The following is a 57,671-nucleotide window of genomic DNA, read 5'->3' as shown; positions in this document are numbered from 1 at the left end:
AAGGCAGGGCAGGCGATCCAGGCCAAGGTCGGCATCTCCTTCGTGAGCGAAGCACAGGCCCATCGCAATGCCACGGAAGAGTCGCACGGCTGGAACTTCGACGACGTACACCAGGCGGCCGTTGCCGCATGGAACAAGGCACTTGGCCGTATCGAGATCGCCGGTGCGGACGAAACCCACCGCCGTACCTTCTACACGGCGCTGTATCACACGATGATGATGCCCTCCGATCACACGGGTGAGAATCCGAAGTGGACGTCGGCCGAACCGTATTACGACGATTTCCAGGCGATATGGGACACGTTCCGCAGTCAGGGGCCGCTATTGACCCTGATCGCACCGGACGTGCAACGCGATATCGTGCGATCGCTGGTGGACACCTACCGCCACGCCGGTTACATGCCCGATGCCCGTGTCGGCAACGACAACGGTCGCACCCAGGGTGGCAGTAATGCCAACGTACTGGTGGCCGATGCGTACGTGAAGGGGCTTACTGGCATCGACTACGCCACCGCGTTCAAGGCGATGGTGAAGGACGCCACGGTGGCACCGGCCGACGCACGCAAGGAGGGACGCGGCGGACTGGAGACGTATAACCGTCTGGGCTACGTGGCCCAGCCGACCGAGCGTGCAGGCTCACGTACGGTCGAATACGCCTACGACGACTTTACCATCGCCGAAGTGGCCTGCGGCCTGGGTTACCAGGACGAGGCGAAGCTGTACCGCGCGCATGCCGGCAACTGGGCGAACCTGTGGGACACGACGAGCGAACAGGAGGGCGTCACCGGCTTTCTCCGCCCACGCAACGAAGACGGTAGCTGGGCGCCGCAATACCTGGTCCGTCGCGGCACCTGGCCGGATTTCTACTACGAAGGCGACCTGTGGACCTATTCGCTTTATGCACCACAGGACGTGCGTAAGCTGATCGCGATGTCGGGCGGTAACGAGGCCTTCGTGAAGCGACTGGATACGGTCTTCGACAACCTGCATTTCGATGTCACCAACGAGCCAGGCTTCCTGATTCCGGACCTTTACCTCTGGGCAGGCCGTCCCGACCTGGCCGCCGATCGCATCACGACCTTCCTGCATCGGGCGTTCGGCGCGGATCGCGCCGGCATTCCGGGCAACGACGATTCCGGCGCGATGTCCAGCTGGTACGCCTTCCAGTCGATGGGTTTCTATCCGAATCCCGGCCAGGACGTCTACCTGATCGGCACGCCGTCGTTCCGCGAATCGACGATCGATCTGGGTGCCGGCAAGACCTTTACCGTGCGCGCGGAGAACTTCACGCCGGATGGGAAGAACCGCTATGTACAGTCGGCGACATTGAACGGCATGCCGCTGGACGCCGCGTGGTTCCGCCATAGCCAGATCGCCAGGGGCGGCACGCTGGATCTGGTGATGGGGCCGTCGCCGTCCCGCTGGGCGACGAACTCGCCGCCGCCGTCGATGTCCGACGCCGACTTCTCCCTTTGCCCGCGCCATAGCCGCTGATCGACTCCGAGGATATCCATGCTTGCTCTTCGTACGTATGTGCTGCCGATTGCCGCAGCCGTCTCCCTGGTCGCCTCCGCCTCGCTGTTCGCTGCGACGAGCGACATCCGTATCAACCAGATCCAGGTCATCGGCACGCATAACAGCTATCACGCCGGTTTCGCCCCCAGCGCCCGCCGGGTGATGCAGAAAGAAGCGCCCAAGGAGTTCTTCGCCATCGATTACAGCCATCCGTCCTTGACCCGCCAGCTCGACGACGGCGTGCGCCAGGTCGAACTGGATGTGTTCTCGGACGCCAAGGGCGGCCTGTACCTCGATCCCGCGATCGATCACATGATCGCCCTCAACGGTCTCCCGGCTGATCCGCCGACGGCGGCGCCGGGTACCTGGGAAAAGCCGGGCTTCAAGGTCATGCACATCCAGGGTGTCGACCAGCGCAGCACCTGCCAGCCGTTCACCGCATGCCTGGCCGAACTGCGCGCCTGGTCGAAGGCCCATCCGGGACATACGCCGTTGTTCGTGCTGATCGAGACCAAGCAGGAACCATTGAAGGCGAAGATCCCCACGGCAACGCCGGAGCTGTTCACGCCCGCCGTGTTCGACGCCCTTGACGCAGAGATCGCCTCGGTCTTCCCGCGTAACGAGATGGTCGTCCCCGACGATGTACGCGGCAGGCACGCCAGCCTGGACGAAGCCGTGCGTGAGGGCGGCTGGCCGACGATGGACAAGGCAAGCGGAAAGGTCGTCTTTTTGCTCGATCAACGCAAGATGGAAAGCGTCTACAGCGACGGCCATCCGTCGTTACGCGGCCGCCTGATCTTCACCAATGCGACGCCCGGGGCGGACGATGCCGCGTTTACCGAGTGCAACGAATGCTCGGCCGACGAGATCAATGCGCTGGTGCGCCGTGGTTATATCGTGCGTGCGCGCACCGACGATCCGGCCCAGGGGCAGGGGCTGAAGAACGACGGCTCGCGCCGCGATGTGGTGTTGAGCAGCGGCGCGCAGCTCATCAGCACCGACTACCCAGCCGGAGAGCCGTCGGAGCATGGGTACTCGGTGGGCTTTCCGGGTGGCGTGACGGTGCGGTGCAATCCTGTGCTGACGAAGAAGGGGCAGTGCATGGATGCCGCTCTAGGTGCCGTCCGGAAGTGATTCACGATCGATCCGTGTGACACGACGGCGTCTCGAAGCCACGGGGCGTCGTCGCTTCTAACTCGGCATCCTCTAGCAGGAGGATTCCAGCCAGGGTCCCGCTGTGGCAAGCTTCGTCCACCACAGGACAGGAGCGCCACGATGGTCATGGTCAAGGAATGGCGGCATGCGGTAACCGTATGCCTGGTGTTTGCGATGGGAACGGTTGCGGTGCAGCCGATTGACGCGACAGACGTGGCAGAGGCGACGCACAAGCTCACCGTCGCCAGTGATACGCCGCCATCGCAGGCCGATGTGAAGGAAGTGGCCGACGCCGTCCTCGATATCCGTGCAGGGAAAATCCAGCGGGCCATCGATGGTCCCCTGACCGATGTCGTCAACCGTTACGAGAAGCAGTACGGCAACAGCTCCGATGTTGTGTTCTCGGCACGCGGACCCGTCCAGGGATTGCTGTATCTGGCGACGACCGCGTCCAACCATGCATTCAAAGGCAGCGGCAATGCCGTTGACGTCGGACCCGCCTGGTCCATGGCCTATTGGGCGCGTGGCTACGGCTATAGCGAGATGAATCGCTATCCGGAAGCGGAAGCTGAGCTGAAGAAAGCACTGGCCCTGTCGCCGCGTGATGCCCAGTATGCATCGGAACTCGCTTACGTGTATCAGATGCAAAAGCGCTTCAGTGAGTCGCTGGCACTCTTTGAAGGCGTCAACGCCATGCTCGATACCATGGACGGATGGACAGATGCAGCCAAGACCGAGTACCGCTGCAAGGCGCTTCGCGGGCAGGGCTATGATCTCGTTGAACTCAAGCGCTACGACGAAGCCCAGGCAGCCTACAGCGCGTGCGTCGCGTTGATCCCGGGTGAACCGAAGTCCCTCGCCGAGCTCGAGTACATCAAGAGCGTGCGGGCCAAGGGAGGCTGAGAAGGCATGATCCGTCGTCATGACATGTTGTGGGTAGCGATCGGTCTGTCTGCGCTTTTGTGCGTATCGGCCTGCGTCCAGGCGCAGTCGGCGTCCCGACCCGAAGTGACCGAATGGACCTGGGAGGTCCGACCCGACCAGGTCGATCAGAAGCTGCCAAACGTTCTGCTGGTCGGTGATTCGATCACTCGCAACTACTTCCCGGAAGTACAGCAAGAGCTCAAGGGCAGGGCAAATGTGTACCTATTCGCTGCGTCGACCAGTCTTGGCGATCCACGCCTGGATCGGCAGTTGAAAGACTTCGCTGCCTTGGAGGGCGTGACCTTCAACGTCGTTCATTTCAATAACGGGATGCATGGCTGGGCTTATAGCGAGAAGGAGTACGCGGCGTCGTTCCCGGGTTATGTCGCGACGCTGCGACAGATTGCCGTTGGCGCGCATCTCATTTGGGCATCGACGACTCCCGTGAAGAAGGCCAGTACACCTGGCCCCTCAAACGAGCGCATCGAGGCAAGGAATGCCGAGGCGTTGCAAGTCATGACCCATGAGTCCATTGCCGTGGATGACCAGTACGGGCTGATGGTGCGCCATCCGGGTTTCTACATGGATGACGTTCACTTCAAGCCGGAGGGTTCGAGCCTGCAGGGTAAGCAGGTCGTGGGCGCCATCGAAAAGTACCTGAAGTGATCCCGGACCGGATTCATGCCTAAGACCAAGAAGTGGCTGATCGCAGCCATTGCCATCACGTACGTGGTGGCTGCGCTCCTTTCAATCCTGATCGACGACGGCTCTCTATCCGAGAGCACGCGCGCCTCTATCCTGAATGTCGTTGACCTGTTTGGTGTATCTGGGCGACTTTCATCCGAGTCGAGTTTCCCGCACATCGCGCAAGTCTACTTCTCGTTCTGCATACTTCTTTACCCGATGTTTTTTGTGTTCTTCATGCTTGCATTCTGGGCACCGACGCTGCCGAGCTACGCGGAGCGAATCCGCGGGATGGCCCGAATCCAGTTTTTTCTCGGCGGGTTATTCCTGAGCGGCATCGGAGTACTCCTGCCTGCCGCCATTCGCGGACAAGATTCTCGCTTGTTCCCGATTGGCAGCTCAACGTGGGGCTTGATCGGTTTCGGCTGGATGCCGTATGCAGGCGGTGCGTTGGCACTGGCACTCGGGCTGTCCGCACTATTTCGCTCGCTCAGGACGTGAAACAGTCACTCTGCCTATTCGGCGGCACGTGTCCCGTTGCTTCGCATCAGGTCCTGGTCGCTTCGATGGCCGTCAGAAGCCGCTCGCTCGCGTCAGAGTAGCCCTGGTCCTCGAGCACGGTCGGCAGTTGCTCCAACTGCGCCTGCGTCATCCCTATGTTCCGGCTGATCCGTACATGCGCCAGCAACTGGGCCTCGAGTCCCTTCGGCGAGGCGAGCGCGCCGATCGTCGCGATTTCCCTGCTGATCCAGTCCAGGTTGTCCCGGGAAAAGATATCGCCGAACACGTGTGCCTTGACGTATCGATCGGCGGCCGGTGCGAAGTCGAATACGGCGCCTTTCGCAGGCGCGCCGATCAGTTTGGTCTGATTCGCCGTGCCTACGCGGAGTGCGTCGTAATCGGAAGGCGGCGGACCTGGCGCGTCGCCCTCGGCATCATCGTGGCCCGCGGCTTTGCGGGTCTCCAGCACCTTGATCAGTTCGCCCAGCGCATTGAGGCTACGGGGGAATCCGGCATATGCATAGAGTTGCACCAACACTTCACGGCAGGTGCTGATGGTCAGTCCATGGGAAAGACCGTTGTCCAGCGCGCTACGGAGAGCGTCGAGATCGCTGATCGCCGTGGACGCGCTGATGGCGACGATGGCTCGCTGATCTTTCGTGAGAGGGCTTTCGATGGCTTCGTTCATTTGAGTTTCCTGGATGCATCATCCGGAAAGGACCGGATGATCACCCGGACACTGTAACCGCGGCCGTCATGCCGAAGACACGATGCCGACGATTGCTCTCATGAAGCTTTTTCATCAATGCGCCTCGGCGCCGCCGACGCGAGTGAGCAAGGCCTCGCACGCATCATTCAAGTGCGTGACCTGCAATTGCTTGCCTTGTTGCGCATAACGGCGCCGCAGCGCTTCGATCGCCTCGACGGCCGAATGATCGTCCAGGTGCGCCCCGGAGCAGTCCAGCTCGACATGAGCCGGATCGGCATCTACGTCGAACATCGCCTGCAGTCGCGCCGTGGCTGCGAAGTACAGCGTGCCCTGCAGACGATAGCGGCGACCGCCGTTGGGAAGATCCTCACGATTCACGCTGAGGTGATCGGCGTGCTTCCAGGAAAAGGCGATGGCGGAAATCAGAACACCACACAGAACGGCAGTAGCAAGATTGGCGAAGACGGTGATGACCGTGACGGCGACAATGGTCAAGGCATCGGTCAGTGGCAGCCGGCGCAGCAACGGCACGCTTCCCCAGGCAAAGGTCTTCTGCGCCACTACGAGCATGACGCCGAGCAGTGCGGCCAATGGAATACGCTCGATCAACGGCGAAAGGAACAGCACGAAACACATCACCAGCACGCCGGCCGTGATGCCGGACAGGCGTGTGCGCCCGCCTGAGGTGAGGTTGATCATGGTCTGGCCGATCATGGCGCAGCCACCCATGCCACCGAATAGCCCTGACACGACGTTAGCAGCGCCCAGCGCCATGCACTCGCGATTGGGCTGGCCTTCGGTGGCGGTGATTTCATCGACCAGGTTGAGCGTAAGCAGGGTTTCCAGCAGGCCGACCATGGCCATCACCAGCGCATACGGAAACACGATTTTCAGCGTATCCAGCGTCCACGGCACCTGCGGCCAGTGCAGGAAGGGCAGGCCGCCCTTGATGGAAGCGATATCGCCGACGGCGCGGGTGTGCACGCCGAACAGCTGCACGATCAGGCTGACGATGACGATCGATGCCAACGCCGAGGGCACGACGCGGGTAAGCCGGGGCAGCACGTAGACCACCAGCATCGCTACGAGTGCCAGGCCGAGCATCAGATAGAGCGCGTTGCCGGCGAGCCAACCGCCGCCCGGCGCGTGCAGATGTTCCAGCTGCGAACTGGCGATCACGATCGCCAGACCATTCACGAAGCCCAGCATCACCGGATGCGGAATCATCGGCACCAGCTTTCCCAGCCGTAGCACGCCGAAGAGGAACTGGATCAGGCCACTGAGCAGCACGGTGAGCAGGAAATACTCGGCGCCGTGCTGTACCACCAGGGCCACGATCACTACCGCCATCGAGCCGGCCGCGCCGGAAATCATGCCTGGACGGCCGCCAAAGGCAGCCGTCAGCGCCGCGATGATCGCTGCGCCGTAGAGACCCATCAGGGGGTTGAGATGCGCGACCAGGGCGAAAGCCATGGCTTCAGGGACCAGCGCGAAGGCGGTAGTCAGCCCGCCAGGAGGTTCTGGCGGACGGAGAGGGTGGAAGGGGACATGGGATTTTCCTGTGCCGCGTGCGCACACAGGCACAGACGAATGTGAGGGCTACTACCTTGCCATGTTGCGTCGCGGCACGCAATGCGAGGATCGGGCTGATGGAGAAGCTGGCCGAATATCTGCCGGTAAAAGTACGTCTTTTGCCTTGCGTGTTTATTCGGTGTCTGCGCGCGTGCACGGGTTGTCTAATGCGTACATCGATCGCGTAAGGAGATGTCGTCCTGGGCCGGCAGACACGTTGCCACTTATGGGTCGCCATTCTGGTGCTGGGCCACCTCGCGAATGTCGCACGCGGGCAAACCTGTGCTCCTGGTCCCGTCTCGGTTAACGGCACGGCGTGCACGGTGACATCGGGATCGACCGTCACACTGGTTACCCCGACGCAAAATGCCCTCTATGCCTTGAATGCGGGTGGCCGCATCACCGCTGACAACGTCATGGTGCAGCTTGGCGCCGTGCTCAACGCGAGAGGCCTTCGCGCCGAGGCCGGCGGGGCGATCAGTTTCAATGGAGGCTCGCTCACGACGACAGGCACAGGTGCCAACGCAGCGGGCCAGGTTGGCCTTTACGCCTTAGGCACAGGAAGCGAAATCACCGGAACCAGTGCATCCATCCTCGTGGGCCCTGCCACGGGCAACTCGGCAGGCAATATCGGCGTCCTGGCCGATGGCGGTCGCGTGGCGTTGCAGTCGACGACGGTGACGACACGCGGCGCCGGCGCCGTGGGCGGCAACATGGGATTGAATGCCATCAACGGCGGCGTCATCACGTTCGCGGGTGGCAGCATTACAACCACCTCGACCAATTCGTCCGGCGTTCTTGCACAAGCCGGCGGACAGGTGACCTTGAGCGGCGGTACGTTGGTCCAGGCATCAGGCCAGACCGTACTCAATGCGCCGCTGGGCAGTCACGGTCTGCAATCCACAGGGCAGGGTAGTTTGATCAAAGGCTCGGGTGTCCAGATCACGACCTCGGGTCTGCGGAGCGACGGTGCACTGGCCGAAGGCGGTGGCAACATCGAACTGACCAGCAGCGTGGTCTTTGCGAATGGGGCAGGTGCGACGGATACGAACCCTGCCGCAGGCCTGTTGGTGAGAAGCGGCAGCACGCTGACTTTCGACGGTCCGGGCGGCACGGTGACGACCAATGCCTCGCGCAACAACGGCCTCGATGCACGCGGGACCGGTGCGGTGGCTCATCTGTCCGATGCGACGATGACGGTCAGCGGGACACGATCGCGCGGCATCGCAGTGTTCGACGGCGCCGTGGTCGACGTCGCCCGCGGCAATGTGCTTGCGGACCAGCTCTCGGCGATGGCGGTCGAAGTGGGCGGGAGTGGCTCCAGCCTCACCCTGTTGGATACGACGATCTCAGCGACGAACGCCACGGCTTACGGGCTTCGCACACTGGCAGGCGCAACAGCAAACCTGACGAACGGTTCGATCTCGACGCAGGGGGTGAATGCCTCTGGCATCGTGGTCGGCACGTCGACGGTCATGGCGTCGGGCGTTGCCGTACTGACCACGGGCAATGAGAACGCCATGGGCGTCCTCGCGGATCTCGGTGGAACGATCACGCTGACGGGAGGCTCGGTGACGACCACGGGAAACGCCGGCACGGGTTCGCGCGTAGGGAGTTATCCGCACGCACTGACGGCGCGAAATCCCGGCGGCAGCCTGACCAGCAACGGTACGACGATCCTGACGACGGGTAACGGGGGCATGGGAGGCGTTTCCGACGATGGTGGCAGCATGTTCCTCACCGGCAATCACATCGAGACGCGCGGCGACAATGCGCTCGGCCTCTATGCCACGGTCGAGCAGGCCGGGAGCCAGTTCGTCGCCGCGATGACCGGCACGCAACTCACCATCGAGACCTCGGGTGTGCGGGCTTACGGCGCCCAGGCGCAACAGCATTTTCTCGACGCGCCGGCCACCGTGACGCTGTCTGGTACGTCGATGACGACGCATGGCGACGATGCGGTCGGCCTCCGGGCGCTTTCCGCAGGTACCGTTGTCGCCGATCACACGACCGTAGCCACCGAGGGACTGGCTGCGCACGGCGCGCTGGCCCGTAGCCATCCCAGTTCGGTCACGCTCACCGACACCGTCCTCGCTCCCGTGGGGATGCAATCCCATGGTGCGGTCGCGGAGCTCGGTGGACGCATTGCCGGGACCAGGGCGACCGTAAGGCCAACGGGCTCTCTATCGTCGGCCTTGTTCGCCGTGGGCGACGCGACAGGCCTCTCCACGGCAACGTTCACCGACAGCACGCTGACCAATGTCAGCGGTGCGACGATCGGCATCGCCGGGCCCGCCGATGTCTCCCTCACCGGTACGAGCGTATCGGGGAGCGGATTGTGGCTGCATGTCGGCACGATCGCGGACTTCCCGTTGCTGAGTTCGAGTGCGTCCGAGCCACCACTGACCATGCCGTCGTTCGATCTGGATGATCCCGGTGCGCCATTACCCCCGGTGTCCTTTCCGAACGTAGGGGCGCCTGTCGCTACACCCGGTCTGGCTAACGTGCAGGCAAGCGGCGCCACGCTGACGGGAGCGGCGCTGACGGAAGCCGGTAGCGTTTCCAATGTCACGCTGCGCGATAACACGCTATGGAATCTCACGGGCGATTCGAACCTCACGAACCTGGTGAACGATCCGAGTCGGATCATTTTCTCCGCCCCCGTCAATGGCGTATTCAAGACGCTCACGGTCGTCAATTACGTGGGCGAGGGGCAAAGCCTTCTCGGGCTGAACACGGTCGTCGCAGGCGACGGCGCACCTTCGGACAAACTCGTGATCGATGGCGGCTCGGCCACGGGACAGTCCCGACTGGCGATCACCAATGTCGGCGGTGCAGGCGCGCTGACGCGGGCCAACGGCATCCTCGTGGTCGATGCCGTCAACGCCGGAACGACGGCGCCTGCCGCGTTCACTCTCGCAGGGACGGTCGCCGCAGGCCCGTATACGTATTCCCTCGTGCGGGGCAGCCACGACGGGAGCAACGGCGAGGCGTGGTATCTGCGTTCGACCGTCGATTGCCCTGGCGGGCCTTCACCTCCGTGTCCAGCACCTCCTGGACCGACGCCACCGACGCCTCCGGGGCCGCCGTCACCCGTCCCGCCCGCACCGGCGCCGACACCTGTCCCGAATTACCGTGCCGAAGTCTCGCTTTACACGGCGCTGCCTGCCTTAGCGCTGCGCTATGGCTGGGCCACGCTGGGTAATCTTCACGAACGTGTGGGCGAAGAAGAGCAGCTGCGCGATCGGGGCGATCTCCGTAAGGACGATACGTTCAATGGTTCCTGGGTACGCGTGATCGGCGAGTCCGGTGATGTCGACGGTGACCGGCGCGGCATTTACGGCGGCGGTCCCCATTACGACTACGACATTCGCGCGATCCAGCTCGGCCTTGACGTCTACGCGGAAGAGCACGACAAGACCCAGCGCGATCACGCCGGGCTCTATATGGGATACGGACGCATTACCAGCGACGTGACGCACTACGACGACACCAAGGCCGGTCGCGACGAAGTAAAGGGTCCCTCGCTAGGCCTCTACTGGACGCACTACTGGGATGAAGGCGAGTACCTCGATGCGGTCTGGCAAGGCAGCTGGATGAAGGCGACCTCCCGTTCCCTCGACTCGTTCGATCTCGAACATCGTGGCTTCGGCTGGGCAGCGTCCCTGGAAGGCGGCTACCCGTTCCATAAGGACACACAGGTTTTCGAACCGCAGGCACAGGTCATCTATCAGGCGATCAACGATGGCGAAAGCCGGGACGGCGCAGCGACGATCCGTTACCGCGACGCGAATTCACTGGCCGCCCGCCTTGGCTTTCGTTGGGCCAATACCTGGACCCTCGAGCCGACGGCGGAGGGCATACGTCGCTTGTTCACCGGATGGCTTCGCCTGAATCTCTGGCGCGAGTTCAAGGGAAGGCCGGTGACTGAATTCTCCTCGGCCGACGGCTACGTGCCATTCAAGGCAAACATGCACGGATCCTGGTGGCAGCTCAACGGCGGTACGACCTGGCAACTCAACGCCGGGACATCGATCTACGCCAACCTCGGGTATCAGCGTGGTTTCGGTCGTAGCTTCGATGCCTGGGACGGGAAGTTGGGCCTTCGCTGGAACTGGTGATGGCCCAAGCTCCCCGTCGTCCTGCTTACTTCGGCGTCAGACGGTACAACCCACCGGGCTGCGCATCTTCCAGCACCCACAGCGAGCCATCCGGCGCCTCTTCGATATCGCGGATGCGTTTGCCGAGGCTCCAGCGCTGGACGTCGGTAGCGCCGCCCTTGCCGTCGAAAGTCACCCGAATGATGCCCATGGTGACGAGTCCGCTGATCAAGGCGCTGCCATTCCACTGCGGGAACATGCTGCCCTTGTAGAACATGAGATTGCCCGGCGCGATCACCGGCACCCAATAGATCACGGGCTTGACGAGATCGGGCCGCGTATCGGGGGAGGCGATGGGGACGCCGTTGTAGTTCATGCCATACGAAACCAGGGGCCAGCCGTAGTTCTTGCCGCGCTGGATCAGGTTCAGCTCGTCGCCGCCTTTCGGGCCGTGCTCGAGCTCCCACAGGCGACCGTCAGGACCGAAAGCGAGGCCATACGGCGTGCGGTGGCCGACGCTCCAGGTTTCGCTCGGCGTGAGGTTGGGACCGGGGAACGTATAGGTGCTGACCACCGGGGCCGTCTTGGCCGCCTCCGTATCGGTCGCTGGGTCGATCAGCGGAATGGTGGGCGTACCGACCTTGCCTGCCCAGGGATTGCCCGGTGCAGGTTTGCCATCGAGCGTCAGGTGAAGGATCTTGCCCACCGGCTGATTGGGATCCTGCGCAGGCGTGAAGCGCTGGCGATCGCCCACGCTCAGGAAGAGGGACTTGCCGTCCGGCGCAAATGCGATCTGGGCGCCGGCCTGGCCGCCCTTGCCCGTGGGCATCTGGCGCCACAGCACCTGGAAGTTATCCAGTCGCGCCTGATTGCCATCGAGCACGAGTTGACCTCGCCCCATGGCCAGGCCACCGCCGTAGTCACCGGGCGCGACATAGGTGAGGTACACGTTGTGGTCTTTGGCGTAATGGGGCGAGAGGAAGACGCCCAACATGCCGTTCTGACCTTCGAAATAGCTGGCCGGCACGCCCTTGATCTCGGTCTTGGCGCCTTGCGGGCTCACCAGCTGAAGGCGGCCGACTTTCTCGGTCACCAGCATGCGGCCATCGGGCAGGAAGGCGATGCGCCAGGGCAGATCGAGGCTGGCGACCTTGGTGACGTTGAAGGGGAGGTCGGGATCGGGCTTCTGATCGCCTGCATTGGTCTGCGCATGAGCGGCGCTTGCCAGCAGCGCTGCGACCCATAACCCGTGTGCCAGCTTCGCCATGTGCCTGTTTCCTTGCGTCCGAGTGACCCGGACGATAGTAGTGTCCTGGTCGCCGTTTGGGTGTGACGGTTTCTTTAAGGCGTATCGCCTTGCGGGCCAACGATGATGACCACGCTCTGTGAGCCAGGCCACATTTTTGACGTGCGACGTGTAACCGGCAGGACGTAGCGAGCGAAGGAGCTTAGAGCCGTCCGGCTCCTTCGGAGAACTGCCCATGAAGATCTCGCAAAAACTTGCCGTTGGTATCGCCGGCGTACTGGCGACGACTGGCGCCGTCCACGCCCAGGATCGTTCGCTCAACCTGCGCGGATTCGATTCCCCTTACGTCTATGTCATGTCCAATGACATCCAGAACAACAGCGTTGCGGTGCTGCGTCGCAATTTCTTCGGCGGCCTGGAAAAGCTCGCTGTGGTTTCAACCCAGGGCAAGGGCGTCGGTGTGGGCACCACGGCGCCGCCGCCGGATCCGCTCGGGTCGCAGAATGCGCTCATCAAGAGCGACGACGGACGGCTGCTGTTTGTCACCAACGCAGGCTCCAACCAGGTGTCGGTGTTCGCGATCGAAGGCAGTCGCCTTCGCCTGATCGACATCCAGCCGACCGGCGGGACGTTCCCCGTCAGCGTGGCGCAGCGCGGCAATCGCCTTTACGTGCTCAACAGTGCGGGTACGTCCAACGTGACGGCGTTTCAGATCCTTCCGAGTGGCCAGCTTGTCGCGTTGCCCGCGGAAACACGCCTGCTCGGCACCGACGCGCCGCTTGTAGGGAACCAGCCAAACGTCGGCATGACACCGGCGCAGCTTCAGTTCTCGCCGGACGGCGCCTGGCTCGCCGTATCCGTCAAGGACGCCTCCGCCAAGGGCTGGTTCGAGTTGTTTGCCGTGGGTCGCAATGGCAGCCTCGGCAAGGATCCTGCGATCACGCCTTCCAACGATCCGCAACCGTTTGGCTTTGACTTCGACGCTCGCGGCCACCTGGTCACGTCGCAAGCGGCAGGTTCAGCGGCGAGTTCGTACGCGGTCGCGCGTAACGGTGCACTGACACCCATCTCCAGCGATATCGCCAATGGCCAGGCTGCCGCGTGCTGGCTAACGGTATCGGGACGCTTTGCGTTCACGGCCAACGCAGGTAAGGGCAACATCAGTGGTTACCGCGTCGGTAACGATGGCTCGTTGACCTTGCTCGATGGTGGCGTGGTCGGCAAGCTGGAAGCCGGCGCCGCGCCGACCGATCTCAAGGCGTCGGCCGATGGCCTGTTCCTCTATGTAGGGAACTCGCTGGGTGGCAACATCGACACCTTCCTGATCCTGGGCGATGGCCGCCTGTTGCAGGTCGGCCAGACCCCCGTGTTTGCCGGCGCTTCAGGGATGCAGGGCATCGCGCTCTGACCGTTTGCCCATATACACGCGTTGCATAAGCGCCTAAGCCCCGAATTCGGGCTTAGGTACGCACAACGTGCACACACCGGCTATGAGCAGGCTGATCCTCTTTTACGGAGGAGCCAAGGTCTCATCGTGAATGCGCAAGCCCGGGTAGCTGAATATCTTGCCGAAAATTCGCACGGATTGCAGAGACGACTTAGCCCTTTTGTGAAAGAGTGATCATAAACAGGGGGACCACATGAGTAGATGCACGGCACCGGTGAGGGGCCATCGAACAGCGAGTGCGGCAGCTGAGTGTCCCGCATGCAGCAGTCGCTATGGCGGCTACAGGTCATCGGGGTATTCGTTTCCGTCGAATCCCTCGCCCTACTCATCGTCGGGGAGTACTGGCAGCGGTCGGACTAATGGCAGCAGCACGGTGGGGAGCGGCTCAGGCGGAAGCGGAAGGCCGCGCTGGTCGCGAGCTGGATCCTCAGTTGTGTACACACCTGCTGAGGTACGGACGCTCACGCCGGTTCGAGACAACATTGAGAAGCGAGTGCACCTACCCGATCTTCGGGATGTCTTTCTTTGCCACGCGTGGGATGACCGAAAAGGCGCCGCAAAGGAGCTGCATGATCAGCTAGAGTCGCGCGGCGTCTCAGTTTGGTTCAGTGAGAAGGATGTCGCGTTAGGCTCGACGCTACTCCGCGAAATCGACAAAGGCCTAGCGAAGTCGCGAGTAGGCATCGTGCTGGTAACCCCAGCGCTACTCGGCCGCCTCGCAGGAGAAGGCATCGCCGACAAAGAGCTTTCGGCACTCCTAGCGCGCGACTTACTCGTTCCTATTGTGCACAACACCACATATGAAGCTCTACGCGACGTCAGTCCACTGCTCGGCTCGCGAAGTGGCCTGAGCACGGCGGATGATACGATGGGTAATGTCGCGGCCAAGCTCGCAGAGTTGGTCTCCTCCTAACTCTAGTGCCCGTACGGGTCTGAGATGCCGATCGTTCGATCGTGGGGCGATTAATTCGGGGATATATAGGTTACCAACGCGCCGAGTCGATCATCCGATTAGGAAGCTGTGCCTACGGAAAGTCATTTTGCCGACCGGTTCGTCTACTGGATTTCAGGCGAGGTTCGCCTCGAGAAGTGCTCTAACGGGGGAGCGGTGGTATTTCTCGCTTCCTGGTTGCCCTCGCTCCGATCTGAGGGTGCCAAGCTATTGAGCGCTCACCAGTCACGAACAAGAGCTTTCCCGGTTTTTTTACGATAGAGATGAGTGATGACCCAACGTAAGCTCGTTCCCGAAGATACGACTATGGTCATTCTCGACACGATGGTGGCAAGATCATTAGGTTCGGAAAGCCGCCCTGAATGGCTTGCCGTCCTCGGCGACATGTCCAGAAACGGCTATTCCTTTAGTTTGGCCGATACGACGACGGGAGAACTTACCCTGCAAGCACGCAGGAAGCAGTTTTCCTTTCTTCACCATAAGAGGATGATGACCGCGCTCAGGAAACTCCTGAATCCTAATCTGCGATCGCTGCCAAGCCGCGTCGATCTGCAAGGAATTATTGGAGCATCGTCGGCTCCCCCCTTGGAAGAGACGCTGGAATTATCTCGGATAATGTGGAGACTGCTGAACGACCCTTCTTTGACGGTACCCGGCATGGGGCCACCACTAGAGCAGATCAGGGACGAGGAGAGAGCTGATTGGCCAGCGTGGATAAAGCAGGTCGCTCGGAAGATCGAAGCAAGCGGTGTAGATTTGGCGGGCTGCAACCCGACGACGAAAGCGGATGAACTCGCTTTGCTCTACCGCGATGATCTGGATGCGGAGTCGGACGTTACTCCTCCCATGAGTGTGAGGCGGCATCTTGAGATCCGCTACAGACTTCGTCAAGTCGCCCGAAGTGTCCAGAAGAAGGAGCCGTACGTCGCGTCCAATCCAAGAAAAATCAATGACGGTATCGACGTCGATCTTTATCAGTACTTTGTCCTCCCCGCGTTTGTCTTGAGCGAGGATAAGATTTTCTTCGAGAAGATCTCCGACATCACGAGCTTCCAGAAAGATTGGTTCATGAGGCCGGCGGAGCTTGCTGCTAAATGGAAGCAGGGGCTCCGTCCGCGACCAGTCTGGCCGGTCGACTGATATATCGATATTCCGTCGCTATGATTGCGTTGGAGGGCGGCAGAACCTCTATCTGCAGCTGACGAGATCGCCTTCTACCTGGGATAAGCGACTGGGCCACGATAGATCGCCGGATTTTCATCAAGTTCAATGTTGAGCAAAACCCGCCTGGCGCGCAGAAGGACTGGCGAGAGAAAATGATCAAGCATTTTCAAATCGTGCCGATAAACATAAGCTAAGGGCCGGAATATAGTGTGGTGGCGAAAGATTTAGTGAGGATTGGGGCAATAAGGGATGACTATCACGTGCCGAGCATACGCACTTGCCGCGCTGAATGGACATTTCGTTCTGCGGAGCGCTACGTGAAGCGCCTGCATTGCGACCGCGGGCCGATCCTATTCAGAGGGCCACGATAATGCTGACCGTTTACAACGTGAAGCAAGGCGACGCAATGCTCTTGTCAGGCATGAGCGACGCCTCATGCTGTTTCGACAAGGAGCCCCTTTTGATCGATTGTGGCCTCCAAAAGGCGGCTGTTCATTCGATGATTGGCGTGCCACCAAAAGCAATGCGTGTCCTGATAACGCATGCAGATCGCGATCATATAGGCGGATTGTATGACGTGCTCGCCAATCATAATGTCTCGCGGCTATACGTTCCACGATACCTTCCGGAACTTCTTCGCATTGAAGATTACCTCCGACGGAAAGCCGCTAGGAAGGCCGGTAAGCTTCAACCAAGAGGCGCTACGCGCTGGATTGAAGTGGCCGAGGGTGATCGCCTCTGCAGTCACGCATTGGTAATGAACCCTCCCAAGAAAGCGGCTCGTGTTCTCGACGGCTTGGGAGTAGAGAGTTTTTCCACAAGAGACCTGGAGGACGCAGTTCTGGCTCTCCGGTCACGAGGTCTTGAGCTGGAGGTTGAAGATGTAACGGGATACACGCCAGAGCCGCTTGGTGTTGCCGTGGCGGGCGATGGAAATCTTTCGGCGCGCGGTGCGTCAACTGCACAACACCGCGACCGTCGCAAATTCTTTCAGGGATTTTTCGTTTACCTAGACCAAATGCTCCAACGCACAATAGATGATCCCCAGGTTGATGTGCCTTCACGAGAAGATTTCGATCCTACTGGTAACCCGGAGACGAACCGCGCGATATCTGCTGCGCTTCAACTTGCCGCGAACCAAGTCAGTATTGTCTTTCGGTACGATGGTAGAAAGAGCTTTCTATTTACTGGGGATGCAGACACGTCAGTGTTCAATCGAATGAGCCGGCAAGGTCATCTGTTGCAAGCTGATTACCTAAAGGTTCCTCATCACGGAAGCCGACACAACCTCGACAAGAAGTCACTCATTGCAGTCGATCCGAAGATAGCGGTGGTCTCACACGACAACGGAAAATTCGCTCGCGATCCAGATTCACACCCTCATATGGCGACAATCCAATTGCTTGGCGCGCACGGTGTGCAGACCTATTACACGAACGACGTCAGGAAAGCGGGTCATGTGATCGCAACGGCCACAAGGGGCACTACCTCGTGTAAAAACTTAGTTTTCAAATAAGGGTATTGAGTGATTCCAAAGCAATCCTTTTGTAATGCACATGATTGTCTGATCAAAACAAGCATCACCCTCTTGCCGTCCGGTCATCGGGCTCAGGCACGTATAGCGTGCACAGCGCCGCGATAAGGAGGCTCGCTCCGCCAAGGCCGAGCGCCCAGATCGGCTGGTTGTGAAAGCACAGTCGCAGCAACAGCCCGAGAACGCTGGCGGCGAGCACCTGCGGAATCACGATGAAGAAATTGAAGATGCCCATGTAGACGCCCAGTTTCGCCGTTGGCAGGGTGTCCGAGAGCAGCGCGTAAGGCAGCGACAGGATCGACGCCCAGGCAAAGCCGACACCTACCATCGAGGCGAGCAGCCAGTGCGGATCGCGGATGTAGAGGAACGACAGCAGGCCGGCGCCACCCAGGCACAGGTTCACCACGTGACTGATGCGCAGGCCCCAGCGCCGGACCATCAGAGGGATGACCACCGCGGCCAGGGCACCAAAGCCGTTATAGGCGCCGAACAGCACGCCGACCCAGTTCGCACCCTCGTTGTAGAGGGACGAACCGGTATCGGCGATACCGTAAATCGTCTGCGTCACACCCGCCGTGGTGTAGATCCACATCGCGAACAGCGCGAACCAGGAAAATAACTGCACCCCGGCCAGGCGCCGCATCGAGACCGGCATGCCGTAGAGGTCACCCATCACCTCGCGCAGCATCCCGTGACTGCGGGTGCGGCCAAGCCAGGTAAACAGAAGGCCAAATGCGATCAGGCCGCCGGCCAGCAGGTAGACCTCCCTTTCCAGCGCGAAATGCGTGATCGCGACCAGTACCACGGCGCCCGCTAGCAAGAGAACCAGGCCGGGTCGCCCTGCGCGCGACACATCCACCGGCGGCCTTTCAGGCACGTTGTCGGTGAACGAAAGAAGCTGGGCCGGCGTGTACTCACGCGTCGCCAGGATGGTCCAGACCACGGCACCCAGCAGTACCGCACCGCCGCCGTAGAACGCGTACTTCACCGTATCGGGAATGCTTCCGTCCGCCGCCACGTTGGCGACGCCGAACTGCGCCAGGAGCCAGGGCAGCATGGAGGCGACCACCGCACCGGCGCCGATGAAAAAGCTCTGCATCGCATAGCCGGCGGGTCGCTGCCGGGTGGGCAGTTGATCGCCAACCAGGGCACGAAACGGTTCCATCGACACGTTGATCGACGCATCCAGGATCCACAACAAGCCGGCAGCCATCCACAACGCCGGCACGTTCGGCATCCATAAAAGGGCCAGTGAGGCGAATACCGCGCCCGCCAGAAAATAGGGCCGGCGTCGACCGAGGCGGTTCCAGGTGCGGTCGGAGTAGTGACCGACGATCGGTTGCACGATCAAGCCGGTCAGCGGCGCGGCGATCCAGAGGGCAGGGATGTCGTTGAGGTTCGCGCCCAGGGTTTGGAATATCCGGCTGACGTTCGCATTCTGCAGCGCGAGGCCGAACTGGAGACCGAGAAAGCCGAAGCACATGTTCCATATCTGCCAGAACGACAGCGTGGATCGCTCTCTCATCGACGCCTGGCCTTGTGGCAGGCAATGTGGTTGATCCCGGTCATGGTTCCTCCTCCAGCAACAGTTATGTCATGACCCGACACATCCTGCATGCTGCGGATGCAGCATCGGCGCTCTGTGTCGCCCTTGTAAGCGGAGGGCTCTGGCGGCATAGTCATTCGACAGTGTGATCACAGCGGAGAATCCATGCGGGTACGTCTCGAAGATGTGGCGCGCGCAGCGGGCGTATCGCCCAAGACAGTGTCGCGTGTGCTCAATGACGAGGCCAACGTGACCGATGCGACGCGGCAACGCGTGCAAGCTGCCATGGAGGCAATGGATTATCGCCCGCATCCGTCGGCACGCAGTCTGGCGGGAAATCGCTCGTTCGTGGTAGCGATGCTGTACGACAACAACGACAACCCGGCCTCGACCTATCTGGCCGAGATCCAGGACGGCGTGCTCGAGGCCTGCGATGAGCATCGCTACAGCATGATGGTGCGGCCGCTGCGTATGCGCGATCGCGACTTCATCCGTCGCTTCGATGCCCTGATCTCCGATCACCATCCCGACGGTGTCGTACTGACGCCGCCGATTACCGACTATGCGCCGCTGCTTAAGCGCCTGCGTGAGCGCGAGGTCCCCTATGCCAGCGTGTCGCCGCTGCGGCGTGGCAAGGCGCTGGGCGTGACGATGGACGAGCAGCAGGCCGCGCGTGCGATCGTGGAGCACCTGCTGGAGCTCGGCCATCGGCGGATCGCCCACGTGATCGGCATCGCCAATCATGGCGCCAGTCGCTGGCGGCTCGCTGGCTATCGCGAGGCGATGGCTGCCGCGGGCTTGCACGAAGATCCGGACCTGGTGGTGCAGGGCGCTTTCACCTTCGGCTCCGGCGTGGAGGCGGCACGGCAACTGTTTTCCCTGGCCGAGCGACCGACCGCGGTGTTCGCCGCCAATGACGACATGGCCACCGGCGTGATGTGGGCGGCGGGCGAGTATGGCCTGAAGGTGCCGCACGACCTCTCGGTCTGCGGCTTCGACGATACGCCGCTGTCGCGCCAGCTCTGGCCGGCGCTCACCACGGTCCAGCAGCCCAGTCGAGAGATGGGGAAGATCGCCGCCGAGCAGCTGCTCAACGAATTGCGCGGTCACGGCGCCGGTCGACTGGTGCAGATTCCGTTCTCCCTGCAGATACGCGGCTCCACCGCCATCGCACCCTGAGACCCTTTCGCTGCGCCGGGCCAGGCGTGGGCCATGTTGCAACGCAAATTGACAGCGCTGTCATTCATGCCACGATGCGGACCGGAAGCGTACCGCCGGTATGCCAGCCTGGAGCGTTGACGTGCCATTGCTGCAGCGATCGAGCCTGTTTTTGCGACGTATTTCCGTGCCGCTGTCGATGGCCAGCGCCTTGCTGGTCACCGTTCCCGCCATGGCGGGCGATGCGACCCTCGTGCACCCCGAGCAGTGGCCCAAAGGCACATCGCCGCTGCCGCCGGACCCCGCGATCGAATCGCGAATCCGCGCTTTGCTGGCTAAGATGTCGGTGGAGGACAAGGTCGGCCAGATGATCCAGGCCGACATCAAGTACGTGACGCCGGACGACGTGCGCAAGTACCGATTGGGCTCGGTCCTGGCCGGGGGCAACTCCAAACCGCCCGGGCAGCCATACCCGGTTGCCTCGCAATGGCAGGCGCTGTCCGATGCGTTCTACCGCGCGTCCATGGACACCTCGCATGGCGGCCTGGCGATCCCGGTGCTGTTCGGCATCGACGCCGTGCACGGCCACAACAACCTGGTCGGCAGCACGCTATTTCCGCAGAACGTCGGGCTGGGTGCGACGCGCGACCCGCAGCTGATCCACGACATTGGTGAGGTCACGGCACAGGAACTGCGTGCCAGTGGCATCAGCTGGACGTTCGCGCCCACGCTCACCGTCCCGCAGGATGGGCGCTGGGGCCGTTCGTACGAAGGCTACTCGCAGAACCCCGCACTGGTGGCGCAATACGCCGCCGCGGTGGTCGGCGGCCTGGAAGGCAAGCCGGGAACGCCGCAGTTCCTCGACGCGGGGCATGTAATCGCGACCGCCAAGCATTTCCTCGGCGATGGTGGCACCCACGACGGCAAGGATCAGGGCGACGCCCAGATCAGCGAAGCGACGTTGCGCGACATCCATGGCGCCGGCTATCCGCCCGCGATCAAGGCTGGTGTGCAGGTGGTGATGGTCTCGTTCTCCAGCTGGAACGGGGTCAAAATGGCCGGCAACAAGGCCCTGATCACCGGTGTGCTGAAAGAGCGCATGGGCTTCGATGGAATTGTGCTGGGCGACTGGAACGCGCACGGGCAAGTGCCCGGTTGCAGCAACGAGGATTGTGCCGCGGCTTACAACGCCGGGCTGGACATGCTCGAAGCGCCCGACTCCTGGAAAGGGGTGTACACGAACACGCTGGCCGAAGTGAAGGCCGGCGTGATCCCGATGAGTCGTGTCGATGATGCGGTGACTCGCATCCTGCGGGTGAAGATGCGTCTCGGCATGTTCGAGGCCGGACTGCCGTCGACCAATCCGATCGCAGCCAAGGCGACGGACGTGGTCGGCAGTCCTTCGCATCGCGCCGTGGCGCGTCGGGCCGTACGCGAGTCCCTGGTGCTGCTGAAAAACAACGGCGACGTGCTGCCGATCGACCCACGCAAGCATGTCCTGGTGGCCGGTAACGGCGCCGACAACATCTCCAAACAGAACGGTGGCTGGACGCTGACCTGGCAGGGCACGGGTCTGACCAATGCGAATTTCCCGGGCGCCACCTCGGTGTGGGCGGGTCTGCGGGCCCAGGTGGAAGCAGCTGGCGGCAGCGCCGAACTATCCGTGGAAGGCGACGCCAAGCAGAAGCCCGACGTCGCCATCGTCGTGTTCGGCGAGGACCCGTATGCCGAGTTCCAGGGAGACCTGCCGAACCTTGCCTACCGTCCCGGCAACGATCACGACCTCGATCTGATTCGCAAACTGCGCGGGCAGGGTGTGCCCGTGGTGGCGGTATTCCTGACCGGACGGCCGCTGTGGATGAATCGCGAGATCAACGCCGCGGATGCCTTCGTGGTGGCGTGGCTCCCGGGCAGCGAAGGGGAGGGCATCGCCGATGTCCTGCTGCGTACCCGGGATGGCCGTATCGCGAACGACTTCCACGGCAAGCTGGCCTATGCCTGGCCGCGTAGTGCGCTGCAGGTACCCGTCGCTGCTGTCGCTCGGGGCGAGCATCCGCAGTTTCCGTACGGCTTCGGTCTGACCTATGCCGATAAGACGAAGACCGGCACCTTGCCTGAGGATCCGGGGCTCGTACTGAGCAGTGCGCAGGCGGGCGTCTACTTCACCCGCGGCAAGCCGGCACAGGATTTTGTGGTGCGTCTCACTGGCGCGAATGGCGTAGCGATGAATGTCACTGCCACACCAGCCGCTACCGCCGACGGAAGCCTGCACGTTGGCGCGCTCGACTATAAGGCGCAGGAAGACGCGCGGAGCTTGAGTTGGTCAGGAGCCGGCGCCCATGCCGCCAGCGTCGAGTTGGTAGCACCGGCGCCACTCGATGTAGACCGAGAAACCAATGGCGATGTCATGCTGGTGACCACCTTGAAGGTCGATGCGGTGTCGCCTGGTGATACGTCGACCATCGGGATCGGCTGTGGTGCCGGTTGCAGCGGATGGGTGCCTGTTGGATCGCAACTCTCCGCGTTGCCCAAAGGGCAGTGGTTGAGTGTGGGCATTCCGTTGAAATGCTTCCGCGATGCCGGCGCCAACATGAGCAAGGTGGACCGGCCCTTTGCCTGGTCCAGTCATTCGGGTGGCCAGATTGCGATCACCGATGTGTCGCTGAGCACGGTAGCGGACCGGACACTGGTTTGCCCCGCTCATGCGGACAAGCCGTAAGGAACGGCAGGACGTCTATCTGCTCTGCACCAATTTGGCATCGTTGAAGTCGGCGGCAAGCGGTGCGGGGCCTTGCAACATGCGTTTGTCGCTGCCTGGATGACTTGCTGCCATGCGGCAAGCATTCAACGACATACCGCTCTATCATCCATTAATGACAGCGCTGTCATTTAGGGGATGACAGGGCGCCAGGGGAGTTAGGGAAGCTTTGTCATGGCCGTTACGTACGGCTGACATCAATGATCCGAACGATTGATCGATGGGGAGAGCCAGATGAATCTGCGTCACAAGTTGTTGTATGTCGCCATGTCACTCGCGTTTGTTCCGGGCACGCTGCTCGCGGCGGATCAGGACACGACGGTGCAAAACCCGTCGTCGAAGAATCCGGAGGGCGCCGATAAGAAGGTGCAGAACCTCGACGCCATCTCGGTCAGCGCGACCAAGCGCGATACGCCGCTGCAGAAAACGCCGGTCGCAGTCACGGCAATCACCGTCGACACGCTCGACCGCGAGCGCGTGATGACCGTGCAGGACCTGACCAAGCTTGTTCCAGGCCTGCAAGGCACCTCGCAGGGCGATCATGGCGTCGTGACGCTGACCCTGCGCGGCATCGGTAACGACAGCGCCAAGACCGAATACGCCGATCCCGAAGTCGCCACCTTCGTCGACGGCGTGTACGCACCACGCGCCGAGGCCGCGTCGGGTTTGTTGCTGGACATGGATGGCGTCGAAGTACTGCGCGGTCCGCAGGGCACCCTCTGGGGCCGCAACTCGACCGCCGGCGCCATCAGCTTCCAGACGGCCAAGCCGGACATCGGCGCGGGCTTCTACGGCAACGCGCAGGTCGAAGCAGGCAACTACAACCAGATCGGCTCGCGCGCCGCTTTCAACCTGCCGATCAGCAATACCTTTGCCATGCGCGTCGCCGTGGTGCACGAGCAGCACGATGGTTACGTGGACTACCAGGATCCGTCGGGCCAGCTGCCCAGCGTGGCGCAGCAGCAAACCACGTATCTCGCATCCGGCGGCACGCTGGCCAACTTCAAGCCGATCGATCCCGGCCAGTACGTGCAGAAGGGCGACAAGTACAACGCGCAGGACCAGTCCGCCGCACGCGTCAGCGCGCTGTGGCAGCCCAGCGATTCGTTCAAGTGGAACCTGTCGTACGAGTACTTCATCGATCGTGGCACGCCCAGCATGAGCCTGATGCAGACGCCGCGGGAAGGGGAGAAGTTCTGGTCGGCGCTCATCGACACCGCGCCCTACCTGCACCGTACGTCCAATACCGTGCGCAGCCGCATGGACTGGAACATCAACGACGGCGTGCAGCTCAGCTACATCGCCGGCTACAACAAGTACTCGGGCCAGAGCGACTTCGACCAGGACGTCGGCGTGAGCGTGCCCACCAGCTTCACCACCAACGGCGTCTACCAGGACGATCGCACCAACAGTTCCCACTACAAGAACTGGAGCCAGGAGCTCAACCTGAAGTCCACCGGTCCGCAGACCGTGGACTGGATCCTCGGTGCGTACTACGGCTACGAGAACAACGACATCCGGTTCGACATCCCCATCATGAACGGTACGCGCTACGGCACCGTGAGCTGGCAGGGTTCCTTCATCCAGCCGAAGGAAACGGTGGAGTCGTATGCCTTGTTCGGCCAGGCCACCTGGCATCTCACCGATCACATGCGCCTTACCGGCGGTGCGCGCTGGTCGCATGACGACAAGGAAAACAAGGGCGGCATCAACTGGGGTTGGGCATACGACCCGACCGTGCCGCAGCTGCCGATCTCCCCGGACGTGTATCCGGATCCGTCGAACGGCTTCGCCATCTCGCAGCGGAATACCGCCAAGTACACCAAGAGCAAGCCGACCTGGCTGATTCGCCTGGATACCGACGTCAGCGAGAACGGCATGGTCTACGCCAGCGTATCGACCGGCTACAAGTCCGGCGGCACGCAGGACGCCGGCACGCTGTACAAGCCCGAGTCGCTGACCAACTACGAAGTCGGCAGCAAGTTCAGCTTCCTCGATGGCCACATGACGTGGAACACGGCCGTCTATTACGAGGACTTCAAGAACTTCCAGCTGTCCGCACCCATCGTCTATCCGGACGGCAACCACGGCCTGGGCTTCTCCAACGTCGGCGGCAACACCAAGGTGCTCGGCTTCGAGTCGGAGCTGGCGTACCAGCAGCAGGACGATCGCTTCAACCTGATCTTCTCGGCCATTCCGAAGAAGAAGCTCGGCACGCTGACCTATGCCGGCTCCAACGACTACCAGGGCCTGCCGGCATGCCCGCCGGCGTCCAATCTCGCCAACTGCATGGACGTCACCGGCAACGACCTGCCGCATGCGCCGGACCTGTCGCTCACCGCGATCTACGAGCACACCTTCCATCTCAGCAATGGCGGACGCCTCACGCCGCGCGCCAGTGCGCAGTACCAGAGCTCGCAGTGGCTGAGCTACTTCAACCTGGGCGAGGGCGACAAGCAGAAAGCCTACGTGCGTGGCGACCTGTCGCTGCGTTACAGCGAGCCGGGTGACAAGTGGTGGGTCAACGGCTACGTGCAGAACGTGACTGACAAGAAGACCCGCACGAGTGCCGGCCGCTTCCTGATGGCCGACGGCTCACTGCAGTACGTGTCGCAGTACCTCGCACCGCGTACGTATGGCGTCCAGCTTGGTATTTGGTTCTGACCTGATGCATGGCGGCCCCACGACAGTCGTGCCGCCTGAGGTTTGCCGTTCTATTGGCGACGTTCGAGGGAGCGTCGCCTAACCCTCCCTGGGAATGGCGTTTTGCCGGGTCCGTGTGGGGCGTGCCCGGCAGTTCTTTTCTCTTATCGAGCGGCACCCGCAGGGACACACCATGGCGCGTCTGAAGAAAGTGTTGATCGTCGGCGGCGGCACCGCCGGCTGGCTGGCGGCATGCTATCTGGCCAAGGCGGTCAACGCCGTCGACCCGCGCAGCGTGCAGGTGCACCTTGTGGAGTCGCCGGACATCGGCCTGCTCGGTGTGGGCGAAGCGACGTTCCCCTCGATCCGCGGCACGCTGGCGGCCATCGGCCTCGACGAGCGCCGCTTTCTGGTCGGTGCTACCGCGACATACAAGCAGGGCATCCACTATCGCCATTGGGTACGGCCGCCGGGGACACCGGGGCCGGACCATTTCTTTCATCCGTTCAACGCACCCAGCCAGCGACCTGGTGGCCCCGACTTGCTGCCGTACTGGCTACTCGGCGCTGCACCAGAAGGCACGTCGTTCGCTGATGCTGTCTCGATGCAGAGCTTTCTGGTCGATCATTCCCGCGCGCCCAAGCGCCCGAAGGATGCGGACTATCAGGGGCCGATGAATCACGCGTTCCACTTCGATGCCGCCTGCTTCGCGCGGGTGCTTGCCGAGCACGGCCAGGAGACGCTCGGCGTGGTTCGGCACGTAGCGACGGTCGAGCGCACGGAGCTGGACGAGCACGGCGCCATCGCACGCGTGGTGACGAAGGAGGAGGGCGAGCTCACCGCCGATCTCTACGTGGACTGCACCGGACTGCGCGGCATGCTGATCGGCAACGCGATGCAGTCGCCGTTCCGCAGCCGTGCGGACGTGCTGTTCGCCGATCGGGCGGTGGCTATCCAGGTGCCTTACGAGACGCCTGATGCGCCGATCCCGTCGTACACGATTTCCACTGCCCAGGAGGCTGGCTGGGTCTGGGACATCGGGTTGCAGAAGCGGCGTGGTTCTGGATACGTGTACTCCTCGCGGCACACCACTGACGATCGTGCTGAAGAAGTCTTCCGGCGCTATCTGGGTAAAGCAGGGGAGGGCCTGAAGGCCTTTCATATCAAGTTCGAGACAGGGTACCGGCCTGAGCATTGGCGCAAGAACTGCGTGGCGGTAGGTTTGGCGGGCGGCTTTGTCGAGCCGCTGGAGTCGACTGGCATCGCGCTGATCGAGTTGGCGACCTATCTGTTGACGCATCTGTTGCCCGGCGACACCGACGATATGGAAAGTGCGGCGCGTCATTTCAACGAGATGATGGTGGCGCGGTACGACCGGATCATCGACTTCATCAAGATGCATTACTGCCTGAGCCAGCGGCGCGATTCGCCCTTCTGGATCGACAATACTGACCCTGCGAGCATCCCTCAGACCCTGCAGGAGAAGCTCGAGAAGTGGAAGTTGCGCCCGCCGCATCGGCTGGACTTCGTCAGCGATCTGGAGATGTTCATGACCTCCAGCTGGCAGTACGTGCTGTATGGGATGGAGTTCCGGACGGATCTCGAGCCCATGCGGAGTGCGTACCCGGATATGGATGTGGCGCGGAAGGAATTCGCGGTGATCCGCCAGGCGGGGTCTCTGGCACTCGATGATCTGCCGGACCATCGGGCGTTTGTCGAGCAGATGTGCCGTGAGCATAGGCAGCGTAGCGAGGCGGTTGGGGTATAACTGCGTCGGTAGCCACCACCGACCGCGGAGAGCACGCTATGGATCTTGCATCGCTTCGCCCCTTGACGTTGTTCTGTGTCCTGGCGCTTGCCGGGGCACCGCTTCAGGCCTCTCCCGCGCAGAGCACTCCCGCACCTGCTCAAGCCGCCACGAGCGCCGCCGAAACGCCCGTCGCGCGACCCGCGGACGTGGCATCGATGGGCGCGATCATCGATGCGGTCTACGATGTGATTTCGGGTCCCAAAGGGCAGGAGCGTGACTGGGATCGCATGCGTTCCCTGTTCTTGCCTGGCGCGCGCCTGATTTCCGCGCGCACAGACAAGGATGGTCTCACCGCGGCCCATGTGATGAGCGTGGAGGATTACATCCGGGTGGGTGGCCCCATGCTGAAGAAGGATGGCTTCTTCGAGCGTGAGGCTCACCGCACGGAGGACCGTTACGGCAACATCGTCCAGGTGTTCAGCACGTACGAATCGCGCCATGCGGCGGCTGATGCGAAGCCGTTTCAGCGGGGGATCAACAGCTTTCAGCTGCTGTTCGATGGTCACCGTTGGTGGGTGGTGACGATTTACTGGCAGGGTGAGACGGCGGAGTTTCCGATTCCGGCCAAGTACGGCGGCTGACATCCTTCTCAGGGGACGCGGACCACCATTTCGATCTCGACCAGGATGTCCGGCGAATAAAGCGCCTGGACGCCGATCGTCGTGATGCTGGGCATCGCGTCCCCGACCAGGTCAGATAGAGCGGTCATGACCTGCAGGAACGCTTCAGTCGTTGCATCCACGACGTAGACGCGGAGCATGACGATGTCTTGCGACGATGCCTCGAGTTCCTTGAGTGCGGCGGCGAGGTTCGCAGCCGCGACTTTTGCCTGGCCAGGGATGTCCTTGGGCGCGTCCTCGCCACTGGGGCGCCAGGCGACCTGGCCGGACAGGAAGGCCAGGCGGCCGGGTTCTGCCACACTGATTTGCGAGTACCCGCCCGATGCCATATCCCACAATGTCGGAGGGTTGCGGCGGCTCACCAACGCGGATGTGCGTGCCGGAATGCGCGCGGTCACCTTGATCTCGAAGTCGAACCCCGCGAGCCAATTGACACCAAGAGCGGTCCAGTTCGGATACGGGAGCTGCGGGAACTTCTCGGTTTTCACCGCCATGACCGTGCCCAGTTGGTTCTCCGGGTCCGTATGGAACGACGTCAAGTCGACGATGTCGTCCAAGGTGCATCCTGCTGCCGCGAGCGTGGCTTCCAGATTGGCGAAGGCCAGGCGGACCTGCGCTTCGAAGTCAGGTTCAGGGGAGCCATCGGGACGGCTGCCGACCTGACCTGACACGAATAAGAGGTCGCCCGATCGGATGGCGGGGGAATAGCCGTGAGCCTCGTAGAGTGCGTGCCGGTTGGCTGGAAACACTGATTCACGCTGGGTCATTTCGTCGTCCTCATAGGCGAGACGGTCCACCGACCGGCTTTTCTGGACATCCCAGCAAAGCCGCGATGTAATATACGCCTCGTATATGAAAGCACGCGTCGCACCGACCGTCAAACCCCAAATACGGTCCGTATGTGAAATATGGAGGCTTGCATGGCATTGAAACGGCGCGCTGAAACGATGGAGCAGAACCGCATCAAGCTGATCGGCGCGGCGCGAAAGGCGTTCGCGGCGTCGGGTTTTGCGGCGGCTTCCATGGATGATTTGACTGCCGCGGTCGGCCTTACCCGTGGCGCTCTCTACCATGGCTTCGGCGACAAGAAGGGACTGCTGGCTGCTGTCGTCGCGGAGGTCGACGGCGAAATGGCGGCGCGTGCGCACGAGGCTGGAGCATCCGCGGCAAGTGCGTGGGAGGGGCTGTTAGCGGAAGGCGAAGCGTATATCGAGATGGCATTGGACCCGGAAATCCGACGGATTGTCCTGCTGGATGGGCCTGCCTTCCTGGGCGACCCTTCGCAATGGCCGAGCCAAAATGCCTGCCTGAGCATCACGAAGCAGTCGGTCGCCGATTTGATCGCCGAGGGCGTCATGAGGCCAGTCGATATCGAGGCCGCGGCACGCCTTCTGAGCGGCACCGCACTCAACGCTGCTCTTTGGATCGCGGCGAGCGATGAACCGCACGTGGTCCTGCCGAAGGCGATCGAGGCGTTCCGGCTCATGGCCGAAGGATTCCTGGCTAAGCGGGGCTGACCGGACTGACATCCGGTCGCGTAGCGGCTTCACGTCCGGCAGTGAAAGCGTGTCAGCGCGGCCGTCATCAAAGCGAGTGCTTCGCGCGCAGCCGGAAGGGGCCCGGAGTGCGTAAAACCGTGGTCCGCACCTGCGAACTCGTGGTATTCGGTCGATACGCCCGCCTGACTCAGACGCTCGGCGTAGGCCTGTGACTGCTCGTTGATGAGATCGAGGCTTCCGGTGACGATACACGCCGGAGCGAGACCCGAAAGCGTCGTACACCGAAGCGGGGATACGTCTGCGGATTCACGGTCGGTGACCCGCGGCAGATACATCGCGCGAAAGAACGGCAGCATGGATGGCGGGAGCGCATTACCCATGCCCGGTTCCTTGACGGGATCATTGGTCCAGGCGAGATCAAGCCATGGATAGGCAAGCACCTGGCCGCTAAGGCGAAATGCGCCTTCGTCGCGGATTCGTCTGGCGAGCACGGCAGCGAGACCGCCTCCCGCGCTGAATCCGCCCACCGTCACTCTCGATGCATCCAGACGCCACGATCTTCCGTGACGAAGCAACGTACGCATGACGGCCAGACTGTGGATGACTGCCGATGGATAGCGGTGTTCCGGCGCCAGTGGGTACTCGACGCTCGCGATGGCGCAACGGGCGGTTACGGCAAGATGTCGGCAGATCAGGTCGTCCTGGCGCGGTGATCCTGTCGCGTAGCCGCCACTGTGGTAGCTGAAATGCACAGGCCAGGGACCTCCGGCCGGATCGTCGGGGACGTACAGAGTGACGATGCCGGTACAGATGGCGGAGGTGATAGGGATCGTAGTCACGGTGACGCCATCGGAGGCTAGTCGGAGCCTGGGTGTGACCTTCGCAAAAAGCGGCACGATGAGACGCAGCAGGCGCGACCGTGCTCGCCCTGCAAGCGTGACGACGACGATCTCTCCAACCTGATGACTGTGCCGCGCAAACAATAGCCAGGCGCCGGCGAAGATGAGCGCCGCGAGAGTCGTCGCTATGGGCAGGAGAGAACCAAGGACGTTCATAGGTATCGGCTCAAAATTCCGGCGCTTCAGTGGCCCCAGAGGCGACGTCCGTCATCGCCGCTGAAAGCGGGCGCTCGCGCAGCAACAGGGCAACAACGACGCTGAAGACAGCGGCGACAAGGCCTGCGCCAAAGCAAAAGCGGTAGGACTGGAAAAGGCTTGCGCTATCAGCAGGCAAGACGAAACGGACGATCACCGCTGCCGAGGCACCCAACGCGCCGCCGATGGTCTTGAAGAAGTTGAGAACGCCAGTTCCCAAGCCGAGATGACGTTCGGCAACGGCATTCTGGCCAGCGAGAAGTGCGCTCTGGATGACGAGGCCGACGCCGACACCGAGCGTCGTGCCCGCGCAAATGATCATCGTGGGCGAAGGAATGAATGCCATGGCGGTCAGCCAGCCCAGGCTCGCTCCCATGCACGCGGTGCCAATGATGGGGATGGCGCGATAGCGCCCGGTACGGGCAACAACGGTTCCTGCCACACCCGATGCCGCGACAAGGCCAAGCAGCATCGGGATGATTGAGGCGCCGGCGGTCGCAGGCGCCAGCGCGTAGACATCCTGCAACGTCAGGGGAATGTAGAGCATTCCCACGAACAAGACGGCCGTCGACAACATGAACAACACCGCCGACAACCAGAAGATGCTGGGAGCGACAAGCGAGGCCGACAAGCCGGTTCGGTGCCCCGCATACTGCGCTGCGTACGGAGCCTCACTCACGTTCAGGTGAATCGCAACGAGGGCCATGGCGACGAGCCCGATAGGCAGATTGACGAGAAAGATCCACCACCAGCCCATGTGCTCAACGATCAGCCCACCGATCAGTGGTCCGCACACCACGGCGATGGCAGGAACGATACCCAGCGCTGCCTGGTATTTGCCGCGCGCCCGCGGAGGTGCCAGCGCCGCCACAATCGTCATGACCAGGGAGCTCAACGCGCCGCCACCCACACCCTGCAGCGCGCGAAACGCGATGAGTGCGGGCAGCGTCCGGGCGACGGCGCACAGGCAGGAGGCCACGATGAAGAGTCCGAGCGCTACCTGAAACGTACGCTTCTTTCCAAAGACGTCCGCCATGCGCCCGAGGATCAAGGTCGATAGGGCGCCTGTCAGGAGGTATGCCGTTGCGATCCACGAGACGTCGCTGCCGCCGAGGGCTTTTCCGATCGGCCCGAGTGCCGAGGCGACAATGGTCTGGTCCAGGGTGGCGACAAAGAGGACCAGCATCATCGGCAGCAACGCCCGTGAAAGGGCCTTCTGCCGTTCGGATGCGGCGTCGCTCGATGCGGATTCGGCGGTCATACCTGCGCCAGTCCGCCGTCAACCGCGAGCACGCTGCCCGTCATGTATGAGGAGTCCGACGATGCCAGGAACGCCGCCGCGCGTGCCACCTCTTCCGGCTCGGCCCACCGACCTAGCGGTACCGCGTTACGAACGTACTCATCTACCGCCGGGTCCTTCCATGCTTCTTCGGTTAGCGGTGTCCGAACAGGGCCGGGACTTAAGACGTTGACGCGGATGGCTCGTCCGGCGAACGCTTCATGGGCTGCGAAGGTACGAGCGAGACTGCGCACGGCGGCCTTCGTCGCTGCATACAAGGGGTCCGCCAGGCGCCCCATATCGGCGGCTGCGGATCCGGTAATGATGACCGAGGCGCCCCTCGCGAGCACCGGGATGGCATGCACCATGGTGAAGAAAACGCCCTTGAAGTTCAGATCGGACATCGCGTCGAACGCGGCCTCGTCAACGTCATCGAGGGCAGGCGTGTGCGACGTACCCGCATTCGCCATAAGGATGTCGAGATGTCCGAATCCATCTGCGACCTGATCGAAGATCCGTTGGACGTCCTCGACTCGCGCCATGTCCGCCACCAACGTTCTTGTACCTGGACCGATCGCTTCCGCTGCTGCCGCCAGGCGCGACGCATCCCTGCCGGTTATCAAGACCCGAGCACCGCCTTGGTGGAACAGCCGGGCCGTTGCCAGCCCAATGCCACTGGATCCGCCGGTGATGAGGGCGATTTTCTCTTCGAACCTGCCTGCATTGCTGTTCATGGGCGTGCGCTCCAAGCCTAAAGTCAACAGTTGATGACAATAGGCTGCCCTTGATTCTTGATAGTGTCAACAGTTGATGACATTATGTCCTGGATTGATTCGTCGGAGCTGCCCATGACCAAACGCGACGCGCCTGCCATGCCAGTTGGGGGAGCCAAATCACAGAGGACGCGCGACAAACTCCTGTCGTCCGCGCGTTTCTGGTTTTCCGAACGGAGCTACGACGCTGTGGGGGTCCGCGAGATTGCGCAGCGAGCCGACGTTGATCCCGCAATGATCTCGCGTCACTTTGGTGGAAAGCAGGGCCTGTTCGTCGCTGCTTGCGACGGCGCTTTCGACGTTGTGGCGCATCTCCCCGCTGACTCGGCAAACATCGGCCGCTTTCTGGCCGGTGCCGCTGTGGGCACCTCAGGAACAGAGGACCCGGACGGTTTCAATGCGCTCTCGCTCCTGCTTCTCTCGTCCGACAGCCCCGAGGTCGCTGAAGCGCTGTCGGCTGCATTCAAGGACGGGTTTATCAACCCTCTAGCCGCCAAACTGTCCGGGAAGGATGCGGCAGGGCGAGCGGCCGCCATTGCCGCGTGTGTCGTCGGCCTGGCGACGGTGTGTCACCGGTTGGGTCTTGGCTCACGCTCGCATGCCGCAAAGGCTGCGGAGAGAAGCATGGGAGATGCCATCCAGCGGATGGTCGACGATCGAACGGAAGGGCGTTAGGCCTCCGCCTGAGGTCATGAGTCTGACGAACCAGCTGGGCCGAAGCCCAGTATGCGAGTCACCGGGGTATAGCCCATACGCTCATAAACTGGGTAGCCCGCTTGCGTCGCATGTAGGCAGGTCTTCCGGTGGCCGGTTGACTCGCTTGCGACCCTCAACGCGTGCCGTACAGTAGCCTCCGCGAATCCGCGGCGTTGCGCGTCCGGTCGCGTGGCCACGAGTCCGACATAAAGCACGTCTTCGATTTCCACGACAGACGCTGTCGCTACGGCAGCGTCACCTAGATAGGCGAGATAGCAATAGGCACTCTTCTTCCACAGCGTCGCACCATCGAGTCCATCGCGCATCAGCTCTACGGGTAAGCTGTAAGCCTCGCTATTTATGTCGGCACATTCGTAGAATCCGCTCTCGTCGGTGACGCGCGCGAAGCGAAGCTCAGCAGGTTTCGAGCCTTCCTCGAAGGCGGACAGATCGCCGATCATGCCAATCGTTTCGATCATCGATACGAGACCGGCTTCTTCCAGGGCAGCGTCGAATGCTCCGTGAACCTCGTTATCGAGATAGTCCTCCGATATGAAGAACAGTCCTGGGTCGGTCTTCGATCGCATGTAATCTGCCGCCACGTGCAGTCGTCGATTCAGCATCGTGCGATCCGTGACGGGCTCGGAAAGGAAGATCAGGTTGAAGAAAACGGCGGGGCTGCCTGCCCAATACGTCCTCATCCCATCCTTCTCCCAGGTATCGGCCCCGGGTCTGCCCGCCACGAGCAGCTTTCCGAAGGCTATGAATTGTTCGTTCAGTAGGACCGGGTCACGTTCGAACATGGATGAGCTCCGCTTGCATGGTGGGGGAGGTAAACAGGTGTGTCAGCGTCGCGGAACGGCAGCCTTGGGCCGGTTCCGCTGCCTGACGACGAACAGCCAATAGCCACCCAGACCTAAGGCGAACCAGCTAAGTCCAAGCAACCATGCGTCCGGCTCCATGTAGTAAAGGACATACGCAAGGATGCAGAAGCCGATGGCTGGACACGCCAAGTGTTTGACGTATGCGCGCGAGCGCTTGCGAATGATGAAGTGCACTACCACGGTCACATGAAGGATCAGAAATCCCGTCAGCGCGCCAAAATTGACCAGGATGCCGATGAGGTCAAAATGATTGAGAAACGCCATGGCAACTGCGACCGACACGGCCGATACAAAGAGCAGGCTCTTGTAGGGGGTTTTAAACTTCGGATGCACGGCAGACATGAACGCCGGCATTCTTCCCTCACGAGCCATCGCATAGAGCAAGCGAGAGATGGAAGCCTGTACAACACTCGCCGACGAAAGGCCGAATGTCATGGCACAGATGAACGCGGTGACGATGCTGAAGGTCTTGCCGCCCGCTATGGCAATAATCTCGTAAAAGGCAGTATCCGGCGAGGCGAAAGCCATGCCATTGGCAAGGTCGGCAGCGATCCAAGTCTGCACGACGAACAGGGCAGCCGCGAGAGCCAGCGAGATAAGGGTTGCGCGGCCAATAAGTCGCTTGCTGTCACCCTTCGTTTCCTCAGCGAGCGTTGAAATCGCGTCGAACCCGAGAAACGACAACGCTGACAATGAAACAGCCGAGAACACCAGGCCAATGCTGAAGACATGGGCTTGATAAAGCGGCTTCAAGGTCAGATGACCCGCGCCTGCACCGTGGTTCAGAGCGTAAAGACCCAGGACGACGAAGGCCGCAAGAATGGCAAGCTGCACGACAACGATCAGCTTGTTGACCACAGCGGTGATCTGCACGCCGATATAGTTGATAGCGGTACCTGCACTGATGAATGCCAACACCATTGCCCAGCGTGGCAAGGCTGGCACGATCTCATGAAGTGCATTCGCAGCTGCCAGATACACTGCGGCAGGCAGCAGGATGTAATCGAGAACGAGCATCCATCCCGCTATGAATCCCGTTTTTTCTCCGATCGCGCGTCGGGCATATGCGAAGACGGATCCGGCAAGTGGGAAATCTGCGGACAAGAGCTTATAGCTGTAGGCAGTAAAGAACATCGCGATCGCGCCCACCACGTAGGCAAGAACGACCATGCCTTTCGCCGCGCTGCTGACGTAGCCATAGAAGGCGAAGGGAGCTATCGGACCGATGAATACCAGTCCGTAGATAATCAGGTCGGCGAGTGACAGCGATCGCTTGAGTTCAGAAGGCGGCGATGTCAGATCGCCCGCGGGGGTTTCTGCAGGCTCGAAATCTCTATACGACATGGGGTACTCGGGTAACGGTGATGCTCTAAGCACGTGCATGCGTTAGAGAAAGGGCACACATTTATTTACGGCTGATGCGAAGCGGGCCCGTACCGGCCGGCTTACCTCAGGAACTGCAGGAGTGAGGCGTTGAATGCGCCGGGTGCCTGCCACGGAGCGAAGTGACTGACTCCGGGGAGAATGACCAGGCTCGCGCCGGGAATGGTCCGGGCCATGTATCGCGTATGCTCTTCCTTGATGAATTCTTCATGGTCGCCGTCGACGACAGCAATCGTCGGGCCATGGATGGCGGCAAGCTGGCTGGCGATGTAGTTGGGTTCGGACTTCTGCATCGTCTCGACGGCTTCGTGCAGTGCACCGAAGCCATCCGGTGTCGGCGATACGCGGGCGTACGTCTGCTGCAGCTGGACGACGACCTTCGCAAGGATCGGCGAATTGAATGCGTCAGGCTTGGCTGCGTCCGCATTCATGTTGGCGCCGAACGCGTAGATCCTGCGCACCCTGGAAGGATCTCTCATCGCCATCACGAGTGCGGTGTTCGCCCCGTCGCTCCAGCCAACGATGTCGGCCTTTTTGATATGAAGAGTGTCCATGACACTGCGCAGGTCCTCCTCGAAGACCTCATAGCTCAGGGGAACGTTACCGAGTGTGCTTCGTCCGTGGCCGCGCGTATCGATGAGGACGACCCGGTGGTGGCTATCCACCAGGGCAGGCACCTGGTTACCCCAGGAATCGCTACTGGACATCCCTCCGTGAAGGAGAAACACGGTAGGACCTTTGCCGACCGTTCCGTACCAGATGCGTGCCCCCTCACGTGTGACATAGCCGTCGCTGGCCAGATGGGGAAGGGAAGGTGGAGGCGGAAGGCTCTGCCATACCGGTGTCTGCGCATGGACGGCTGCCGTTGTCGTGAGCATGGCGAGGGTTGCGAGTTCGATGAGTTTTTTCATGGGATACGTAGTGCGAAAGGAGCAGGTCTGATGTTGGAAGCAATCAGCCTGACCATGAGTGCCGGATTTGGGCTTTAAGGTTCACATGCGTACCGAGTGCAAAAAACTGCGATGAGCGTGCTCGACGCCGCAAGGAATTAGCGCCCAAGTCGATTGATTGAGAAAGGACAATCGTCTGATCTACGCGCTGGCAAACCAGGAACATTACGATGGCGACTTTTCGAAGGCGCGTCTGCGCTCCGGGCGGTCCCCCGCATTTCTACGTAAGAACTTCGGGTTATGTCGCAATGCTGTGCCACGGCCCCTTGGTGTCATGCGCCCGGTCGAAACACATATAGAGGGACGGCCGAGGAACGGGCTCAAAACCGCAAAACGAGCCTAAATCTAAAAATAGATAGCGTTTGCATGGAGACGCAAAGGTTTGTGACTCTACGGTGCGACTTTGCCTGGCTCCGATCCCGCTCCAGAGGCTGTCTTTCGGCACGCACGATTTAGGAGCATTGCACTGTCGTGCAACAACCGATTACCTATCTCGTTTCCTTGCAAGGATCGTTGAATGACGCCGACAGACAAGCTGGAGAGTTCGGATGAAACAGTATCCATGCCTACACCGGTGCGGTGGTAGGCGTGATCCTTAAGCGTGGCGGCGGTGGGCGTCAGCAGGCGGCACTCTGCACAACGCCGTTTATCCTCGAAGACGGCAAGCCTCTCGATCTAGCCGTCCATACGTTGAAGTCTGCGCACGGGGCTCTTGCCTACTGTGTGGCGATTGACAAAATCAAATATATAAAGTCTGATGCTGCCGTTGCGGCGTCGTCCATCACAAGACGTTGACAGGCTGATGGGTGTTCGCCAGGGGCAATTCGCGTTACATCAGACCACCCGTCCGTATCCGGATGGCATTAGGGACATGCTCATGGGGTTCAGGTGCTGGGGAGTGGGTAGGCGTCCGATGCGTCGCATCGACGTGGCGTCACGATCAAAGCAACATCACCATTTCTGGGTCGTTTGGCTGCTATGCGGCGCGTTGCTCAGTATTGGCGCCGCGGAAGCGCCGTCGATCCACTACGTCTATGACGCCAACGACCGCGTTGTCGTTGTCACATCAAGTGACGGAACCGCCGCTAAATATACATACAACGCACTTGGCCATAAATATGCATGAGCTCGCCGTTAACTTTAAGCGGATGCCCGTTTTTTTAAAGCTCTTAACTTTGTTCTCGGTGATGTCGGTTTTCCTCGTCATCGCCACTATCATCCCTGGCGGCGCTGTTGTCGGACAAAAGAAAGTTGGGCTTGGCGAATGGTGGTCGAACGGCAGCGGCATCGTATTAGCCGTTGCTATAGGTCTTTTCGTTGCTTCCGGAGTAGCGATTCTGAAACGATTGCATCGCAGTCGGGCTCTCTACCTATGTAGCTGGATAATTCTGTATTTGGCTGTTTTTATAATTGAGTTAATAAACAAGGTATCCTATTCATCGGACCAATACGTGTCTGATCTACTATTTGGAGCTCTCCAGCTCATCGTTTTTGCTCTTTATCTTTATTTCAGCAAGGGCGTGAAGAACTATTTTTTCGAACGTACACCATCCAGTTCTTTATAGGCACCCAGTACCCGGTTTTCGCGTAACACCGCTCGAACTGCACCGGTGAAGTTGTCGCACCGACAGATTCACGCCTTCGATGAGGGTAGCTACCTCAGCAGCAGAATCTTCCCGACTAAAAACCTTGAACTATCCACGCGATGCCCACCCTTCAGCTAGATGCTACCCTGGCAGGTCGGTGCAATGCCCAGCACCAGCCCGTGGCTAGGCTTTGTCGGGCCGTCTGTCGGGTAGGGTGTCCCACGCTCGGGCCAACGCGGTGGCGGGCGCCCGCCAGCGGCGCGTTTCTTGGATCTCACAGGACTGGGGTAGGGCGTCCGGGGAGGCAGGCCCGACGACACGGTCAGATCGCCGTCCGATCAGCGAGCCATTGAATTCGTTCTTCGGGCGGCCGCCAACACGACAGCGACTGCGTTGCATGAGCGGGCAGGGGTCGCGGCTAGCGAGCTGTTTTCGGAATGCGCGTTGTCCCTGGCCAAGGTCCACGACGTTGCCGTAGGCAAATCGAGCCTGGACTCGATGACGATATCCACGCGGTCGACGCCCTGAATCAAGATTCGCTGACCCACGACGAAGTGTTCGTCAGGTTCTATGCCGACCATGGTGGCCTGGTCGTCTCGGAGTTCGACGACGGATTTCACGACCTCATTGTTGCCTTAGCCCCTATTTTGCCCGGCATTGAGCGATGGAATGACGTAACCCCAGCCGCTCCATTGACCGAGGCGGTCTTGCTCTTGTGGGACCGGACGGCAAAAGCGGATACGCAAGTGATCAACCGTGCCTAGAGCGCTTGCAAATTCCCCACGTCCGGCATACAGTGAACCACATGGTTCACTATCAAGCTCGCCTCGACGCGACGTTCGCCGCGCTCTCCGATGTCACCCGACGCGGCGTGCTGGAGCAGCTCGGGAGCTCGGACGCCTCGATCACGGACCTTGCCCAGCGGTTCCACATGACCCTCACGGGTATGAAGAAGCACGTCGGCGTCCTGGAGCAGGCTGGACTTGTGACCACGGAGAAGGTCGGGCGCGTACGCACCTGCAAGCTTGGGCGGGGCCTGCTTGAAGAAGAGGCCGCCTGGATCGAGCAGCACCGCCAACTCTGGAGCGCGCGCTTCGACGAGTTGGACAAACTTGTCGAGCACTTGAAACGCAAGGAGAAAGCAGATGACCAACGCAACAGAAGCTAACCGCACCGTTGTGGAACGCAAAGCCGACCGCGAACTCGTCGTGACGCGTACATTCGATGCCCCGGCGCACATCGTCTTCGAAGCCTGGAGCACGCCCGACCTGTTTAAGCAGTGGTGGGTTCCGAAGTCCGCGGGGATGTCGATGATCTCGTGCGACATGGATATCCGCACCGGAGGCACGTATCGCCTCGTGTTCCGCCATCCGGCCTTCGATCAACCGATGGCGTTCTTCGGCACATACAAAGAAGTAGCGCCGAACACGCGCATGGTATGGACGAACGAGGAAAGCGAGCAGGGTGCCTTGACTACGGTGACGTTCGAAGAACGTGCCGGCAAGACGCTGGTCACCCTTCATGAACTTTATCCGACAAAAGAAGCACGCGACGAAGCCATCGTCGGCTCGGCGGAAGGTCTGCCGGAACAGTTCGCACAGCTGGATGAATTGCTCGCTGGCTGATCCTGAGTACACCCGAGCCACTGGCGGAGCAGTTCGGCGCCAGGTGGGCACGATGTGTTCGGATGCAATTTCATGACGACTGGCTTAGGAGCCGCAGCACTAGTTGCGGCCCTTCGCGTTCAAGGTAAGGAGACGCTGCCAGGAACACAGGCGAAGGCACGCACCGGAAACGTACCCATGCCTTTCAGCTTGGGAGGCACCGCCGTGAAGGTGAAGCCCTCGACGGGTACACGGTCCAGCATTGTCAGGTGTTCAACGATCGGGATGCCTGCAGCCAGTAAAACCGAGTGAACGGGACGGTGGCCGTCAGAGGTGTCGTCGATGTTCAACGAATCGATACCGACGACGCGCGCGCCCTGGTCGCGCAGGTAGACCGCTGCCTGCTCGGTGAGAAACGGATGGCCTTCGAAATACTGGTCGGTGCGCCAGTGGCGGTCCCACCCGGTGTTGACCAGGACGGCTCGATTGCGGCAGTCGATCGGCGCAAAATGCGTCCAGTCAATCGCGCGCGCTGTGGCGCCGGATATCCGAACGACCACGGCGGGAACGTCCGCCACGGTCGCCACGCTCAATGCACTGAGATCCAAGCCATCCGCGTAACGGTGGAATGGCACATCGATGTACGTGCCAGTATTGCCGACCATCGCGATCCGCCCGATCTGGAACTCGGTGCCCTTGGCATAAACGCCACGCGATTGCTCGCGTGACAGGTGGTCGCAGATGAGCGGCGCCGGCAGTCCCTTATAGGTCACCATGCCGTCTTCGATGGTATGACTGAGGTCGACATAGCTGGTTGCGAGGACCGTTTGACCAGGTTCCTCGTCCCGCCTGTCAGCTCGCTTGTGCTGCTCCTCGATCACTTGCTTATTGAGGATCCGCACGTCCGCAACCATCAGCAACTTCATGTCGCGGATGACGTAGGCCGCTAGCGCATCGTCTGCAATATCTCCTCCCTCGATATCCAAGCGGAAACCTTGGCCCTGAAGACCGCCTCCGTTCGAGAAAGTAATCTCAAAGTCAAAGCGCACGCGCCGGTCGGTCATGGGCTATCTCTTTTCAATCGGATGCCGTCGATTGAATCAGAGGGGCCGCGCGGAGGCGAGGACAAATCACGCCAGATGCCGGACTCCATCGGGGCGACGTCACTTCGAGTTTGACACATGAGCAGGCTTTCGACTTTGTGCGATCGATTTTAGTGCAAGGATAGCGTCTGCTTTTGACCCAAAGCGGGCATCTCGATGAGGCTATCCGATCAGGGGGACTGGCGATTAGAGATGGTTATCGGGGGAAGGTGCATGCTTCGGCTTCGGCGCCCAAGCTTTCAGGCACCGTTTCGAGCACCGACCTTAGTAATAGTAAATTGAACTGGGTTAGGCCCCAAGCTGTCAGCGAACGTCGATCTCCTCGCACGCCGCTTCGACGTCGTTCATTTTTTTGCTTGTCTTCGTCGCGCAGGTAGGCTGGATGAGCAAACTGTCGAACTAATCCGCCTTCTCGGTGACCAACTTGAAAACAAGGTCGCTAGGCAGAGTTATGATTCGCTTCCCCCTAGCTAAATCGGGGAAAGCGCAACTATTTACCCTAAACAAGACCACGGCCACTCCGGCCGCGCAAGGATCGCTCGTATGCCGCGGCAATCGTTGGATGATGATCTGTGGAATTTTCGGCACTGGGGAAAGCGAGGGCGCGAGATGGCGCCGCCCACACTGAGCCTCCTGATTCAACGTGCCAGGGAAGGTGAGCCCATCACCTATGGTGAGCTGGCCGACCAACTCGAACGGCGCTACGGATTCGCCCAGCCCTATCGAAAGACGTTCTACGGCTCCCCAGTCGGCTTGGTGGGGTTTGTGCTCGAGGAATTGGGGCACGAGATGCGCACCGTCCTGCCCCCGCTCAATGTCATCGTCATCAATAAGTCCAATCGACAGCCGGGCTCGGGGGCCGACCCGCTGTTGCGCAACTACTTCCGCACCGTGGGTCAGGACTTCACGCCCAAGCTGCGCCGGACGCTGGTGAACGAGGCGCAGGAGGCGGTCTTCGACTACGGTCACCGCTGGAAGGATGTCGGTGCGCGCCTGGGAGTGAAAATTTGGACTCCTGCGGCGGGACGAAAGAAGGGTACGCGAGCGCTCAAGCTCCCCAAGCCCGTTCGAGGCGGCGGTGGGGAAAGCGACCAACACCACCGCCTGAAACTCTGGGCCTGCAATCACCCCGAGTTCTTCAAACACCTTGGGGTGTACAAGCAAGGAGTGCCGGAACAGCGCCTTGCCTCCGGTGACAGCATCGATGCGTATTTTGCAAACGACAGACAACGGTTGGCCGTCGAGGTTAAACCTTCAGACGCATCATTAGACGAGCGGAAGCGAGGGGTGTTCCAAGTCGTCAAATACCGCGCGGTGATGCGAGCCGAACAACGCACGCTCGGGCATCTGCCAAACGCTCAGGCAATCCTGCTCACCACCCAGCGTCCGTGCATAGAGTTGCGCGAGTTGATGCGTCGGCTCGAAGTCGAACACATCCTGGCGCCCGAGCACGCGGAAGATTGAGGGGACGGGAGCGGTGGCGCCCTCGGTCGTCTTCTGAAACCTTGATCGGTGCTGATACCCTTACGGTACCGGTACTCGCCCAGGGCGCCGGTGCCAATCAGGGAGGCCCATTGTGGCGCGGGATGACTTTGCAAAGCCGATAATCCGCGAGCTGCGCGAACGCGTGGCAAACCATTGTTCGAACCCGGATTGCCGCCGGAAGACGACCGGGCCGAATTCGGGAGGACGCGGGACGATTGTTTTGGGGGAGGCGGCACACATCCACGCTGCAGCCCAAGGAGGACCCCGCTACGACGCTGATATGTCACCGGCCGAACGCGCATCCATCGACAACGCCATCTGGCTGTGCCGTGGCTGTGCTCGACGCGTCGATCGCGACGAAGCGGCCTATCCGGCCACGCTGCTTCGTCAGTGGAAAACCCGCGCCGAAGATCTCGCAAGCGACGAGCTGGACACGCGGCCTCCAGCGCATGGGGACGCCCAGGAACAGTTGGTCGGGGCGTTGACCGGGCACACCAAGCGCTTGCTGCCGTCGTTGATCAAGAATGCCCACGCTGCGTCAGTGGAAGCCTTGGAGCTGCTCGATCCTCGGTTCCATATCGAAAGCAGCCACCAAGGCGGCGTTACCCGGTTTCGCATCGAGGCCCTCGAGACCGTTCCGTTTCGCCTGTCCGTCCCCGAAGAGCGCATGGCGGAGTGGCAGCGCGGTGTGGATGCAGCGATGCAAGCGGGCACACCCTTCGAGATCGACGCGGCTGGCTTCACCGTACAGGGCTCGACATTGCTCACCCACGTCTTTGACGGCGACGACGAGCTGGAAGAGCGAAAGCTCACTTTCACTCCACACGCCATGCCGGCGCGACTGAAATGGTCCGCGCTGACCGAGGCTACGGCCGTCCGTCGGGGCTTCGACGATGTGACGGGCTCGTTGGCCATGGGAACATCGCAGTGGACCTTTCGCGGCGAAGTCTGGGATGGCTTGGCCGTGCTGACTATCCAAATGCGCCACGTGGCGCCGCCTTGGAACGGCAATTTTTCGCTTCGCTTCGATGTGGACCGCTGGGTGGGACGGAACATTCGCACGCTGCCCTACCTGGATGCTGTGATCGATTTCTGTTTGCGAACCACGCCCGAGGAAATCCTCGATGTCGAGCTGCACGTTGACGGGCGGCGACGCGCGGCCATGAGTTCACCGTTCGGCACAGTGGTCCCGGCAAACCCCCAACAGAATGCGCTGCTGTCGTACTTGGGCCGAGCGGCCGAAATCACGCGCCGGTTGGGCGTGAATGTTGCGATGCCCAAGCATGCGAAGGTCAGTCAGGAAGACGCAGAAGCGCTAGGCCGTGTCTACGATGTCGCGGTGGCCCCAGACCGCATGACCGCGGCGGACCTCGCATGCAACCCAGCCTGCACGCTCACCGCGACCGACCACGGCGCCAATATCAGCCAATTAGAAGGGGAGACCGAAGCCATAACCATCCGTGTTCCGGCCGATCTTCCCTCGGAACTCCGCATCTTCGGGCAAACGGTGGCGGTGCCACCCGTTCACACCACGCTGCACGGGCTGCGTCCCCGCATTATCGATGAACGGACGGTCTTCCATTCCGGCGATGCTGTCAAAGTCGAGTTTGAACCCACAAAAGACTTCTGGATGGCCTACGAATGGCCGTTAGGTGATACATCGCTGCACAACTGAGACCGAGACGATGAGTTCGAGCGGTGCGGGTGGGATGGAAGAAAGATCGCCTGGCAAATACCTAACGGTTCTGCTGCAAGGTGAGGCGACGGGGTATTGTGAAATGATAGTGCCTCGGTTGTCACCCGAGGATGTCTTGCTCCGCTGTGACGCCGCGCCCGTCCGACTCCCCCTTACATCAGGCGTTCACTAATGCAGTGCTGAGGAGGCTGCATATTGGACTATCGCTGAGCTTATTTTTGATGTCTGTAGGATTCCCCTTACAACCAATGGCCGAGCCCCCCCCCGACACAACCCATGTTCAGACGGGTAACGGTGCTGGATGAGGACGATTACGCTTTGTTATCGAGGGTAGGGCAGCGAAGGCTTTCGACCCATGCCGGGTCGATTGTCATGGGAAAAGGGATGGGCGGGCCTAGAATGCGCGTGGCGTCAGTTCTGGGAGCGGGCCGAAGGTCGATTCACGTGGGCCAGACGGAGCGGCCTATGATCCGCCGGGATGTCCGCCTTCGACCCAGAGCGGACCCAGGGATAAAGTCCATCCAGTGAATTTGTTACTCTAAACAGGCATATCTTTCGACTGGGGGACTCATGAGGGAGCAGTGGGAGCAAATCGAAAGAATCCTTCGGACACATAGTTGCCTAGACCAAATTGGGCTTAGGCAAGGGACGTCGTGCGACAAGATCGCTGCTGTGGAAAGCCATCTCGGTGTGAATTTTCCGGACAGCCTGAGAACACTTCTAGCGATTCATGACGGTCAGGACGGGCGTGCTGGCCTTGTTGGTGGCGAGCAGCTTTTGTCCGCCGAGCAGATCCAGCGGGAATGGGATGTCTGGCGCTCGCTGGACGAGGCGGTGATGAACGCTGACTGCGCTGACTTCATGGCGTCGCATCCCAAAGGGGTCATAAAACCCGTGTATACGAATCGTGCCTGGGTCCCCTTGACGAAGGACCGGGGCGGCAACCATATCGGGCTGGACTTCGATCCTGACGGGCAGGGAACCGTTGGCCAGGTAATTCGTTTTGGCCGAGACCAAGATACCAAGCTGCTCGTGGCTAAGAGTTTTGAAGCCTTCGTCGAGAAGCTCGTGATATCGCTCTCTGAGTCGAAATGGAATGGCGAGTACCTAGAATCCAACATCTGAGTTCTTGGTCGCCGAGGCCAGGTACAAGGCGATGGATTTATAGGCCCGCTTCCGACCCGGAGCGGACGCAATAGCTTTGTACTACAGGGCGGCGAAGCGAGGGGGATGGATGGAAAGCCAGGCAGATGTTCGGTGTACCGATTGCAGGGCCGGCTACCACGCACCATTTGAAAGGTTTGAACGCATGGCCGCCGTCGAGCAAGGCCCGACCTTCTTGATGCGTTGCACCGTCTGTGAATCGCTGTGGCACGAGACGCTGCATGACGCTAGGTTGCTGAGTGCGTCGGAAGCAGTATCTATCTACCCTGCGGGGATGGCCAGTTAGATCCGCTTTCGAGCCAAAGCGGACCTATCCACGACTCCCAGAGGGATGCCAGTGAGACCGGATGATTCGTACATCGAGTTTCGGCGGTCTTGAAGTGGCGTGGCCGAACGCTAAAATCACTCAATGGACCCGACGGCTTTCAGGCTGCAACGGAATTCTATAGGTCGGTGCGGGTTGATGGCGCTGCGCACGACGGAGACAGCTTCGCCTATAGCTACTCTATGCCCTTTAGAGAAAGAGGAACTCGCTTCGAGCTCGCCTTCTTCCGGCTGTTCAAAATCGAAGTCGGGCGCTGATCGGCCGTAGAGGGAACCATGGAACTACTTCTGGAAGTAAAAGGCACCTTTGAAATAGCCGGGCGCGGATTGGCGCTAGTTCCCGACCTACAGCTCCAGACTCGGACCAAGGATTCGATCCATGAGGTTGTTGTCGAGCGCCCGGACGGCTCATCTATTCTGTCTCAGGCGCGCCTGGTTGTTGAACACTTTCGTCCTGTCGGCTACAAACTTGTCGCCTATTTGCCTCAACTGCGGAAAGAGCAAGTTCCCATTGGGAGCAAAGTCCTCTGGCTGGTCGGAAGCGGAGGTTCGGATACGGCGATTACATCGGGTTATCGAGGGTAGAGCGGGCGTCTGCTTCCGCCCCGAAGCAGACGCCCCTCGGGGCGATCAGGCTCGATGGCATCACTAACATTCGGAGGGCAGAAGGACGCTCCTCAGGTGATTAGCAACTGTGGGTCACCTAGGCATGGGGCCGCGCGCCCTCGCAATCGTCTTGGCCGCCCCAGCCTAGAGCGCTGACCGATCCAGAATTATTGGTGTCTAGACCCTCTTGGCAATTGACTGCCGCGCGGCAGATTGGTCCACTGGATTGATGGATACCCGACGACACGAAACCAAATCGGACGCAGCCGCGCATCCGATCTACCAGACTTGGCTGGGGGAGCAGCGCTCTCGTTATAAAGGTAACTATGGGAGCCGCCTGCCCTTGAGGCGTATACGTGAGGCGGGCGTATATGACCAATGGCGTTTGGCTCAAGATGTTGCAGGGTGGCTGACTCGGCACTGTAAGGATAGGCGGATCTCGGTCTGTATTACCGACGCACCCTGCGTCAATGCCTGGGCTTTCGCGCACGGGCCTCACGTGGACGAATCCGTTATCGTCATCACGCGCCGCGGACTACTGGCACTCCAGCGCTTGAATATTCTTGTCGCCGTAGCCGCACGTGGGTTGCGCGACTCGCCTGAGGCCCTCCCCGTGTTGTTGCGGGCTCTGGGCTCCAAGCAGCCCGACGACCGCACGGCCGTTGCAATTGCGCAACTTGTGATGAGCTCGGCCATGCTATTTCTTTTGTTTCACGAAGCCGCGCATTTGCTTCGAGGCCATCTGACGGGCGCTGCGGCCGAAGACGAGAGAGAGCCCCAGCTTTTGGCGGTTTCCAGCACTCCAACAGTGCCAGCTGTCGCGCCAATAGGCTGGAAAGAGCTTAACCACCCGAACGTGTATTCCCGCACTATCGAGTTCGATGCGGATATCCAGGCGTTTTACTGGACTCGGTTGTACCTTGACCATATTGACACAACGCTGCTTAGCGATGAGCTGGGTTCGGAGTCGCAGGAGGTCTTCCGCGTACTGTTATCCACCCCAGACGGTCGTCGATGGGTGACGCTGGTTGCGGGGCTTTGCTTCCATTTGGCTTTCAGTGCTCAGGCGTCGCGCTTGGTTCAACTGAAAGACGCAACACATCCATCTCGGCACGAGCGCATTGAGCTTGCTCTCCTCAGCGATGCGGCCATCGCGAATCACAACGCTGAAGATACCCCTGTCCTTCGAGAGTGCGTGGACTTCGTGTGTCGCATGATTTGCGAAGACGAGTCTAACGGGGGCGTGATGGAAGAATCCGCACAGCGGCTGACGAGGCGTCCAGATCAGTCGATCTCAGCGTACCTCGAAGGGACGAGGGTCTGGTTAGGACTGTCACTAGATGAGGTATCTGCAGAACAAGTACATCAGCAGCGCCTTGCGCTAATGGAGTCAATGCGCCGCTGGGAACCAATCTTCGCACGTCGCCAAGTGACCTCGACACTGCCTATCTTGCCATGGTGGCGAGTGGCGTAAGTACCGTTTCTCACGCTAGCGATGCCAAAGAATTCCGTGACACTTCGATCGCGCAAACAGAAATCCGACTCCGACCCTAGACGAGACTGGCGATGTTTGAAGAAACGATCCGCGCCCTGAAACAGCTTAGCAACGAGAAGTCCGCGCTTTCTTTCTCAGCGGACGATGACAACTACTTCGACCGTGAATGTCCCGCGCCGGAATGCTTGGCTCAGTTCAAAGTACTGATGGCAGACTGGAAAGAGAAGGTTAGAGATGAGGAGGTCTTTTGTCCGTTCTGCGGCCATGCCGCCGATGCCCAGAAATGGTGGACGCAAGAGCAGCTTGAATACGCTCGGGACGTTGCGCTTGCCAAGATCCAGGCAGCAATCGGTGGCGCGCTTCGCCGGGATGCGCAGAGTTTCAATCAAAGACACTTCGGGGGTGGATTCATATCCATAAGCATGAAGGTCGACAGCCGACCTCAACATGTTCCGATCCCCTATGCTGCTGCAGCGCCGATGCGCCTAAAGATCGCTTGTGCCGAGTGTGGATGCCGGTATGCCGTTGTTGGCGCGGCATATTTCTGCCCGTCATGCGGCGCAAATGCCGCGGAGCTTGTCTTCGACCTTACAACCCAAGGCATTCGCCAGTCGCTCGATGCCATAGACTTTATCAAAGCTGCGATTTCAGATGCGGACACTGCAGAGAATACGTGCCGCTTGATCGTTGAGAGTGCATTACAAAACGCGGTAACAGCATTCCAGAGAATTGCGGAGGCGCTTCACGCGCGCATCGCACCGACAACGAAGGTTCGACGCAACGCCTTTCAAAGCCTTGCGGAGGGTTCCGCCCTCTGGACCGCCGCCATCGGACATGGATACGAAAAGCACCTCTCGGCCGTCGAGATGGAACAGCTTGTGATGCCCTTTCAGCAGCGCCATCTCCTAGCCCATACACAGGGCATCGTTGATGTTGACTACATCAAAAAAACAACAGACGCGAGATTCAAAATCGGGCAGAGGCTGGTTATCAAGCGCGAAACTGTCGCCGAAGCACTAACCCTCATTGAGAAACTGACACACGGCCTCCGTGATGATGTCATGTGTATGAACGAATCAAACTTCGCCCCACAACTCAAGAGGATTGAGTCAGGCGAAGACTAATACGCACAAGAGCGCATCATTGATCAATCGCATGCAACGAGACCAGGAGATCAGGCCCGACGCACAACCGGGGTCTGCAACTTTGGTTAGAGCAGGGAAGGGCAAATGTCAGCCACCAGTGGGCGTCGAAACTGAGGCGGTGAACGAATTTTCGACCTGTACGGCCGCGTGAAAGCCTCGCTAGGGCGCTATCTGAGCTGTCTAATGCGCTCTTGGAGGGCCAGGGCTGCCGGGATGTTTTTGGCTGCGAGGGTCGCTGCGATCTCAACAAGCGCTTGTCGCGCCTGAGCACCTCGTGAAAGGACTTGCGCGTCGGAACTCAACGCGGCCGCCGCCAGCTCCACCAGCGCGTCGCCGGTACTCTCCCGATACCAGCGATCGGAAGATTCGCGCTGCATGGCAGCGATCCAGCGAAGTCCGTCAATGCGAAGCGGAGCGCCGAAGTCCGTGGTCAAGAAGCGGCAGAAGCGCTTGACGCATTCTTCATCCCGACCCAAGTGTGTGGCCGCCCAGCACTCGTAGATATCTTTCATTCGCAGAGCCGCCCCCTTGCGCAGCAGGGACAACGCATCTTCGTTGCCGAAGCCGAGCAGGTCGCAAATCAGGCGCTCGCCGTGAAACCAGAGGCCCGGTTGAGACCAGTCGGCGGAGAGACCGTACTCAGTAATGGCCCGCCAGACGCGCTCGAATGCTTCTGGATCATCGCCTTTCCCTAGGAGCAGAAACAGGCCGCGAATGAAGTGCTGCAGCGCGTAGTGAGCAGCTGGCCCGTGGGAGAGAACAGCTTCCCAGATCGCGCGCGCATCCGCCTCAGGCGCCGTGAGTGACAGGACTCCGAGCTTCAGGAGGACGCCGTAGCCAAGATTCTGGCTGGGCAAGTCGTACTCGCCGCCCTCCTTCCTTTCTCGAGCCTTGGCGCGCGTGGCGTCGTAGTCCCAGATGCGCAGCGCCAAGCGCGAGTCGAGGTCGTGGTCGCCAGTACCATCGCCATCGATGAGCCAGTTGAAAAGAACTTCGAGGAAGTGACCGTCTAGCAAACCGGCCCGCTCGCGCTCCGGCTTTCCACGCCAACTTTGGCCGCTCGCACTATGGAGCCGCATCCGTCGCTGGAAATCCAATCGTGCTTGGCCCGCGGCCACACGCTTGAAGTCGAGGTCCCCCGGCGTCGCGCTCGGTCCACGGAGCGGAAAGCGCCGCAGCCGCGCGAGCCATACTTTCCAGACCCGCTCCGCGTTCTCGCCATCGCCGTGGCGCGGAGCAAGCAGGATAAGGCCTGACCAGAACAGTCCTGCGCGAAGCAGCCGCCACCACGCGGCACCAAGCTGTTCTCGATTGGTGTACGCGACGCCAACCACAACGGCGGCCACTCGCGTGTTCCCACTCGTCAGAAGGCGAAGAACAGCGGCCTCCCATTCTTGAACTCCATCTCCCGCGGCGAGCCACAGGCGCATGACAGCGTGGGCGACGAACATTAGCTCGTCGCGAAGGCCTCCCATGCGCAGCTCGCGGATCCCTTCTCCTGTTGACGCGGCCGCCGCGACACCGGCGCGGACAACTTCGAGCGCCTGCTTCTGCGCTTGAAGGTTCTGTGCCAGCCAGGCGCCTCCCAACGCAACTAGCGTGCTAGCTGTAGCGAAACGGCATTTCGATTTCGCGTCCTCATCTTCGGTCTGGCACTCCTGCAGCAGCTTGAAAAGGTACGCGGCCTCGTCGTCGGTGAGGGGCTGGCCGCCTCGAAGCCGCTGCTCACACTGGCCCGGCACAAGCAGGTGCGCGGACGGGAGCGCGCGATCCGCTTGCCACGACTGCACCTCGAGGCTCAGCTCGGCAGGACAGACAAAGGCCTTGGCTTGAGCGCCTTTAGCCGGGTCGGTGGTGGTGGAATAGTTAGCTAGGTCTAACGTGGCAGAGAGCAGCTTGACCTCCAGCGCTTCCTTCGGGTCGTCAGGCAGTACCCAGCTGGGGAGCCGCGCCTGAAGGCGCCGTGCAAAGTCGTCGTTCTCCAGCAGGAGTTGGACAACGACGTCGTGGAACTTCAGTTGGCGATGGGGCGCCAGAATCCACTTGCGGGCGAAGTCGAACATCGCCTGGCCACCCTGAAGCCAGCTCGAACCGATAAAGTTATAGCCAACCTGCTCAACGCGGGCGCTGTCCCAAATGAACAGGTTCGGGAATGTCAGCAGAGATTCGAGGGGGCCGGTCAGCAACGATGGCCGATACTTGGCCACGTTAAGGAGCACGCTGACGAGCGCTGTGGAGTTCCCGTCCCGGAGTATCTTGGTGATATCAGCAGTTATGTCTTCATTAGCGTCGAGCCGCAGCGTAAGCCAACGCTCCAGCGCATCGAGAGCGCAGAACAGGCTTCCGTTGCGCGAGTCATTGGACTGCGGCCAGCAGAAAACCTGCCACCAGCCAGGGAAAGTCTTTTCCGCCGCGTCCGAAAATAGCAGTGGCACCCCGGGAGCCATGCCGGCTTGCCCCATCACAACATCTGCGACCCAGCGCTCGGTGCAGAAATTTACCAGCGCGATGAGCGAAGCGAGTGCCGCTTCCGGGGCCAGCTGAAAGAAGGGGAAGAATGGGCTCTTCCAGAAAACAGTTGGGTACGCGTCTCGTGGGTAGTCGAGGCCGAGATCCATGTCGAACCGGCCGTCCCCGTACTCCCGCTCTGGCTTGTCTTCAATGATGAGGGCGAGCAGGACTTCGGCGGCCAGCTTGGGCTGCGCCTGCATCAGGAAACGGATACCGTTTTCTTTGATGCAGGCGGTCCGAAAATCCATGTCGACCTTGTAACTGGCCCCCAGCGGCCAAGGGGGCAAGCTCTCGCGAAATGATCCGAGAACGCCCATGTTCTGCTTCCGTTCTTCCCGTGCCTTATATGCGGCATCGTTCTTTAGGAGCTCGGCGTGGGCCTTTGCTTTCTGTACTTGAATCTCGTCGATGCGCCGCTTGACGTCAGCATCTATCTCTCTGCGCCCCGCGAGTTCGAGCGCCCAGCCCCCAATTTCGATCGGCAGATCGGCCGCACCAGCAAGTGGCGCAGTGTATAGCGACGGCTCATGCATCAAGTACATCACGCCGTGACCCTTCTCGATTTGTACGGTCCGAGCCATGGCAAGCGCCATCTCCGCCAGCTCCAAGCGGAACGGCATCCGAATGCCGCTACTCAGCGTATCCGGCGTCTGGGTCAGCCAGGTCTCGATGACCTTCGCAAGAGCGGACGAAACCAGTCCAGCTAACCGCTCCCGCTGCGCGATAAGGAAGCGCAGAACGGGTGGCCATCGACCCAAGACGATCGAGCGGTACCGCGCCTCCATGTACAGGCCGACCGCCGCACCCAGTCCCAAACCGCCACCGATGGGCACCGTCGCAATGTGGAGGAAGCGAAAAAGCAGCCGTGTGAAGTGTTTCGCGTCGTTGCCAAGCAGAAGGTCCACGCGTTCGGTCAAGAAACGCTCGGCATCGGGGTCTAAGCAGAGCGCGTCGAGGAGAATATCGCCTGCCAGCTCGTTCTTTGCGTCCGTCGCGGCCCCGAAGGCAACGTCCCAACCCGTGCCAATCTCAGCCGGCTGTCGTAATAGAAACTGACCCAGCATCCGGAGCGCGTTTATCCAGAGCGGATTGCTTGCAAGGGCGACCCACTGCGGTGTGTCCGTCCAGATCTGCTTCAGGAACTGGAAGCGTGCCCAATCAGCCGCGAGATCGTGCTCGAACTCGATGCGATTGGTCCGCTCGTTCAGGCGCAGCGGAAGCTCCTCAGGCCGTCGCGTGAACGTCGCCGTGTCCGTCGGCTCCAAATCTGTCAGAGCGAAACTGCGCTCGAACGATGCTTCTCGCCGTGCGAGGCGCATCATCAGTGACTGCACATCAGGGTGATTTTTCGTCCAGTACTTCCAGAGGCGGTCGGCGACAGCGGTGTGAGACGCCAGTCCGCCATCGTTTGACCCCAGTGCCGCGCCAGCCTGAATGACCCACGCCAGTGTCCGCAGATTTGTCAGCGCCGCAATGGTGTCGTCATGCGCGGTCAGCCAGCCCAGTGCAGGTGATGACAGAAGCGCCAACTTCACTGCGTCGCTCTTGAGCGCCTCGACCTCGACCAGCTGCGACTTCCGCCCACCGAGTATCGTCTCTTCGCCTTCGACCCAACTCTGCGTCTGCGAGACGACCACGACCCGCCACGCGCCCTCAGTCTCATCACCATCTTTCGGTAGGACGGCTTGAAGCAGCTGGCGGATGACGACGAATTCGCCTGGCTCGATCCGTTCCGCAGAGTCGATGACCAGCACGTTCTGCGGCTTCACCGTGGCGCTCAGCACAAGCGAAAGTTCGTGCGCGAGGGGAAGGGTACTCCGGCGCGCCGCGCTCAGCGCCGTCTTCAGCTCTTCTGGACCGAACCAAACCTGGTTCCAAGAAGGAGATGCCTCGTCCAGCGCCGACTTGACTAGCGCTGACTTGCCCGAGCCCGACTCCCCGAAGACGACCGTGACGAGGTTTTGGACGACCACTGCCTGTAGCGACGCTTTCTCCGCCGTGCGGGGTACGACATAGCCTGAAGGCAGCTCCGTTTCTATCCGGGCCTTGTGGTCCTCGGTGATGTTGGAGAGCGTTTCCCAATCACGCTGATAGTCCGGGTGATGGCGGAGGCCAAATTGGCGCCGAAGCAAGGACAGCATATCGGGGACCGTGATGGTACCGCTGCGAAGGCGAACATCTTTCGCCACGGCAATGAGTCGCGTCCAGAGATCCTGCGCTTCGTCATCAAGGCCGGACACAAGCAAGCGACGGCATTGCCCGATAGCCTGGGCCTCGGTCTCGGAGTGCGCGAGCTGAAGATCGGTCGGTAGCACGTGCAGGCATCGAATAAGCTCGATGGTCTCTTCGTCTGTAGCGTTCCCGGGCTGCCGGATACTGTCGAAGACGCGCGACTGCCTCGGATTGGTACGGATGCGCCTAAGTGCGAGCGTTGTATCTGAACCGCTGCACGCATTCTTCACCTCGCGCCACGCCGATTCAAACGTCCGGTCGGTCCCGATTGTCACCAATGCGAGACCGTCAGCAACTCGCCTGAAAGGCCCTTGCGGGTCACGCCACTGATCCCATGCGCGCGCCACGAAATCGGCGGGGATGCCCGCTGCACTTACCTGCAAGTTGCCTTTAGCCGAAACGGCCAGCCGTCGTTGAGTGCCGGTCACCTGCGCAGTCAGCAGCAAGTCGTCGATACGCCAGCCCAAGGCCGACAGCTGGGCTTGAATCTGCGTGACAACACCTCCGATACCTGGAGCCGGCTCACCCGATAGGGACTTCACCATCTGCCATGCGCTGATCAAGTCCTCGAATTCAAACCCGGCGCCGCTTGTCGACCGCAGCGTCGCGGGAGCGCGCTTCGCGCCGCCCCCACGAGGTGCCTTCGGATTCGATGTTTTCTCAGACGATGCCATTGGCTTCCGAATACTTGTAGCTCTTGACCATTGCTATATCTACTGGAGAAAGGCAGGGTGGCCTCGCCCTCCTTGTCGCGAACTTGTCATTTCAGCAGCCGCGCTGCCGGATTGTCTTCTGCGGCGCCAGCTTGAAAGTACCCAATGACGCTCGCCACCGAGCGATGTTCGGTCATGGCCATCACCGCCGGCAACGGCACACCTTGCTTGCCAGCTTCGGTGACAAAGCCGGATCGGAGGCTGTGCGCGCCGAAGTCCCCGTTCAATCCCGCCATCACTGCACGCCGCTTGACAATGGCCGCCACAGATCCAGGCAAGAGTGCTGGGCCGACGCGCCCCTTCCATATCCGCCGAAAGATCGCCCCCTCCCCAATCCCAGCAGCCTTCAGCCAGCCCGAAAGTGCCTGAGCGCTGCGCCCCAAGATCGGCTTATCGGGCGTCGAGTCCACCTTGACTCCGGCCTGCTGCGTTTTCGAAAACTCCAGCCGGTAGATGTAAGCGTCGTCGCCGGTCTTGCGCAGGTCGCGCAGGTCGGCCGCGGCGATCTCGCTGCGCCGGCGCCCGCCACTGGCGAAGCCAAAGCAGAGCAGGGCGCGATCACGAAGTCCCTCCAGCGAGGCGTCGCAGGTGGCCAGCATGGCCTCCAACTCCTGGCGCGTGATAGCGGTCTTCTTGGTTGGCCGCTCGCCGCGTTTGACCGCGGCGCGCCGGGCGCGGCTCAGCAACGTACGCACACTGGCCAGCTCGCAGGGATTGGTCAGTCGCTTGAGCTTGTGGGCGGTCGAAAGCACGGCCACGCGCTGGGTCACGGTCGACAGTTTGAGCGGCCCAAGCTTCGCCTTGAGGCCGGCCGCCACCAAGGCTTGATCCGCCGCCAGTGGCAGCTCGCTGACCAGGCCAGCCTTGTTCTTGCGTTGGATGTGGTCGACCAGGAACTGGATCACCACGGCTTCGGTCACCGGCAACGTCAGCTCGACGCCAAAGCGTGCCTGATGCCAGCCCGCCCAGTAGCGCAGAGCCGCGGCGTAGCTGCGCGTGGTGTTGGCCGCGGCGGCTTCGGCAAGCAGTTCGCGCACGGCATCGGCGGCGTGCTGGGCCAACTGTTCCGGCAACACCGGGCTGGAAGCCGGCGCGGCGAGGGCAGATGAAGTGCGTTTATGCTTCATAATATGTAATGTACATTACGAAATAGAGCGATTATTGGCGATAAGTATCCATTATCGTCGGTACGAATACTAAAGGGCAGAGCGGTGATGGAGGAGAGCTTGTCATGGCACGCGGAATTACCGAAAACGGCGTACACCAAGCCGCTGACGCGTTGGTGGCGGCCGGCGAGAGGCCAACGGTCGAGCGGATCCGCGCGCACCTGGGCACGGGATCGCCCAATACCGTCACCCGTTGGCTGGAGACCTGGTGGAACGGGTTAGGGGCGCGGCTTGGCCATCAACGGACGTCGCTGGCCCTGCCTGATGCGCCCGAGGAGGTCGTTGCCCTGGCCTCCCGATGGTGGGAACTTGCCCTCTCGGTCGCCGGCGACAAGGCACACGCCGATCTGGCCGGCGACCGCCAGGCCCTCCTGGCCGAACGTCAGGCCCTTGCCGATCAGCATGCGGTCCAGCGCGATCAGCTCCAGCTCGCACTCGCGGCCGCGGACCGAGCGGCTCAAGCCGGTGCCCTGGCTGACCAACGCGCGATAGACCTGCAACGCCTATGCGAGCAGCTGCGAGACCAGGTGACGGACCTCACCGTTCAGCGCGACCGGGCGAGCGAGCGGATCGCGCGGCTAGAAAGCGATGCCCTGATCCATGCACAGCGGGCCGACGAGCGCGACATTGAGCAAGGTCAAGAACGCACCCGTCACAGCGAGCATCTTCGCAGTGTCGAGGACCGTGCGCACGCCGAGATTGATCGGACGCGGCAAGAGATGCGGTCGCTAAAGAAGCAACTGGACGCGAGTCAATTGGAGCGACAGAAGCTCGTGGATGCCCAGCGCGTGCGGGAAGAAGCCTTACGTGCGGCGGTCGCCGACGCCCAGCGGGAGGCGGCCGTTGCTCAGGCACAGGCGAAGGCTCTGACCGCCACGCGGGGATCGCGCGTCAGCAAGAGTCCCGCGATACCATCTACGCGCAAGACAACCCCGACGAAAGTGAAAGCCCGTGATGCGAAGGCTCGCCCCCAGCGATCGCGCACTCCTTCCTGACAAAACGGGCGCGAGTCCGTCCGTATGGAGCGTTTTAGATGGACCTGATGCACACCGAACCTGTCGGCGCTCGCCCCGAGCCAACGACGGTGAGGACGTTCCTGCGCGCTATCGGCCTAGCTTTGGACGCTGGGCGGTTCGATCGGAGGGCTGACACGTGACCGCGTCGACGTTTCAAGTGCGAACCCGGGCGCGCCCGATCCAGACGGTGTACTTCGTCCCTCTCGAGGAGGCAAGTCATGCCATCTTGGACGCCGTCTTCGCCACGTCGCTCTCGCAATGGTTAGGTCGATTTTCGCTTATCGTGCCTTGCGTCGACGGGCGTCCGTTGGACTCCTACCACGCGTGGCTGCGGGCCTTCGATCCTGACATCGTCTACTCGTACATCGACCTGGACGACGCAAGGCTGGCGGAGTTGCATGAAACGCTGTACCCCGCACACATTGCTATCCACCGTAATGCGACGGACGACTCGTACCCGCAATGGGTACCAAAGCTTCCCTATGACCCGTTGCATGTGGCGTCGGCTCTTCCGCTGGCAGCCCTACCGGGCCCGCTTTCGCGGGTGCGCGAACGCCGTATCGTTGGCCTGCTAGGCAGGGCGCAACAGGATCGCTTCCTAAACGATAACTTCGGTGACGACCTGCGCATTCGCGGCGAATTGCAGGTGCTCTATTCGTCATTTGCGTCATCCTTACTCGTAATGACCCACGAGGACCGCATGACCCACGAGGACCGCGCGCGTGGCCGTGGAACCGATGAACGAGAGACGGTGGTACCAAGCGCAGCGTCACTTCTGCAAAGCCTCGCCCATTCACCGCGGGATATGGGACTCACGCACCTGGCCGCGCTCGGCGGTCAGCGCCATGCCCTTGACGACCATCAATGGAGCCAAAGCTTCAACTTGGTCGTGGGGGATCAGGTCGAGGACCGGATCATGTATTGGAACGCCCGCCAGCTGTACCCGGCTTGGCGTGACGGAACGAGCGTCGATTTGTGCGTACCATCGGCCGCGATGCATGACCCAGCATTTCTAAATGCATTGGGCGCATTTCTGAAGAGCCGCAACGTCGTCCACGGAAAAGATCAGCACGGTATCCCGCACGTCACGATGCGCTCGACCAGCGTGACCCATGAGCACCTGGACGAACTCGCAGCGCGCTTGCGAATCGTCTCGCAAGGACAAGCAATCGAAGCTCAGGTTATCGCGTCACTCGAGCAGTGTGTGCCCGACGTCGAGACCCTCGCTG

Annotated in this window: 42 protein-coding genes and 2 pseudogenes (2 of these 44 only partly in view); 29 read left to right on the top strand and 15 right to left on the bottom strand. The window is 61.1% G+C overall.

Features of this window, described 5'->3' with window-relative positions; translation table 11 throughout:
• From BJI69_RS18320 to BJI69_RS18300, 5 genes are all read left to right on the top strand, one after another.
• Positions 1-1,494 carry the 3' portion of a GH92 family glycosyl hydrolase gene (locus BJI69_RS18320; RefSeq protein ID WP_046967671.1) on the top strand. 753 nt of this gene lie to the left of the window's left edge, so 1,494 of the gene's 2,247 nt are visible here — the last part of the coding sequence; its start codon lies off the left edge, out of view; its stop codon occupies positions 1,492-1,494.
• A gap of 18 nt (positions 1,495-1,512) precedes the next feature.
• On the top strand, positions 1,513-2,649 hold the full coding sequence (locus tag BJI69_RS18315; protein ID WP_125903112.1) for a phosphatidylinositol-specific phospholipase C1-like protein: 1,137 nt from the start codon (positions 1,513-1,515) through the stop codon (positions 2,647-2,649).
• A 141-nt stretch (positions 2,650-2,790) separates the two neighbouring features.
• Positions 2,791-3,573 carry a tetratricopeptide repeat protein gene (locus BJI69_RS18310; RefSeq protein WP_046967672.1) on the top strand — a complete coding sequence of 261 codons (783 nt, stop codon included), beginning with the start codon at positions 2,791-2,793 and terminating at the stop codon, positions 3,571-3,573.
• Between the two features lie 6 nt (positions 3,574-3,579).
• Complete coding sequence (locus BJI69_RS18305) at positions 3,580-4,260, top strand: SGNH/GDSL hydrolase family protein (RefSeq protein WP_046967673.1); 681 nt, start codon at positions 3,580-3,582, stop codon at positions 4,258-4,260.
• Between the two features lie 15 nt (positions 4,261-4,275).
• Complete coding sequence (locus tag BJI69_RS18300) at positions 4,276-4,779, top strand: hypothetical protein (protein WP_046967674.1); 504 nt, start codon at positions 4,276-4,278, stop codon at positions 4,777-4,779.
• Positions 4,780-4,825: 46 nt separating this feature from the next.
• On the opposite strand, the gene BJI69_RS18295 is transcribed toward BJI69_RS18300, so the two are convergent.
• Both BJI69_RS18295 and BJI69_RS18290 read right to left on the bottom strand, forming a co-directional pair.
• Positions 4,826-5,467 carry a carboxymuconolactone decarboxylase family protein gene (locus tag BJI69_RS18295; protein WP_046967675.1) on the bottom strand — a complete coding sequence of 214 codons (642 nt, stop codon included), beginning with the start codon at positions 5,465-5,467 and terminating at the stop codon, positions 4,826-4,828.
• Positions 5,468-5,581: 114 nt separating this feature from the next.
• Positions 5,582-6,961: a SulP family inorganic anion transporter gene (locus tag BJI69_RS18290; RefSeq protein WP_078023314.1), complete on the bottom strand. Its 1,380-nt coding sequence runs from the start codon at positions 6,959-6,961 to the stop codon at positions 5,582-5,584.
• 422 nt (positions 6,962-7,383) lie between these two features.
• On the opposite strand from BJI69_RS18290, the gene BJI69_RS18285 reads away from it, so the two are divergent.
• On the top strand, positions 7,384-11,181 hold the full coding sequence (locus BJI69_RS18285) for an autotransporter outer membrane beta-barrel domain-containing protein (protein WP_046967676.1): 3,798 nt from the start codon (positions 7,384-7,386) through the stop codon (positions 11,179-11,181).
• Between the two features lie 25 nt (positions 11,182-11,206).
• Here the strand turns inward: BJI69_RS18285 and BJI69_RS18280 are convergent, their stop codons facing one another.
• Positions 11,207-12,427: a PQQ-dependent sugar dehydrogenase gene (locus tag BJI69_RS18280; protein WP_046967677.1), complete on the bottom strand. Its 1,221-nt coding sequence runs from the start codon at positions 12,425-12,427 to the stop codon at positions 11,207-11,209.
• A gap of 214 nt (positions 12,428-12,641) precedes the next feature.
• Here BJI69_RS18280 and BJI69_RS18275 point away from each other — a divergent pair, with 214 nt between their 5' ends.
• From BJI69_RS18275 to BJI69_RS18260, 4 genes are all read left to right on the top strand, one after another.
• Positions 12,642-13,814 carry a lactonase family protein gene (locus BJI69_RS18275; RefSeq protein WP_052767179.1) on the top strand — a complete coding sequence of 391 codons (1,173 nt, stop codon included), beginning with the start codon at positions 12,642-12,644 and terminating at the stop codon, positions 13,812-13,814.
• A 232-nt stretch (positions 13,815-14,046) separates the two neighbouring features.
• A complete protein-coding gene (locus BJI69_RS18270; protein ID WP_046967678.1) occupies positions 14,047-14,766 on the top strand; it encodes a toll/interleukin-1 receptor domain-containing protein in 720 nt (239 codons plus the stop codon).
• A gap of 309 nt (positions 14,767-15,075) precedes the next feature.
• Positions 15,076-15,945 (top strand): hypothetical protein, encoded by an 870-nt coding sequence (locus tag BJI69_RS18265; RefSeq protein WP_052767180.1) that lies wholly within the window; start codon positions 15,076-15,078, stop codon positions 15,943-15,945.
• Between the two features lie 394 nt (positions 15,946-16,339).
• Complete coding sequence (locus BJI69_RS18260; RefSeq protein WP_071925032.1) at positions 16,340-17,485, top strand: ComEC/Rec2 family competence protein; 1,146 nt, start codon at positions 16,340-16,342, stop codon at positions 17,483-17,485.
• A 64-nt stretch (positions 17,486-17,549) separates the two neighbouring features.
• Here BJI69_RS18260 and BJI69_RS18255 read toward each other — a convergent pair whose 3' ends face one another.
• Positions 17,550-19,028: an MFS transporter gene (locus tag BJI69_RS18255; protein ID WP_046967679.1), complete on the bottom strand. Its 1,479-nt coding sequence runs from the start codon at positions 19,026-19,028 to the stop codon at positions 17,550-17,552.
• A 186-nt stretch (positions 19,029-19,214) separates the two neighbouring features.
• Between BJI69_RS18255 and BJI69_RS18250 the strand changes: the two genes are divergently transcribed.
• From BJI69_RS18250 to BJI69_RS18230, 5 genes are all read left to right on the top strand, one after another.
• Complete coding sequence (locus BJI69_RS18250) at positions 19,215-20,228, top strand: LacI family DNA-binding transcriptional regulator (RefSeq protein WP_046967680.1); 1,014 nt, start codon at positions 19,215-19,217, stop codon at positions 20,226-20,228.
• A 178-nt stretch (positions 20,229-20,406) separates the two neighbouring features.
• A complete protein-coding gene (locus BJI69_RS18245; RefSeq protein WP_078023521.1) occupies positions 20,407-22,926 on the top strand; it encodes a glycoside hydrolase family 3 protein in 2,520 nt (839 codons plus the stop codon).
• 273 nt (positions 22,927-23,199) lie between these two features.
• Complete coding sequence (locus tag BJI69_RS18240; protein WP_046967807.1) at positions 23,200-25,629, top strand: TonB-dependent receptor; 2,430 nt, start codon at positions 23,200-23,202, stop codon at positions 25,627-25,629.
• Between the two features lie 172 nt (positions 25,630-25,801).
• Positions 25,802-27,376 carry a tryptophan halogenase family protein gene (locus BJI69_RS18235; RefSeq protein ID WP_046967682.1) on the top strand — a complete coding sequence of 525 codons (1,575 nt, stop codon included), beginning with the start codon at positions 25,802-25,804 and terminating at the stop codon, positions 27,374-27,376.
• A 38-nt stretch (positions 27,377-27,414) separates the two neighbouring features.
• Complete coding sequence (locus BJI69_RS18230) at positions 27,415-27,999, top strand: hypothetical protein (protein ID WP_046967683.1); 585 nt, start codon at positions 27,415-27,417, stop codon at positions 27,997-27,999.
• A gap of 8 nt (positions 28,000-28,007) precedes the next feature.
• Here BJI69_RS18230 and BJI69_RS22960 read toward each other — a convergent pair.
• Both BJI69_RS22960 and BJI69_RS22955 read right to left on the bottom strand, forming a co-directional pair.
• Positions 28,008-28,304: pseudogene (locus tag BJI69_RS22960) on the bottom strand (RidA family protein); the annotation flags it as partial.
• Positions 28,305-28,415: 111 nt separating this feature from the next.
• Positions 28,416-28,805, bottom strand: a pseudogene (locus BJI69_RS22955) (RidA family protein); the annotation flags it as partial.
• A 153-nt stretch (positions 28,806-28,958) separates the two neighbouring features.
• Here BJI69_RS22955 and BJI69_RS18215 point away from each other — a divergent pair.
• Positions 28,959-29,555, top strand: coding sequence for a TetR/AcrR family transcriptional regulator (locus BJI69_RS18215; RefSeq protein WP_046967684.1), 597 nt, complete (start codon positions 28,959-28,961; stop codon positions 29,553-29,555).
• A 29-nt stretch (positions 29,556-29,584) separates the two neighbouring features.
• Here the strand turns inward: BJI69_RS18215 and BJI69_RS18210 are convergent, their stop codons facing one another.
• The 3 genes from BJI69_RS18210 to BJI69_RS18200 form a co-directional block, all read right to left on the bottom strand.
• On the bottom strand, positions 29,585-30,376 hold the full coding sequence (locus BJI69_RS18210) for an alpha/beta hydrolase (protein WP_162200986.1): 792 nt from the start codon (positions 30,374-30,376) through the stop codon (positions 29,585-29,587).
• 226 nt (positions 30,377-30,602) lie between these two features.
• Complete coding sequence (locus BJI69_RS18205; protein ID WP_046967685.1) at positions 30,603-31,892, bottom strand: MDR family MFS transporter; 1,290 nt, start codon at positions 31,890-31,892, stop codon at positions 30,603-30,605.
• On the bottom strand, positions 31,889-32,644 hold the full coding sequence (locus BJI69_RS18200; RefSeq protein WP_046967686.1) for an SDR family NAD(P)-dependent oxidoreductase: 756 nt from the start codon (positions 32,642-32,644) through the stop codon (positions 31,889-31,891). The genes BJI69_RS18205 and BJI69_RS18200 overlap by 4 nt, the downstream gene beginning before the upstream one ends.
• Positions 32,645-32,758: 114 nt before the next feature.
• Here BJI69_RS18200 and BJI69_RS18195 point away from each other — a divergent pair, with 114 nt between their 5' ends.
• Complete coding sequence (locus BJI69_RS18195; protein WP_162200987.1) at positions 32,759-33,358, top strand: TetR/AcrR family transcriptional regulator; 600 nt, start codon at positions 32,759-32,761, stop codon at positions 33,356-33,358.
• A 14-nt stretch (positions 33,359-33,372) separates the two neighbouring features.
• On the opposite strand, the gene BJI69_RS18190 is transcribed toward BJI69_RS18195, so the two are convergent.
• The 3 genes from BJI69_RS18190 to BJI69_RS18180 form a co-directional block, all read right to left on the bottom strand.
• Entirely contained in the window at positions 33,373-34,182 is an 810-nt protein-coding gene (locus tag BJI69_RS18190) for a GNAT family N-acetyltransferase (RefSeq protein WP_046967687.1), read from the bottom strand.
• 42 nt (positions 34,183-34,224) lie between these two features.
• The gene (locus BJI69_RS18185) at positions 34,225-35,607 is read right to left on the bottom strand and encodes an APC family permease (protein WP_078023309.1); all 1,383 of its coding nucleotides are present in this window, start codon (positions 35,605-35,607) and stop codon (positions 34,225-34,227) included.
• Positions 35,608-35,708: 101 nt separating this feature from the next.
• A complete protein-coding gene (locus BJI69_RS18180) occupies positions 35,709-36,557 on the bottom strand; it encodes an alpha/beta fold hydrolase (protein WP_078023306.1) in 849 nt (282 codons plus the stop codon).
• A gap of 952 nt (positions 36,558-37,509) precedes the next feature.
• On the opposite strand from BJI69_RS18180, the gene BJI69_RS22385 reads away from it, so the two are divergent.
• From BJI69_RS22385 to BJI69_RS18160, 4 genes are all read left to right on the top strand, one after another.
• Positions 37,510-37,722, top strand: a complete 213-nt coding sequence (locus tag BJI69_RS22385) for an RHS repeat domain-containing protein (protein ID WP_162200985.1) — start codon at positions 37,510-37,512, stop codon at positions 37,720-37,722.
• Complete coding sequence (locus BJI69_RS18175) at positions 37,715-38,161, top strand: hypothetical protein (protein WP_125903110.1); 447 nt, start codon at positions 37,715-37,717, stop codon at positions 38,159-38,161. The genes BJI69_RS22385 and BJI69_RS18175 overlap by 8 nt, the downstream gene beginning before the upstream one ends.
• 826 nt (positions 38,162-38,987) lie before the next feature.
• Positions 38,988-39,350, top strand: a complete 363-nt coding sequence (locus tag BJI69_RS18165; protein ID WP_046967690.1) for an ArsR/SmtB family transcription factor — start codon at positions 38,988-38,990, stop codon at positions 39,348-39,350.
• The gene (locus BJI69_RS18160; protein WP_046967691.1) at positions 39,328-39,807 is read left to right on the top strand and encodes an SRPBCC family protein; all 480 of its coding nucleotides are present in this window, start codon (positions 39,328-39,330) and stop codon (positions 39,805-39,807) included. Before BJI69_RS18165 ends, BJI69_RS18160 begins: the two co-directional genes overlap by 23 nt.
• A gap of 119 nt (positions 39,808-39,926) precedes the next feature.
• On the opposite strand, the gene BJI69_RS18155 is transcribed toward BJI69_RS18160, so the two are convergent.
• Positions 39,927-40,850: a cyclase family protein gene (locus tag BJI69_RS18155; protein WP_046967692.1), complete on the bottom strand. Its 924-nt coding sequence runs from the start codon at positions 40,848-40,850 to the stop codon at positions 39,927-39,929.
• Between the two features lie 582 nt (positions 40,851-41,432).
• On the opposite strand from BJI69_RS18155, the gene BJI69_RS18150 reads away from it, so the two are divergent.
• The 6 genes from BJI69_RS18150 (at position 41,433) to BJI69_RS18130 (ending at position 48,783) form a co-directional block, all read left to right on the top strand.
• Positions 41,433-42,353, top strand: coding sequence for a hypothetical protein (locus BJI69_RS18150; protein ID WP_046967693.1), 921 nt, complete (start codon positions 41,433-41,435; stop codon positions 42,351-42,353).
• Between the two features lie 301 nt (positions 42,354-42,654).
• Positions 42,655-44,049, top strand: a complete 1,395-nt coding sequence (locus BJI69_RS18145) for a hypothetical protein (RefSeq protein ID WP_046967694.1) — start codon at positions 42,655-42,657, stop codon at positions 44,047-44,049.
• 693 nt (positions 44,050-44,742) lie between these two features.
• Positions 44,743-45,195 (top strand): SMI1/KNR4 family protein, encoded by a 453-nt coding sequence (locus BJI69_RS18140; RefSeq protein WP_244465267.1) that lies wholly within the window; start codon positions 44,743-44,745, stop codon positions 45,193-45,195.
• A gap of 639 nt (positions 45,196-45,834) precedes the next feature.
• Positions 45,835-46,143, top strand: coding sequence for a hypothetical protein (locus tag BJI69_RS22380; RefSeq protein WP_125903109.1), 309 nt, complete (start codon positions 45,835-45,837; stop codon positions 46,141-46,143).
• Between the two features lie 520 nt (positions 46,144-46,663).
• The gene (locus tag BJI69_RS18135; RefSeq protein WP_046967695.1) at positions 46,664-47,638 is read left to right on the top strand and encodes a hypothetical protein; all 975 of its coding nucleotides are present in this window, start codon (positions 46,664-46,666) and stop codon (positions 47,636-47,638) included.
• Between the two features lie 92 nt (positions 47,639-47,730).
• Positions 47,731-48,783, top strand: a complete 1,053-nt coding sequence (locus BJI69_RS18130) for a hypothetical protein (protein WP_052767185.1) — start codon at positions 47,731-47,733, stop codon at positions 48,781-48,783.
• A gap of 188 nt (positions 48,784-48,971) precedes the next feature.
• On the opposite strand, the gene BJI69_RS22775 is transcribed toward BJI69_RS18130, so the two are convergent.
• Entirely contained in the window at positions 48,972-54,221 is a 5,250-nt protein-coding gene (locus tag BJI69_RS22775; RefSeq protein ID WP_046967696.1) for a hypothetical protein, read from the bottom strand.
• Between the two features lie 86 nt (positions 54,222-54,307).
• Positions 54,308-55,387 (bottom strand): site-specific integrase, encoded by a 1,080-nt coding sequence (locus tag BJI69_RS18120; RefSeq protein WP_046967697.1) that lies wholly within the window; start codon positions 55,385-55,387, stop codon positions 54,308-54,310.
• Between the two features lie 104 nt (positions 55,388-55,491).
• Between BJI69_RS18120 and BJI69_RS18115 the strand changes: the two genes are divergently transcribed.
• Together BJI69_RS18115 and BJI69_RS18110 are read left to right on the top strand one after the other, a co-directional pair.
• Positions 55,492-56,421 (top strand): DNA-binding protein, encoded by a 930-nt coding sequence (locus tag BJI69_RS18115; protein ID WP_052767186.1) that lies wholly within the window; start codon positions 55,492-55,494, stop codon positions 56,419-56,421.
• Between the two features lie 157 nt (positions 56,422-56,578).
• Positions 56,579-57,671 carry the start of a hypothetical protein gene (locus BJI69_RS18110; RefSeq protein WP_046967698.1) on the top strand. Its footprint extends 1,472 nt past the window's final position, so 1,093 of the gene's 2,565 nt are visible here — the first part of the coding sequence; it begins with the start codon at positions 56,579-56,581; the stop codon falls past the right edge of the window.

This window comes from Luteibacter rhizovicinus DSM 16549 (assembly GCF_001887595.1).
Lineage (GTDB): Bacteria > Pseudomonadota > Gammaproteobacteria > Xanthomonadales > Rhodanobacteraceae > Luteibacter > Luteibacter rhizovicinus.
This window is presented reverse-complemented; position numbering and strand designations above follow the sequence as displayed.

Coding starts and splice junctions, on each gene's coding strand:
- BJI69_RS18280 (WP_046967677.1), bottom strand. CDS start 12,427: ATGGCGAAGCTGGCACACGGGTTATGGGTCGCAGCGCTGCTGGCAAGC.
- BJI69_RS18195 (WP_162200987.1), top strand. CDS start 32,759: ATGACCAAACGCGACGCGCCTGCCATGCCAGTTGGGGGAGCCAAATCA.
- BJI69_RS22385 (WP_162200985.1), top strand. CDS start 37,510: ATGCGTCGCATCGACGTGGCGTCACGATCAAAGCAACATCACCATTTC.
- BJI69_RS18165 (WP_046967690.1), top strand. CDS start 38,988: ATGGTTCACTATCAAGCTCGCCTCGACGCGACGTTCGCCGCGCTCTCC.
- BJI69_RS18310 (WP_046967672.1), top strand. CDS start 2,791: ATGGTCATGGTCAAGGAATGGCGGCATGCGGTAACCGTATGCCTGGTG.
- BJI69_RS18150 (WP_046967693.1), top strand. CDS start 41,433: ATGCCGCGGCAATCGTTGGATGATGATCTGTGGAATTTTCGGCACTGG.
- BJI69_RS18155 (WP_046967692.1), bottom strand. CDS start 40,850: ATGACCGACCGGCGCGTGCGCTTTGACTTTGAGATTACTTTCTCGAAC.
- BJI69_RS18290 (WP_078023314.1), bottom strand. CDS start 6,961: ATGGCTTTCGCCCTGGTCGCGCATCTCAACCCCCTGATGGGTCTCTAC.
- BJI69_RS18185 (WP_078023309.1), bottom strand. CDS start 35,607: ATGTCGTATAGAGATTTCGAGCCTGCAGAAACCCCCGCGGGCGATCTG.
- BJI69_RS18240 (WP_046967807.1), top strand. CDS start 23,200: ATGAATCTGCGTCACAAGTTGTTGTATGTCGCCATGTCACTCGCGTTT.
- BJI69_RS18200 (WP_046967686.1), bottom strand. CDS start 32,644: ATGAACAGCAATGCAGGCAGGTTCGAAGAGAAAATCGCCCTCATCACC.
- BJI69_RS18250 (WP_046967680.1), top strand. CDS start 19,215: ATGCGGGTACGTCTCGAAGATGTGGCGCGCGCAGCGGGCGTATCGCCC.
- BJI69_RS18270 (WP_046967678.1), top strand. CDS start 14,047: ATGAGTAGATGCACGGCACCGGTGAGGGGCCATCGAACAGCGAGTGCG.
- BJI69_RS18260 (WP_071925032.1), top strand. CDS start 16,340: ATGCTGACCGTTTACAACGTGAAGCAAGGCGACGCAATGCTCTTGTCA.
- BJI69_RS18145 (WP_046967694.1), top strand. CDS start 42,655: ATGTCACCGGCCGAACGCGCATCCATCGACAACGCCATCTGGCTGTGC.
- BJI69_RS18120 (WP_046967697.1), bottom strand. CDS start 55,387: ATGAAGCATAAACGCACTTCATCTGCCCTCGCCGCGCCGGCTTCCAGC.
- BJI69_RS18265 (WP_052767180.1), top strand. CDS start 15,076: ATGACCCAACGTAAGCTCGTTCCCGAAGATACGACTATGGTCATTCTC.
- BJI69_RS18235 (WP_046967682.1), top strand. CDS start 25,802: ATGGCGCGTCTGAAGAAAGTGTTGATCGTCGGCGGCGGCACCGCCGGC.
- BJI69_RS18230 (WP_046967683.1), top strand. CDS start 27,415: ATGGATCTTGCATCGCTTCGCCCCTTGACGTTGTTCTGTGTCCTGGCG.
- BJI69_RS18215 (WP_046967684.1), top strand. CDS start 28,959: ATGGCATTGAAACGGCGCGCTGAAACGATGGAGCAGAACCGCATCAAG.
- BJI69_RS18205 (WP_046967685.1), bottom strand. CDS start 31,892: ATGACCGCCGAATCCGCATCGAGCGACGCCGCATCCGAACGGCAGAAG.
- BJI69_RS18130 (WP_052767185.1), top strand. CDS start 47,731: ATGTTTGAAGAAACGATCCGCGCCCTGAAACAGCTTAGCAACGAGAAG.
- BJI69_RS22380 (WP_125903109.1), top strand. CDS start 45,835: ATGGAACTACTTCTGGAAGTAAAAGGCACCTTTGAAATAGCCGGGCGC.
- BJI69_RS18175 (WP_125903110.1), top strand. CDS start 37,715: ATGCATGAGCTCGCCGTTAACTTTAAGCGGATGCCCGTTTTTTTAAAG.
- BJI69_RS18160 (WP_046967691.1), top strand. CDS start 39,328: ATGACCAACGCAACAGAAGCTAACCGCACCGTTGTGGAACGCAAAGCC.
- BJI69_RS18300 (WP_046967674.1), top strand. CDS start 4,276: ATGCCTAAGACCAAGAAGTGGCTGATCGCAGCCATTGCCATCACGTAC.
- BJI69_RS18180 (WP_078023306.1), bottom strand. CDS start 36,557: ATGAAAAAACTCATCGAACTCGCAACCCTCGCCATGCTCACGACAACG.
- BJI69_RS18275 (WP_052767179.1), top strand. CDS start 12,642: ATGAAGATCTCGCAAAAACTTGCCGTTGGTATCGCCGGCGTACTGGCG.
- BJI69_RS18245 (WP_078023521.1), top strand. CDS start 20,407: ATGGCCAGCGCCTTGCTGGTCACCGTTCCCGCCATGGCGGGCGATGCG.
- BJI69_RS18190 (WP_046967687.1), bottom strand. CDS start 34,182: ATGTTCGAACGTGACCCGGTCCTACTGAACGAACAATTCATAGCCTTC.
- BJI69_RS22775 (WP_046967696.1), bottom strand. CDS start 54,221: ATGGCATCGTCTGAGAAAACATCGAATCCGAAGGCACCTCGTGGGGGC.
- BJI69_RS18305 (WP_046967673.1), top strand. CDS start 3,580: ATGATCCGTCGTCATGACATGTTGTGGGTAGCGATCGGTCTGTCTGCG.
- BJI69_RS18315 (WP_125903112.1), top strand. CDS start 1,513: ATGCTTGCTCTTCGTACGTATGTGCTGCCGATTGCCGCAGCCGTCTCC.
- BJI69_RS18295 (WP_046967675.1), bottom strand. CDS start 5,467: ATGAACGAAGCCATCGAAAGCCCTCTCACGAAAGATCAGCGAGCCATC.
- BJI69_RS18255 (WP_046967679.1), bottom strand. CDS start 19,028: ATGAGAGAGCGATCCACGCTGTCGTTCTGGCAGATATGGAACATGTGC.
- BJI69_RS18115 (WP_052767186.1), top strand. CDS start 55,492: ATGGCACGCGGAATTACCGAAAACGGCGTACACCAAGCCGCTGACGCG.